Origin of the sequence: Heliophilum fasciatum (assembly GCF_004341395.1) — a bacterium.
Classification (GTDB): domain Bacteria; phylum Bacillota; class Desulfitobacteriia; order Heliobacteriales; family Heliobacteriaceae; genus Heliophilum; species Heliophilum fasciatum.
On the sequence record NZ_SLXT01000006.1, the window covers coordinates 1 to 57,671 of the forward strand.

The 57,671-nt window shown below is 50.0% G+C and carries 46 protein-coding genes, 7 tRNA genes, 1 rRNA gene and 1 other annotated feature; of the genes, 32 read left to right on the plus strand and 22 right to left on the minus strand.

What is annotated here, in order from left to right:
• The 14 genes from EDD73_RS04285 to EDD73_RS15435 form a co-directional block, all read left to right on the plus strand.
• Positions 1–201 (plus strand): 23S ribosomal RNA (locus EDD73_RS04285); the annotation flags it as partial.
• Positions 202–361: 160 nt separating this feature from the next.
• Positions 362–437: transfer RNA gene (locus EDD73_RS04290), tRNA-Met, on the plus strand.
• 165 nt (positions 438–602) lie between these two features.
• The gene (locus EDD73_RS04295) at positions 603–1,805 is read left to right on the plus strand and encodes an MFS transporter (RefSeq protein ID WP_131918669.1); all 1,203 of its coding nucleotides are present in this window, start codon (positions 603–605) and stop codon (positions 1,803–1,805) included.
• A 548-nt stretch (positions 1,806–2,353) separates the two neighbouring features.
• On the plus strand, positions 2,354–3,241 hold the full coding sequence (gene pdxS / locus EDD73_RS04300) for a pyridoxal 5'-phosphate synthase lyase subunit PdxS (protein WP_165876316.1): 888 nt from the start codon (positions 2,354–2,356) through the stop codon (positions 3,239–3,241).
• Positions 3,242–3,279: 38 nt separating this feature from the next.
• On the plus strand, positions 3,280–3,861 hold the full coding sequence (gene pdxT, locus EDD73_RS04305) for a pyridoxal 5'-phosphate synthase glutaminase subunit PdxT (protein WP_207668811.1): 582 nt from the start codon (positions 3,280–3,282) through the stop codon (positions 3,859–3,861).
• A gap of 2 nt (positions 3,862–3,863) precedes the next feature.
• A complete protein-coding gene (locus EDD73_RS04310) occupies positions 3,864–4,727 on the plus strand; it encodes an alpha/beta fold hydrolase (protein WP_131918556.1) in 864 nt (287 codons plus the stop codon).
• A 62-nt stretch (positions 4,728–4,789) separates the two neighbouring features.
• Positions 4,790–4,995, plus strand: a binding site (T-box leader).
• 168 nt (positions 4,996–5,163) lie between these two features.
• Positions 5,164–6,327: a pyridoxal-phosphate-dependent aminotransferase family protein gene (locus tag EDD73_RS04315; protein ID WP_131918557.1), complete on the plus strand. Its 1,164-nt coding sequence runs from the start codon at positions 5,164–5,166 to the stop codon at positions 6,325–6,327.
• Positions 6,328–6,330: 3 nt separating this feature from the next.
• Complete coding sequence (serA, locus tag EDD73_RS04320) at positions 6,331–7,911, plus strand: phosphoglycerate dehydrogenase (RefSeq protein WP_131918558.1); 1,581 nt, start codon at positions 6,331–6,333, stop codon at positions 7,909–7,911.
• 82 nt (positions 7,912–7,993) lie between these two features.
• Positions 7,994–9,265 (plus strand): serine--tRNA ligase, encoded by a 1,272-nt coding sequence (gene serS, locus EDD73_RS04325; protein WP_131918559.1) that lies wholly within the window; start codon positions 7,994–7,996, stop codon positions 9,263–9,265.
• A gap of 213 nt (positions 9,266–9,478) precedes the next feature.
• Positions 9,479–9,568 (plus strand) — tRNA-Ser (locus EDD73_RS04330).
• A gap of 258 nt (positions 9,569–9,826) precedes the next feature.
• Complete coding sequence (locus tag EDD73_RS04335) at positions 9,827–10,051, plus strand: hypothetical protein (RefSeq protein ID WP_131918560.1); 225 nt, start codon at positions 9,827–9,829, stop codon at positions 10,049–10,051.
• 310 nt (positions 10,052–10,361) lie between these two features.
• Positions 10,362–11,108, plus strand: coding sequence for an AAA family ATPase (locus EDD73_RS04340; protein ID WP_131918670.1), 747 nt, complete (start codon positions 10,362–10,364; stop codon positions 11,106–11,108).
• 162 nt (positions 11,109–11,270) lie between these two features.
• Positions 11,271–11,789, plus strand: coding sequence for a BrxA family protein (locus EDD73_RS15430; RefSeq protein WP_264672911.1), 519 nt, complete (start codon positions 11,271–11,273; stop codon positions 11,787–11,789).
• Between the two features lie 71 nt (positions 11,790–11,860).
• Entirely contained in the window at positions 11,861–12,145 is a 285-nt protein-coding gene (locus tag EDD73_RS15435) for an ATP-binding protein (protein WP_264672910.1), read from the plus strand.
• Between the two features lie 189 nt (positions 12,146–12,334).
• Here EDD73_RS15435 and EDD73_RS04350 read toward each other — a convergent pair whose 3' ends face one another.
• The 4 genes from EDD73_RS04350 to EDD73_RS04365 all read right to left on the minus strand — a co-directional run bounded on the left by EDD73_RS04350 (position 12,335) and on the right by EDD73_RS04365 (position 17,440).
• Positions 12,335–12,901, minus strand: coding sequence for a hypothetical protein (locus tag EDD73_RS04350; RefSeq protein ID WP_131918561.1), 567 nt, complete (start codon positions 12,899–12,901; stop codon positions 12,335–12,337).
• Positions 12,902–12,935: 34 nt separating this feature from the next.
• Entirely contained in the window at positions 12,936–14,282 is a 1,347-nt protein-coding gene (locus tag EDD73_RS04355) for an AAA family ATPase (RefSeq protein WP_131918562.1), read from the minus strand.
• Positions 14,283–14,569: 287 nt separating this feature from the next.
• Positions 14,570–15,970 carry a methyl-accepting chemotaxis protein gene (locus EDD73_RS04360; RefSeq protein WP_131918563.1) on the minus strand — a complete coding sequence of 467 codons (1,401 nt, stop codon included), beginning with the start codon at positions 15,968–15,970 and terminating at the stop codon, positions 14,570–14,572.
• Positions 15,971–16,186: 216 nt separating this feature from the next.
• Positions 16,187–17,440: an MFS transporter gene (locus EDD73_RS04365; protein WP_131918564.1), complete on the minus strand. Its 1,254-nt coding sequence runs from the start codon at positions 17,438–17,440 to the stop codon at positions 16,187–16,189.
• 405 nt (positions 17,441–17,845) lie between these two features.
• On the opposite strand from EDD73_RS04365, the gene rbr reads away from it, so the two are divergent.
• The 3 genes from rbr to EDD73_RS04380 all read left to right on the plus strand — a co-directional run bounded on the left by rbr (position 17,846) and on the right by EDD73_RS04380 (position 20,491).
• Complete coding sequence (rbr, locus tag EDD73_RS04370) at positions 17,846–18,385, plus strand: rubrerythrin (RefSeq protein WP_264672909.1); 540 nt, start codon at positions 17,846–17,848, stop codon at positions 18,383–18,385.
• Positions 18,386–18,568: 183 nt separating this feature from the next.
• The gene (locus tag EDD73_RS04375; RefSeq protein WP_165876317.1) at positions 18,569–19,018 is read left to right on the plus strand and encodes a NapC/NirT family cytochrome c; all 450 of its coding nucleotides are present in this window, start codon (positions 18,569–18,571) and stop codon (positions 19,016–19,018) included.
• 51 nt (positions 19,019–19,069) lie between these two features.
• Positions 19,070–20,491 (plus strand): ammonia-forming cytochrome c nitrite reductase subunit c552, encoded by a 1,422-nt coding sequence (locus EDD73_RS04380; protein ID WP_165876318.1) that lies wholly within the window; start codon positions 19,070–19,072, stop codon positions 20,489–20,491.
• Positions 20,492–20,605: 114 nt separating this feature from the next.
• On the opposite strand, the gene EDD73_RS04385 is transcribed toward EDD73_RS04380, so the two are convergent.
• Positions 20,606–22,675 (minus strand): PAS domain-containing hybrid sensor histidine kinase/response regulator, encoded by a 2,070-nt coding sequence (locus EDD73_RS04385; protein WP_131918568.1) that lies wholly within the window; start codon positions 22,673–22,675, stop codon positions 20,606–20,608.
• A gap of 390 nt (positions 22,676–23,065) precedes the next feature.
• Between EDD73_RS04385 and EDD73_RS04390 the strand changes: the two genes are divergently transcribed.
• Positions 23,066–23,551 (plus strand): methylated-DNA--[protein]-cysteine S-methyltransferase, encoded by a 486-nt coding sequence (locus EDD73_RS04390; RefSeq protein WP_131918569.1) that lies wholly within the window; start codon positions 23,066–23,068, stop codon positions 23,549–23,551.
• Positions 23,548–24,465, plus strand: coding sequence for a DNA-3-methyladenine glycosylase family protein (locus EDD73_RS04395; protein ID WP_131918570.1), 918 nt, complete (start codon positions 23,548–23,550; stop codon positions 24,463–24,465). The genes EDD73_RS04390 and EDD73_RS04395 overlap by 4 nt, the downstream gene beginning before the upstream one ends.
• A gap of 57 nt (positions 24,466–24,522) precedes the next feature.
• Here the strand turns inward: EDD73_RS04395 and EDD73_RS04400 are convergent, their stop codons facing one another.
• Both EDD73_RS04400 and EDD73_RS04405 read right to left on the minus strand, forming a co-directional pair.
• Entirely contained in the window at positions 24,523–25,038 is a 516-nt protein-coding gene (locus EDD73_RS04400) for a hypothetical protein (protein ID WP_131918571.1), read from the minus strand.
• A 109-nt stretch (positions 25,039–25,147) separates the two neighbouring features.
• The gene (locus tag EDD73_RS04405) at positions 25,148–25,708 is read right to left on the minus strand and encodes an alpha/beta hydrolase-fold protein (RefSeq protein ID WP_207668809.1); all 561 of its coding nucleotides are present in this window, start codon (positions 25,706–25,708) and stop codon (positions 25,148–25,150) included.
• On the opposite strand from EDD73_RS04405, the gene EDD73_RS15070 reads away from it, so the two are divergent.
• Entirely contained in the window at positions 25,707–25,973 is a 267-nt protein-coding gene (locus tag EDD73_RS15070; protein ID WP_207668810.1) for a hypothetical protein, read from the plus strand. The genes EDD73_RS04405 and EDD73_RS15070 overlap by 2 nt on opposite strands.
• Here the strand turns inward: EDD73_RS15070 and EDD73_RS04410 are convergent.
• Positions 25,970–27,133, minus strand: a complete 1,164-nt coding sequence (locus EDD73_RS04410) for an ATP-grasp domain-containing protein (RefSeq protein WP_131918572.1) — start codon at positions 27,131–27,133, stop codon at positions 25,970–25,972. The genes EDD73_RS15070 and EDD73_RS04410 overlap by 4 nt on opposite strands.
• A 272-nt stretch (positions 27,134–27,405) precedes the next feature.
• Between EDD73_RS04410 and EDD73_RS04415 the strand changes: the two genes are divergently transcribed.
• Positions 27,406–30,603, plus strand: coding sequence for a response regulator (locus EDD73_RS04415; RefSeq protein WP_131918573.1), 3,198 nt, complete (start codon positions 27,406–27,408; stop codon positions 30,601–30,603).
• 32 nt (positions 30,604–30,635) lie between these two features.
• Complete coding sequence (locus EDD73_RS04420) at positions 30,636–31,790, plus strand: aldo/keto reductase (RefSeq protein ID WP_131918574.1); 1,155 nt, start codon at positions 30,636–30,638, stop codon at positions 31,788–31,790.
• Between the two features lie 126 nt (positions 31,791–31,916).
• Here EDD73_RS04420 and EDD73_RS04425 read toward each other — a convergent pair whose 3' ends face one another.
• The 11 genes from EDD73_RS04425 to EDD73_RS04475 all read right to left on the minus strand — a co-directional run bounded on the left by EDD73_RS04425 (position 31,917) and on the right by EDD73_RS04475 (position 38,952).
• On the minus strand, positions 31,917–33,596 hold the full coding sequence (locus EDD73_RS04425; RefSeq protein WP_131918575.1) for an S-layer homology domain-containing protein: 1,680 nt from the start codon (positions 33,594–33,596) through the stop codon (positions 31,917–31,919).
• Positions 33,597–33,888: 292 nt separating this feature from the next.
• Positions 33,889–34,080 (minus strand): hypothetical protein, encoded by a 192-nt coding sequence (locus EDD73_RS04430; protein ID WP_131918576.1) that lies wholly within the window; start codon positions 34,078–34,080, stop codon positions 33,889–33,891.
• Between the two features lie 348 nt (positions 34,081–34,428).
• Positions 34,429–34,522: transfer RNA gene (locus EDD73_RS04435), tRNA-Ser, on the minus strand.
• A 16-nt stretch (positions 34,523–34,538) separates the two neighbouring features.
• Positions 34,539–34,994, minus strand: coding sequence for a tRNA adenosine(34) deaminase TadA (gene tadA / locus EDD73_RS04440; protein ID WP_131918577.1), 456 nt, complete (start codon positions 34,992–34,994; stop codon positions 34,539–34,541).
• Between the two features lie 30 nt (positions 34,995–35,024).
• Positions 35,025–35,100: transfer RNA gene (locus EDD73_RS04445), tRNA-Arg, on the minus strand.
• Positions 35,101–35,117: 17 nt separating this feature from the next.
• Positions 35,118–35,194 (minus strand) — tRNA-Arg (locus EDD73_RS04450).
• 158 nt (positions 35,195–35,352) lie between these two features.
• Positions 35,353–37,032 carry a methyl-accepting chemotaxis protein gene (locus EDD73_RS04455; protein ID WP_131918578.1) on the minus strand — a complete coding sequence of 560 codons (1,680 nt, stop codon included), beginning with the start codon at positions 37,030–37,032 and terminating at the stop codon, positions 35,353–35,355.
• 184 nt (positions 37,033–37,216) lie between these two features.
• Positions 37,217–37,293 (minus strand) — tRNA-Arg (locus EDD73_RS04460).
• 13 nt (positions 37,294–37,306) lie between these two features.
• A tRNA-Ser gene (locus tag EDD73_RS04465) sits at positions 37,307–37,401 on the minus strand.
• 148 nt (positions 37,402–37,549) lie between these two features.
• The gene (locus tag EDD73_RS04470) at positions 37,550–38,137 is read right to left on the minus strand and encodes a helix-turn-helix transcriptional regulator (protein WP_165876319.1); all 588 of its coding nucleotides are present in this window, start codon (positions 38,135–38,137) and stop codon (positions 37,550–37,552) included.
• Positions 38,138–38,556: 419 nt separating this feature from the next.
• A complete protein-coding gene (locus EDD73_RS04475; RefSeq protein WP_131918580.1) occupies positions 38,557–38,952 on the minus strand; it encodes a hypothetical protein in 396 nt (131 codons plus the stop codon).
• Positions 38,953–39,411: 459 nt separating this feature from the next.
• Between EDD73_RS04475 and EDD73_RS04480 the strand changes: the two genes are divergently transcribed.
• From EDD73_RS04480 to EDD73_RS04495, 4 genes are all read left to right on the plus strand, one after another.
• The gene (locus EDD73_RS04480; RefSeq protein WP_131918581.1) at positions 39,412–46,617 is read left to right on the plus strand and encodes an Ig-like domain-containing protein; all 7,206 of its coding nucleotides are present in this window, start codon (positions 39,412–39,414) and stop codon (positions 46,615–46,617) included.
• 266 nt (positions 46,618–46,883) lie between these two features.
• The gene (msrB, locus tag EDD73_RS04485) at positions 46,884–47,852 is read left to right on the plus strand and encodes a peptide-methionine (R)-S-oxide reductase MsrB (RefSeq protein WP_131918582.1); all 969 of its coding nucleotides are present in this window, start codon (positions 46,884–46,886) and stop codon (positions 47,850–47,852) included.
• Between the two features lie 252 nt (positions 47,853–48,104).
• Positions 48,105–48,581 (plus strand): glutathione peroxidase, encoded by a 477-nt coding sequence (locus EDD73_RS04490; protein WP_131918583.1) that lies wholly within the window; start codon positions 48,105–48,107, stop codon positions 48,579–48,581.
• Between the two features lie 333 nt (positions 48,582–48,914).
• The gene (locus tag EDD73_RS04495) at positions 48,915–50,600 is read left to right on the plus strand and encodes an ATP-binding protein (protein ID WP_131918584.1); all 1,686 of its coding nucleotides are present in this window, start codon (positions 48,915–48,917) and stop codon (positions 50,598–50,600) included.
• 39 nt (positions 50,601–50,639) lie between these two features.
• Here EDD73_RS04495 and EDD73_RS04500 read toward each other — a convergent pair whose 3' ends face one another.
• On the minus strand, positions 50,640–50,828 hold the full coding sequence (locus tag EDD73_RS04500; RefSeq protein ID WP_131918585.1) for a hypothetical protein: 189 nt from the start codon (positions 50,826–50,828) through the stop codon (positions 50,640–50,642).
• 171 nt (positions 50,829–50,999) lie between these two features.
• Between EDD73_RS04500 and EDD73_RS04505 the strand changes: the two genes are divergently transcribed.
• Complete coding sequence (locus EDD73_RS04505; protein WP_131918586.1) at positions 51,000–51,770, plus strand: histidinol phosphate phosphatase; 771 nt, start codon at positions 51,000–51,002, stop codon at positions 51,768–51,770.
• A 103-nt stretch (positions 51,771–51,873) separates the two neighbouring features.
• Here the strand turns inward: EDD73_RS04505 and EDD73_RS04510 are convergent, their stop codons facing one another.
• On the minus strand, positions 51,874–52,143 hold the full coding sequence (locus EDD73_RS04510) for a hypothetical protein (protein ID WP_131918587.1): 270 nt from the start codon (positions 52,141–52,143) through the stop codon (positions 51,874–51,876).
• 312 nt (positions 52,144–52,455) lie between these two features.
• On the opposite strand from EDD73_RS04510, the gene EDD73_RS04515 reads away from it, so the two are divergent.
• The gene (locus EDD73_RS04515) at positions 52,456–52,827 is read left to right on the plus strand and encodes a hypothetical protein (protein ID WP_131918588.1); all 372 of its coding nucleotides are present in this window, start codon (positions 52,456–52,458) and stop codon (positions 52,825–52,827) included.
• 114 nt (positions 52,828–52,941) lie between these two features.
• Here EDD73_RS04515 and EDD73_RS04520 read toward each other — a convergent pair whose 3' ends face one another.
• Positions 52,942–54,279 carry an ArnT family glycosyltransferase gene (locus tag EDD73_RS04520; RefSeq protein WP_131918589.1) on the minus strand — a complete coding sequence of 446 codons (1,338 nt, stop codon included), beginning with the start codon at positions 54,277–54,279 and terminating at the stop codon, positions 52,942–52,944.
• Between the two features lie 374 nt (positions 54,280–54,653).
• Here EDD73_RS04520 and EDD73_RS04525 point away from each other — a divergent pair, with 374 nt between their 5' ends.
• From EDD73_RS04525 to EDD73_RS04540, 4 genes are read left to right on the plus strand one after another with little or no spacing between them, the layout of a single operon-like run.
• Entirely contained in the window at positions 54,654–55,058 is a 405-nt protein-coding gene (locus tag EDD73_RS04525; RefSeq protein WP_131918590.1) for a hypothetical protein, read from the plus strand.
• Positions 55,042–55,779: a 5-oxoprolinase subunit PxpB gene (gene pxpB, locus EDD73_RS04530; RefSeq protein WP_165876320.1), complete on the plus strand. Its 738-nt coding sequence runs from the start codon at positions 55,042–55,044 to the stop codon at positions 55,777–55,779. The genes EDD73_RS04525 and pxpB overlap by 17 nt, the downstream gene beginning before the upstream one ends.
• Positions 55,776–56,789 carry a 5-oxoprolinase subunit C family protein gene (locus EDD73_RS04535; RefSeq protein WP_131918592.1) on the plus strand — a complete coding sequence of 338 codons (1,014 nt, stop codon included), beginning with the start codon at positions 55,776–55,778 and terminating at the stop codon, positions 56,787–56,789. Before pxpB ends, EDD73_RS04535 begins: the two co-directional genes overlap by 4 nt.
• Before the next feature lie 5 nt (positions 56,790–56,794).
• The gene (locus EDD73_RS04540) at positions 56,795–57,604 is read left to right on the plus strand and encodes a LamB/YcsF family protein (protein WP_131918593.1); all 810 of its coding nucleotides are present in this window, start codon (positions 56,795–56,797) and stop codon (positions 57,602–57,604) included.
• The last annotated feature ends 67 nt before the right edge of the window (positions 57,605–57,671 follow it).

Genomic DNA, 57,671 nt, shown 5'->3' on the forward strand with positions numbered 1-57,671 from the left:
CTGCCAAGGGCAGTGCTGGGTAGCTATGTCGGGAGCGGATAAGCACTGAAAGCATCTAAGTGCGAAACCGACCCAAAGATGAGACTTCCCACTACGTTAAGTAGGTAAGACTCCAGAAAGACGATCTGGTCGATCGGCCCGGCATGTACGCACCGCGAGGTGTTTAGTGGACGGGTACGAATCAGTCGAGGTCTTGACCTTACAGGACGTGAGGTCGTTCGTCGCCGCCTGGATGGCGAAGGCGACGAACTTCCTTACATCCGCAGGACATTCATCACTCACTAAAATGACTGTGCAGTTTTCAGGGAGCTAAAGTTAGAAGGTAGCTTCAGGCTTATTATCAAGGATAACGAGCCATTGTCGCGGGGTGGAGCAGTTGGTAGCTCGTCGGGCTCATAACCCGAAGGTCACAGGTTCGAGTCCTGTCCCCGCAACCAAATGAATAGCTAGAGAAGGTCAAAGACCTTCTCTTTTTTATTTTTCATAACAAGAATCTATTCGTTATAAAAAATAGCGCATGTTAAAAGATAATCCGTAAGTGTATGATATGAGATGTGTATTAAATGAAATGGTATCCAGAGTGAGGGGGTGCCTTGTTGACAATGGAGCGCTTGTGGACAAAAAATTTTATCCTGATTTGTATGGCCAATTTAATGCTCTTTATCAGTTTTTATTTTTTACTGCCGACACTGCCCATTTTCGTTACGGAAAAGCTTGGCGGTAATAACGATCATGTGGGTTATATCATTGGTATCCTTTCTTTGACGGCCGTGTTGGTTCGCCCAGTTGCCGGTCATCTGTTTGATTCCTTTTCGCGTAAAAAGATTCAAATCGTCGCGTTGATTGCGTTTGCTTTGATCGTCAGTGCCTATCTGGGTGTCACTACCCTGGCGATGCTGTTGTTGTTACGTGTTTTTCACGGGATAAGCTGGGGAATGGTTACGACCGGTTCCGGCACGATGGTTGCCGATATTGTTCCGGCTTCGCGACGCGGTGAAGGACTTGGCTACTATGGATTATCGAATACACTGGCGATGGCTTTGGGGCCAAGTTTAGGTCTTTATATTGTGCAGCAGGCGGGATTTCCGGTTTTATTTTTAGGGAGTTTATTTTTCGCCATCGCAACGCTGGTCGCGGTGGTGATGATTACGGATCGATCTGTAAAGGAAGAACAGCAACATCCCTCGCCGGCATCGCCTGGCAGTTCGGAAAAGCAGCAACCTTGGTATGCGCCAACCCGTTTTTTTGAACCGAAGGTGCTTGATTTAGCGGGGATCATGCTGTTTATCTCCACCGGTTATGGCGGTATTGTGTCCTTTATCACGATTTATGGGCCGCAGATCGGTGTGCACAATGGCGGCTTGTATTTCTTTGTCTACGCGGCGACATTGCTGCTTGTACGTCCGATCGCCGGTAAAATTTATGATCGTCAAGGACCGGCCAAGGTGATGTTTTTGGGTTTCAGTGGATTGATCATCGCCTTTTTACTGCTTTATCTTGCGCAAGGAGCTTTTTTGTTTTTTGCATCGGCTGTGTGGATGGGCATTGGTTTTGGAATTACACAGCCCAATCTCATGGCGATGGCCATTCAACGGGTTTCGCCGTTTCGACGGGGTAAGGTAAATGGCACCATATTGAGCGCATTGGATTTTGGTATTGGTATCGGCGCCATTTTGTTAGGCATGTTTTCTGCGCGCTATGGCCTTGATATGATGTATTTGCTTTGTGCATTGATCACTTTAGTTCCTTTTGGCTGGTTCTACTTGCGGGAAGGGCGATCCAAGCCTCGTGCGCAGCATGAATGATGATAAATAAAGCAAATCAGAGTATTTATGATTAATCCCAAAAAATAAAGAGATAAACGGTGATATTCGTTTGATAGAATCCCATATGCCTGATGACAACCGATATGATTCGGCCTACCATACATTCAGGAAATGATGTTTCTTAAATGTGTTGGCACTGACGCCATTTCAAAGCGAAAGCTTTGGGATGGCGTTTTTTTGTTTTATTACGATTCAGAAAAAAGCACAGAACCAACTGCGCGAGGAGGGGGTTTCCCATGGCGATGATCTGTCAAGAGCTTGATCCATCACCTTCGTTAGAACGAGTTGCTTTTTCGGCGGTCCTTTCGTTGTAAGCCAATAACGGGACAACAACAACGGTGGTTTTTTGTTCGTCCCCTATCCCTACTGGAAAAATCAATTATGCTTGTCCCTGCGCTGGGAATCGTGTAAAATAATTGGGTAGTCACTGAGCGACTGCGTTTCGCACAAAAAAATCAAAATGATCAGGGCGCCCCCGGCGCGGGAGGCCTCAAGGGAGCCCGGGAAGCACGGGGAGGATGGATGTAATGACTGCAGAAAAAGGAACTTGGGTAGTTAAAAAAGGGTTGGCCGAGATGCTCAAAGGCGGCGTGATTATGGATGTAACGACGCCGGAACAGGCCAAGATCGCTGAGGAAGCAGGCGCTTGTGCCGTTATGGCCCTGGAACGCGTTCCTGCTGATATTCGCGCAACCGGTGGTGTGGCGCGGATGGCTGATCCGACGGTGTTGCTGCGCATTTTGGATGCCGTAACGATTCCGGTCATGGCCAAAGCACGCATTGGCCACTTTGTGGAAGCGCAAGTGTTGGAATCGCTGGGCGCGGACTACATCGATGAATCGGAAGTATTGACGCCGGCTGATGACCTTTATCACATCAATAAAAACGATTTTAAGGTGCCCTTTGTGTGTGGCGCCCGTAACCTTGGCGAAGCACTGCGCCGTATCGGTGAAGGTGCGGCCATGATCCGGACCAAAGGTGAGCCGGGCACAGGTAACGTCGTCGAAGCGGTGCGTCATGCCCGTCAGGTCTTTGGCGATATCCGCCGTCTGGTTAACCTGCCGAAAGAAGAGCGCATGAGCTTTGCCAAAGAAATCGGCGCTCCTTATGATCTCGTTTGCCAGGTAGCCGAATTGGGTCGTTTACCGGTCGTTAACTTTGCTGCCGGCGGTATCGCTACGCCTTCCGATGCAGCGTTGATGATGCAACTGGGTATGGACGGTGTTTTTGTCGGTTCCGGTATCTTCAAATCGGGTGATCCTGTGCGCCGTGCCAAAGCGATTGTGGCCGCGACGACGCACTTTAACGATCCCAAGATCATCGCGGAAGTTTCCAAAGATCTCGGTGAACCGATGGTCGGTATTGACATTCCCACGATTCCTGCGGACCAACGCATGCAAGAGCGCGGCTGGTAAGCCTGGCATCGGACATTAAGAAAGGGACAGCAATGACGGTGACCATTGGAGTCTTGGCGATGCAAGGCGCTTTTGCCGAGCATGAAAAAGTGCTACGCCAACTTGGCGTGGAGACGATGCAAGTACGGACCCGGGAGCAATTAGCAGAAGTAGACGGTTTGATCATTCCGGGCGGTGAAAGCACGACGATCGGCAAACTGCTGATGGCCTTTGAGCTTGACGAACTGTTGATCGCCCGAGCACGGCAAGGGATGCCCGTCTGGGGTACCTGCGCCGGGATGATTTTGATGGCTAAGAGAATTGAAGGGTATCCCGAGCAGTTTCGCTTAGGTTTGATGGATATGACAGCCGTACGCAATGCCTTTGGACGGCAAGTCGATTCCTTTGAAGTGGAATTGCCGGTTATCGGTCTGGATGACCAACCGTTTACGGCTGTTTTTATCCGGGCACCGTATCTTAAAGATGCCGGAGCCGGTGTACAGATCTTGGCGGAGTACGAAGGCAAAGCGGTACTGGCCCGGCAGGGCAACTGTCTCGCTACGGCTTTTCACCCGGAATTGACCGCTGATCGGCGGTTGCATGAATACTTTTGTGGTATTGTGAACCGATCAAAGGAGTAGAGATGGCATCCGTTACGGTAAATGGTGTAAACCTCTACTATGAAGTCCATGGCCCAGCCGATGCACCGGTGCTGTTGTTTACGCACGGTGCTGGCTGGGATCACCAGCAGTGGGAGCCGCAGGTTGCGGCTTTTTCTGCTACATATCGAACGATCGTCTGGGATGTGCGTGGCCATGGACAGTCTTCCTGCCCGCTTGGCCCGATGAATCCCGATGATTTTAGCCGTGATCTGATCGCGCTGCTTGATCATCTGGGTGTAGCCAGAGCGGTGCTGATCGGTCTTTCGATGGGTGGGCACATTTCCTTGCGGGCGGCCGTGCAGTATCCAGAGCGCGTTGCCGGGTTGATCCTCATGGGCACGCCGGTAACGAGCGCGTACAACTGGATCAAACGCTTACGGCTTGCCTTTTGGAAGCGGTCACTGCGCCGGTTGCTCATGGAGATCGTCGATATGTCCCTGCAAGGCCTTTCGTTTATCGCCTATGGCCGATCGATTCGCAAATTTTCGATGGATAAGCTGGCCCAGATGCATGCCCGGGCGCTAAGCACCTTGGTGCCGGAAAATGCCGACTATTTCTATCGCGTCACGGCTCAGCATCCCAAAGAGCGTTGGGAACGGATCTGGCATGTGGTTTCGCGCATGGAATTGCTAGAGGGTCTTCCACATGTGGCTTGTCCGACGCTGGTACTGGAAGGCGAAGGCGATTGGATGATGCGTCGCCAGCATCACTTCATTTGCGAATACATACCGGGCAGCGAGCGCAAGATGGTGTGCCGTGCCGGTCATGCGACCAGTCTCGATAACCCGGAAGAAGTGAATCAATATTTGACGGAGTTTTTAACGACGAAGCCGTTGGATTTTTAGCCAGATAGCCCCTTGCCAAAAGGAAAAAGCTGTGCTACACTTCGTCTCGAAACCTTACATTTGCAAGTGCGATGAAGGGGAACAGTAGTGAAAAGGCGTCTCAGAAAGTTGGCGGTTGCTGCGAGCCAATGCGCTGATCATGAATTTCCGCCCCGGATGCAGGTGGTGATGAACCACCCGGTCATGTCCGATATGCATGCTGAGTGGGTTTTTGCTTTGGCGAAGACCAATAAGGGTGGCAACGCGGGATCTACCTCTCGTCCCTGATGTGAATGAATATCAGATCAGGACGAGGGGTTTTTCTATATCTAGAACCGTTGTATACGTTAAACTGTATACACAGAAGCGGTTTTTCCCCTCCGCACGACGGTAATAGATAGTACACGTTCCCCAAACACTGTTGTTTAGTAGGGGATATCAAAGGAGGAAAAGACCTATGTATGAAAAAGAGTACCTTATGCTTCCCGGGCCAACACCGGTGCCACCACGGGTACTGCGTGCCATGTCGGAGCCGCTCGTCAACCACCGGGGACCGAGCTTCAAAAAGTTGATTGAAGAAGTCACTGAAGGCATTCAATATGTTTATCAGACGAAAAATGATGTGCTGACGCTGCCCTCGTCCGGTACGGGCGGGTTGGAAGCGGCGATCGTCAACTTCCTGTCACCGGGAGATAAGGTTCTCGCTTTGTCCATTGGTGCTTTTGGTGAGCGCTTTGCCACGATCGCCCGCAACTACGGTTGCATCGTGGAACAGATCGATTATGAGTGGGGCACGGCGGCCAATCCCGACGATGTACGGACACGGCTGAGCGCCGATACCAAAGGTGAATACAAAGCCGTTTTGGTTACGCATAATGAAACATCGACCGGTGTGGCCAACGATCTGAAAGCGATCTCGGAAGCGCGGGGCAATCACCCGGCGCTGCTCTTGGTTGACTCGGTCTCTGGTCTCGGCGTGATGGATGCCAAGACCGATGACTGGCAGTTAGACGTCGTGGTGACGGCCGCCCAAAAAGGCTTTATGATTCCGCCCGGTGTGGCTTTTGTTTCCGTCAGCCCGCGGGCATGGAAAGCTTATGAGAGCTCCAAAGCACCGAAATTCTACTGGGATCTGGGTACTGCCAAAAAGTACTTAGAAAAAGGGCAAACCTCCTGGACACCGCCCATTCCCCAGTACACAGCGCTTAAAGAAGCCCTCAAGATCTTCCGGGACAAAGGCATGGATTATATTTTCACCAAGCAGCTATACCTGCGCGATATCACCCGCGCCGGTGTCAAAGCGATGGGCCTGAAATTAGTGGCTGCCGATGAAGTGGCTTCCGCGGCCGTGACGGCTGTCTGGGCGCCGGAAGGCATTGAAGGCAAGCTGATCAACAAAAAGATGCGCGAAGAGTACAACGTGGTCGTCGCCGGCGGCCAGAAGAAAATGGAAAACAAAGCATTCCGGATCGGTCACCTGGGCTATGTGCAACATGTGGATATGCTCGTAGTGATTGCGGCCCTCGAAATGTGCTTGCTGGACCTGGGCTATCCCGTCGAATTGGGTAAAGGGGTCAAAGCAGCGCAAGAAGTTATCATGTCGAGAAAGGGGATTCTCTAAACTATGCGCGTACTCGTCTGCGATAAAGTATCGGAAAAGGGGATCCAAATCCTGCAAAACGCCGGGATCACGGTGGATGTGAAGCTGAAACAGACGGAAGATGAAATTGTCAACATCGTAGGCGACTACCAAGCGGTCATCGTCCGTTCCGAAACGAAAATCACCAAGCGGATCATCGAAGCGGGCAATCAATTAAAAGTTATTGGCCGCGCCGGTGTCGGTGTGGATAATATCGACGTGGAAGCGGCGACGATGAAAGGGATCGTCGTTTGCAACGCCCCGGAAGGCAACACGATTGCCGCCGCTGAACTGACCATGAGCCACATGTTGGCGCTGGCCCGTAAGATCTACCCGGCCGCTAACGCCCTCAAAGGCGGCCAATGGGCACGCAGTAAATATACCGGTGTGGAATTAAAAGGCAAGATTCTGGGCATCCTAGGACTGGGCAAAATTGGATCAGAAGTCGCCAAATTTGCACAAGCCTTCGGTATGACCATCTATGGCTATGACCCCTATGTGACGGAAGAGCGGGCCAAAAACCTCGGCGTCGAAATCAAAAGCCTCGAAGAGATCTATGCCCATGCGGACTTTATCACCGTCCACATGCCCAAAACCAAAGAAACGTACCGCATGATCAGCACCGAGCAACTGGCGATGATGAAAGACGGCGTTCGCTTGATCAACTGTGCGCGCGGCGGCATCATCGACGAAGAAGCGCTGTACAATGCGATTGTGTCCGGTAAAGTAGCCGGTGCCGGGATTGACGTTTTTGAAAAAGAACCGACGACGGAAAGCCCGCTCTTTGGCTTGGAGCAAGTGCTGGTGACGCCGCACCTGGGCGCGTCCACCGAAGAAGCCCAAGTTAATGTGGCCATTGATGTGTCCGAAGAGATTGTTCGTGTGCTCCATGGCGAAGTCGTGCGGGCCGCTGTCAACATTCCTTCGGTGAAGCCGGAATTGATGGCGATCTTTGCGCCTTATCTGGACTTGATCGAACGTCTCGGCCGCTTTATCGGTCAAACCGTCAACGGCAGCATTGAAAAGGTGACGATCAGCTATGCCGGTGATCTGGCGAAGCATAACCTCAACCCGTTAACGACGAGCTTCCTCAAAGGGATGTTCAAACCTTCGCTGCAAGATTCGGTCAACTTCGTCAATGCACCGCACGTGGCCAAACAGCGCGGCATTAAAGTGTCCGAAATCAAAACGGGCGATACGGAAGATTATTCGAACTTGATCACGGCTACGGTGGAAACGAGCAAAGGTACGCGGTCCGTCGCCGGCACTGTCCTGCGCCGCAACCGCGGCCACATCTTGCGGGTTGATGACTACAACCTCAATGTGGAACTGGAAGGCCACATGATCGTTGCGCCACACTATGATCGGCCGCGCATCATCGGCGGCATCGGCACCGTGCTGGGTGAGCATGAAATCAACATCGCGCACATGCATGTGGGCCGCAACGTGGTCGGCGGCGAAGCGATTGCCATCTTGTCGGTTGACGCGGCTGTGCCGACGGAAGCGGTCAAAGAACTGGCCAAAGTTGATGGCGTTCTCGATGTAAAATATGTTGATTTGACCTAAGTGATGGGGGGCTGATGGCCGTCGATATGGCGATCCATCAAGCCCCTTGTTTTTTTTCACCTTGGTAGAGGAGGAAGCCGATTTGCTGGATATCAAATTTGTTCGTGCCAATCCGGCGCTGGTGCAAGAAGCGTTGGACAAGCGGGGCGCGAAGATCTCCCTTGATGATTTTTTAGCGATGGATCAAAAGCGGCGGGCAATACTCGTGGAGGTTGAAGGGCTGAAAGCCGAGCGTAACCGCGTGTCCCAAGAGATTGCCCGGCTGAAAAAAGCCAAGGAAGATGCCGAAAACCTCGTTGTGGAAATGCGGGCCGTCGGTGATCGGATCAAGGTGCTCGATGAAGAACTGGCGGCGATAGAAGGGGAAATGGAGAATGTTCTCTACTATATCCCTAACATCCCCCATGCATCAGTGCCGGTCGGTGTTTCCGAAGCGGACAACCCAGTCGTGCGCACCTGGGGTACGCCGAAGCCAATGGACTTTACACCGAAGCCGCACTGGGACCTGGGCGAATCGCTCGATATTCTTGATTTTCAACGAGGTGCCAAGATCACCGGTGCGCGCTTTACCATCTATAAAGGCTTAGGTGCGCGGCTGGAGCGGTCGATCATCAACTTGATGCTCAATACCCATACGGACCGCGGCTACCGGGAGATCTTGCCGCCCTTTATCGTCAATCGGCAATCGATGATGGGGACCGGTCAGTTGCCCAAATTTGCCGAGGATATGTTCGGCATCAGCGGCACCGAGTATTTCTTGATTCCCACAGCCGAAGTGCCGGTGACCAATATGTATGGCAGTGAGATCCTTGATGGCGATCAACTGCCGATCCACCACTGCGCCTACTCGGCTTGTTTCCGGGCCGAAGCCGGTGCGGCCGGCCGCGATACGCGGGGCCTGATTCGCCAGCACCAGTTTAACAAGGTGGAACTGGTCAAGTTCACGAAGCCGGAAGATTCCTATGCGGAGCTGGAGAAGCTGACGGCTGATGCGGAGCATATCCTGCAGCTGCTGGAACTGCCGTACCGGGTAATCACGCTTTGCACTGGCGATATGGGCTTTTCGTCGGCCAAGACTTATGATATTGAAGTGTGGCTGCCGAGCTTTGAGACGTACCGGGAGATTTCGTCGTGCTCGAACTTTGAAGATTTCCAAGCGCGCCGGGCGGGGATCCGCTACCGGTCCAATCCGAAGGCGAAGCCGGAGTTTGTCCACACGTTGAATGGTTCCGGGCTGGCCATTGGCCGTACAGTGGCGGCGGTGCTGGAGAATTATCAACAGGCGGACGGTTCGGTGATCGTGCCGGAAGCGTTGCGGCCGTATATGGGTGTCGATGTGATCCGGCCGGAGTAACGCATTGGTTCAAGGTTGTGCTTAGCGAAAGATACCAATAACCATGATTTACGGAAAAGCAGTGATGTATGGATCTCAGTACGTGAATCATGGATCCGATTAGGGAGCCTTCCTGCGGGAATGGCTCCTTTTTTGCTGGGGCGAGAATGAAGGGGTACCTTGAAATTAGAACGTTTTTGTGCTAGAATATAGTTCGGTTGCTGATAAGGTTACGGAGAGATGGCCGAGCGGTTGAAGGCGGCGGTCTTGAAAACCGTTGAACTCGTGAGGGTTCCGTGGGTTCGAATCCCACTCTCTCCGCCATCTATTTTATGGGGATACAAAGTCAAGGTTTTGGTTATAAAATTGCATAAAAATAATATACCGCTATCCTTTGATACAGCAAAGGGCAGTGGTTTTTTTATGGGGTTTTCCATCAATTTTGGTTAGCATGGAAAAAAGCTTGTTTTGGCATACTGTGAGTGTCGCTGAATATTACGGTTGCTGCGACCGGCATGCCTGGACCAGGTGAGCCAATGGCTAGGACAGTAAAACATGCATACAGAAGCGGGAGGATCACTGATGAGCGATAAAACAAGAAAGATTCCCTACGAAATGGTCTCGACCGATGAAAAGGATATCTGGAATAAACGGAGTGAAGAGCTGTCGGACAAGCTGGCTAACGATGTGGAACAGTATAACGTAAGTGTGGCAGATTACGGTCCTCCGGCCGGACAAGAAAAGTTCATTCAAGGAACGAATACCGGCAGCCCCAAACGGATGCATCCTAATAAGAAACCGCTATAATGATGACGGGAGAGTTGCTGGGAGCATGCCCTTTTGTTTTAAGGCATGGTGAAACCAAAAAAGCTGAGTAAAAGAGCTGCATAAAGGGCCACAAAAAAGAAACCGTTCGCCTTATTATTAAGAGCAACGGTTTCATTCTTTTTGACCTAATTTCTTACTTGGCAGTGACTGCTTAAGCTGGCCGAGCATGTCGAGTACTTCGGTAGACAGTTGCTTGATTTCCACCAACCTGACGAAAATGGCCATGGGGGACATCAAAGAAAAAATGGGAGGTATTGAGATGACCAGCAAGACATTAACACAGGATGTCATGAAAGCAGACGTGAGAAAAAAAGCCGATCAAGGGTGTTATCTTCGCAGTGTTCGGTTCCGGCGAGATGAAGTGCCTTCTTTTTCCGAATATCCCTTTTCGTTGCCGGCGGTTTGCAGGTTAACAGAGATAAGGCTTCACCCGAAAGTTACCTTTTTGGTCGGTGAAAACGGCACAGGAAAATCAACGCTCTTGGAGGCGATCGCCGTTGCTGCGGGTTTTAACCCGGAAGGCGGCACGAGGAATTTTAATTTTTCGACGAAGGATTCCCATTCGGAGCTGCATCGTTATTTGACGATCGTCCGTACGTATAAAAAGCCAGTTGACGGGTTCTTTTTACGGGCGGAGAGCTTTTATAACTTGGCAACGAAGATTGATGAGCTTGCGGTGGCTTCCTCCTATGGCAACCGATCGCTTCATGAGCAATCGCACGGCGAAGCTTTTTGGGCGACGATGATGAACCGGTGTAAGGGACGTGGCCTTTACCTCCTCGATGAACCGGAAGCGGCCCTTTCGCCCAGTCGTCAGATGGCGATGGTAGCACGTATTCATGAACTAGTTCAGCAGGATTCTCAATTGGTGATCGCTACCCACTCGCCGATCATCATGGCTTATCCCGATGCGATGATCTTGCAGTTTTCCGAAGAGGGCGTGGAAGTGGTGGAGTATGAGGAGACGGAACATTACCGGGTAACCCGAGAATTTATGATCAATCGAAAAAAAATGTTGGATATTTTGTTGGAGTAGATCGCTGGCGTTCTCGAAAGGTGTATGTATGCGCAATTTTCATCATCTGTAAGGGCGGGAAGCAAGGAGATTTGAGGGATTTATAGAATATCCTATTAATTTACATAAAAGCTAAGTGTTTCGATAATACGCGCTACCCCAAAAGGAAATGGGAACTGAATAATGAACACAAACCGAGAACTGACAAAGTATAGCCTCTCCTTCATTGGTGACGGACTCTTTCACCAAGAGTCCGTCACCGTCGCCCGACTGTACTTGGAAACAGCCAATTGGGCCGAGTTCTATCAGCACATCCCGAAGGATAACTGTTTACAGGTAAGGACAATGCGCTTTGGGATGATTGTGGATCACGAATGGGGAAAGCGACGCTCCAATAAGTTGAAAAAGCTGATCCGAACGGCAGCGTTTCGGTGTCCCAATGCCTGTATGGAGGATATTGAGTACCACGAGGACAGAAAACTGAACAAATCACAGTTATTGCAGTTCTCCACCTGCCGCTATATCCATGATGGTCATCATCTTATTATTGAGGGGCCATCGGGAAATGGAAAAACCTTCTTGGCTTGTGCCCTTGGTAATGCGGCCTGCCGGAACTTCATGACCGTTCGCTATGACGACTTCCGGAACTGCTCAACGACCTTGTTGTTGCAAGAGGTGAGGGCACATATAAAAAGATCATAAAAACCTACTAGAAGGTTGACCTGCTGATTCTCGATGAATGGCTATTAAAGCCATTAACGACCGATCAGGCCATGGATCTGTTTGAGATCATCGAAGCTCGAACGCGAAAGGGTGCGATGATTTTCAGTACTCAGTTTGATCCCAGAGGATGGTATGATCGCATCGGAACGCCAGAAGATGGTACTGTATCGGAGGCCATCATTGACCGAATTAAGCACAATGCGTATGAAATACTCATCGACGGAAAAGTATCCATGCGTGAGCGCCATGGCTTAAACTCGAATAAGTCGGGAGATAAAGTGACTCTTTCACTCCGAAATACTCACATTGAACTCGAAACCTTTTTTGTGAAATAAACTGGCCACGATAATGAATCGATATAAGGCGAACCAATAAGAAAACGCCTTTGGATTCTTATAGAGGATCCAAGGGCGTTTTGTGGAAATCCGTAACAACAACTTGCCTATTTTTCGGGACCGGAAGTTTAAAGAGATCGTTAATAAGTTTACGAGGCTTGTCCATTCTTGTTAGATTCATTCAAAAGATTATGTGCATTTTCTGTTATTATCATTGCATTTTACCCCCAAATCCTTGCATAGATTTTTAAGTTCAGGGCAAATATTATTCATTATTAATTTGATATCTAAAGAGTCTACAAACCCCCTTGTAGAACCTTTAATGTAGACTTTACCACCTTTTTTAAACAAAGTTTCAATGGTTTTTGTCCCACCGTTTTTAGAAACTTTAGTACCCTTTGACAAATTTAAATAATGGAGTATGCCTCCTTCGTCTAATAAAAACCAATCTTCGATTGATCGTTTTGCTTTAATATGGAAGATTTTTTTAGCGCCCCAAGCCTTTAAATCTTTTTCGACCTCTGACCAGTTCACTATTGGCTTGGTAGAATATTCAAAGACATCCGTGTCGTAACATAAAAATACAGTAAAACTCACACCTGGATTCTGACGAATTATTTCTTGAAAAATCCGTTTTATCGTAGTTTTATAGTTTCCGATACCTTTAAGATTTTTTAATATCAGAGTGTCAACCTTGAATCTCTGTTGAGGTATATAGGAACGGATTTGATCGCGCAATTTTGCATAGAATTCCATTTCCGAATAACCCTCTACGAATATCACGATCCCCCTACTCATGATTTTCAAACTCCAAATACTTCTCAAGTATTTTCATATCATCTTCGGTACCACTAATTAATTCAAATAGGTAATCGCCAGTTGACATTTCTAAGTTTGAAGCATCATCAAATAGAAATTTCTGGGCGGATTTGCGTATTTTGGCGAATTGTGCTACACCATAGGGTTTGGGTAATCCAACATAAATGTTTTGCGGCTCAAGATATTGAATAATATAAGGCGAATGACTTGTAATAATTATTTTGGTATCTCCTAGTAATTGTGAAAGGACCCTTAGATAATTTTGAAGTAAGCTTGGATGAATGGAATTTTCAGGTTCTTCAACTGCAATTAAAGATAGGTTATTCAAATCTGCTATTACTATATTCGTTAATAACAAAAAAACACGCTTTGCTCCGTCAGACATGGCTTCGAAGCTAATAGGTTGATTAAGGTTATTATCAATAACATAAAGTGCATATATTTTATTGTCTAATTTAAATGGGATATCATCTGGGATTTTGCTTTGAAATTTATTTTGGATATCTATTTCTTCTACGATGAGTTCTGTTATCTGAGGGAAAAGTTGTGTATATGCGTTTATGAGTAGATTGTATTTTTCGCTATATTGTTTTTTTAGATGGTAGATTACCCTTGGTAAATTATTCACCCCCTCCATTTCCAACACATCAATGTCTTTTCTGATGATTGGGTCAGGTGTATATGATTGACTAGCATCGAGATGACGCTCAATATAAACCTTTAAGCTATTAATTCCTTTTATGACATCATGATAATATAAGTTTTCAAAAGCCTTCAATTTGTTTATAATAAGATCGTTGTTGTCTATCGATATCTTAGTGTTGCATCTTCCTGTTTCGGAACTGCGATAAAATGCTTTATCTTCATCTCTATTAATTAAAATATTAAACTTCTGATTTTTTCCTTCGATTTTTATTTTTAGCCATTCACCTATGATGTTAGCGCCGGTTTCGTCGCTTCTTATCCACCTGAATTGATATCCGTATATTATATTGTATACTTTATTGTTCAAAGAGGTTGTCATTTCAAATTCTATACGAAAGTCTTTGGAAGCAGTGCCCTTGTTCAGAGGAATTCCTTTTGTCCAGGACATCATTTTTTTCTTTGTATTCTCATTACTTGATATAAAGTCAACCCCAAAGTCAATAGCTTGAAGTAAATTTGATTTACCATAGCTATTTAGAGAAACTAGTGCAACCATTTCGGTGCAAATAACTTTGGACCTTTGTATATTCCGAAATCCTTCGACGGATACGCTGCAAAGCCTCATGATTCCACTCCGTCCTTTCGCCTGTGGAAGAATTTTTAATATCATCATAGCACTACAACTCCTAAAGTGCAATTATTTATTTCATTTATATGATATTATTGGCGCGAAAAGACTTTTTTATTTAATGAAACGAAAAAAAATATTTCGTTTCTCCTGGGGGGTCTGCGTGGACGTTTCAATTTGGTAGGAAGGGTTGAGAGATTAGATACAATTTATCGAAGCACGGTACAAAAAAACCGTTGGCAGCTCTACGCAAGAAGGCCAACGGTTTCTTTTTTATGTTCTATATTTTTCAAGTAGTAGCTGCATCGATCGGAGCGAGAAGGCTATGATCCCTACACTGCCCCTTTAAGCTGATCAAGCATGGCCAGCACTTCTTTGGACAACCGTTCGATTTCCACCAGTTTTTGCTTGGCTTGCTCATGGTTGCCCTTGCGATAGAGGCCAATCGCTTCATAACAGGCCTGGTGAAAGCGGGCATGGGGGCCGTCAAGCTGACGAAATACATCGAGATGGCCAAATGTGTTTTGGCCGCTGCTGAAATACCAATTGCCCAGCCGGCAGCTATGGTGATCTTTTGCTTTTTCCTCGTCGGGACTCACGATACCCTTGAGCATATAGCCGATGCGGGCCTTCCAAAGCAAGTGATCTGTTTTGGCCAAATCGATCACTTCTTGTGGCGTAAAGGGCACCTTATAAGCGCTGATCTGAGCACGTACACCGTCTGCTTCCGCGATAACGTTGTACAGATTTTTATTGCAGGACTGCATATTTTTATTGATCAGTGCAGCGTCTTGGGAGATTTCGGTGAGGGTAGCGCTCAGTTCTTCAAAGGAAGCCGATTGTTGTTCGGCAATCGGGGCCAGGTGGCTTACGGATTGATCAATCACCGAAAAAACATCCAGCAGATGATGAACGCTGGTGGTCGCTTGCTCCGAAGCCTGAATACTGCTCGTGGAGGAGCGTTGCAGGGCCTGAATTCCCTCGCCAATCTGGTCGACTTCCTGGCGTATTGAGGTGACTTGTCCGGTAATCTCAGTGACAGACTCGCGGGTACGGTCGGCCAGGGCACGCACTTCTTCGGCGACCACACCAAAGCCGCGACCATGCGCACCGGCCCGGGCGGCCTCTATGGCGGCGTTTAAGGCCAGCAAATTGGTTTGATCGGCCACTTCGCGCACGACGGTAACCAGCCCGCTGATCTTGCCGGTGGCTTGTTCCAACTCGGCCATGCGTTCATGGAGTGTCAATAGCAACTGCTTGGTTTTTTGATTTTCGCTGGCCACAAGCTGGAGCCGGGTTTCTGTATCGGCCGTCGATTGATAGCCTTCCATCGATTGCGTGGCCGTCGTGCTGGCCGTTTCGGCAATGCCGGTGACGGAGGTGGCCAGTTCCTGTGTAGCTGCGGAAATCTCTTGAATACCGGCAGTTTGATGGGCAAAACGTCCGGACAACTGATCGAGGTGCTCACCTTCTTGCAGTGCCGAAGATACCAGGGTGGTCATGTCCACGGAAAGCTTGGCAATTAACTGCGTGGCAAAATCCAAGATCCGGTTGATTGCTCCGGCGAGCGGGGCAAGTGATGGATCGGCGGGAATCGTTACCCGTGCGGTCATATCGCCGGCGAGGAATTTTTCAATATCTTTTTGCATAGGGGATGTGGCCGGGCGCACCGTTTCCGTGACGACGACGGGAGCAGCGGGACGTGAATTTTCTCGATTCGAAAAAAAGCCCATAAGGATACCTCCGTTTGCTCAGCGAATCGTTCATTATACACATTCTAGATAGTGATATTGCAAATAATTTCACTTTCGCTTTTATAGTAGCACCTCATAGGGCGTTTGAGTAGTTAAGTTTTTCTTATCTAGGACAAGGGTAGGGCTAGCGCGGCACGGCATGCTGTCGCGATGATTTGGTTGACTGTTATTAAAACCATGATTACGCTGTGTGCTTCATGGCTTTTGTTTTCGTTTATAGCCCAGTCGCAGGAGCATCAGCAGCATGATGGCTACACCGCAAGCAGTAAAACCGATGCGGGCATTAAAATGTTCCGTAAACATCCCCGCATAAAGATTCCCCAACGGTGTTGCACCGACAAAAGCTAACGTATACACACTCATGACCCGGCCGCGATATTCATTGCTGGCATGAAGCTGTAGCGTGGAATTGGCGCTGGAGATAAAGGTAATAAAGAAGAATCCGGCGACAGCCAGACTGATTCCGGTCAATAAAAACAGGTTAGTAAACCCGGTAATAATCAAAAAGGCACCGACGACGAAGGGCCCCAGATAAAGCACGGATTTTTTCGGGCCTGATTGATTGAATGTGGCGATCGCCAATGCCCCTAACAACGATCCGAATCCCACAAAGGACATGAGGAGGCCAAAGCCCGTTTCATTTTGGGCCAGGATTTCTTTGGCGAAAACGGGGACCAGCACGTTGAAATTGGTGGCGAACATGCCGACAATGGCGACCACCACTAAGGTGTTGAAAATCGTTTCCTGGTGATAGATATAGACAAGTCCCTCTTTGATTTCTCCCCATAGATTCGTCTTTTTGGGGGAGTGTTTTTGGCTGGACTTTGTTTGGATCGAACTTGTTTGGATGGGCCTTGGCTTGATCAACAACAAGCTGCATAAAACGGCGGCAAAACTGATCGCGTTGAGAAAAAAGCAAAAGGCGATGCCAAAGTACCCCATGATCAATCCGGCGATGGCAGGGCCGATGATCCGGGCCGTGTTAAAGGCCATCGAGTTCAAGGCAATAGCGTTCATCAGATCTTCTTTGCCGACCAGTTCGATCACGAACGATTGTCGTGACGGCATGTCAAGGGTATTGACGACACCGAGGGCGAAGGACATCGTCAGGATGTGCCAATACTGAATTTGTTCTGTCCATACCAACAAGGCCAGGAGCAAGGTAATGATAAGTGAGGCCGATTGCGTATATAAAAGGATGCGCTTTTTAGGAAATTTATCGATCATGGCCCCGGCAAAGAGTGAAAAAAACAAAATCGGTGTGAATTGCAGGGTGCCGACCAAGCTGAGCAAAAAGGGCGACTTGGTTAAGCTATAGGCTAGCCATGGTTGGGCGATATTCTGCATCCAGGTGCCAATAAGCGAAACGCACATGCCCAGCCAGTAATATCGGAAATTTTTATGCTTCATCGAGGAAAACGGGTTGTTGAATTTATTTTTCACAGACATGGTGGCGTTCGTAGAAGATCACCTCCCATCGTTTTTGTCGAATAGAATCATCGGATAACATCATCGGATAGCTTCCTCTGATAACATCGTCGGAAGCATCGTTGGTTAGCATATGCAAAACGAAACCCGCTAACACAAATCGGCTCAGGAACTAAAGATGATCGCACTATCGTTAGTATTTGGCAGGCATGGCCATATTCCTTTCGTTGAAAATAAGCCAATCGGCTACAGCGGAAAATTTCGTGGATCATAGCCGCCGAATGATAATAATCAAGAGGACAATGGGATATTCTATGCTATAGGTAGAACTAAAAAGGCAGACCCAAGAAGGATTTTTCACTTTGGCATTTAATTTATATATAAAATAGTAAACATTCATCGTTGGATGATATGGAGGGACTGTCTGTGACCGAAAAATTAAAAGGTACCAAAACAGAAGCGAACTTGAAAGCTGCTTTTGCCGGTGAGTCCATGGCCCGGAACAAGTACACCTTCTATGCCAGTGTGGCCAAAAAAGAAGGATACGAACAAATCGCCGCGAAATTCCAGGACACGGCCGATAATGAACAAGCGCACGCTAAAATCTGGTTTAAGTTGCTGCAAGGGATTGGCGATACCAAAACCAACCTCCAGCACGCAGCCCAAGGCGAACATGAAGAGTGGACCTCCATGTATAAAGAGTTTGCCGAAACAGCCCGTGCCGAAGGATTTGCCGATATTGCCGCATTGTTTGAGCGCGTGGCTGACATCGAAAAAGAGCATGAAGAGCGCTATAATGATCTGCTGAAAAATCTTGAAAACGGTACCGTCTTCAAGAAAGAAACAGCCCAGACCTGGCAATGCCGGGTTTGCGGACACCACCATGAAGGAGCAGAGGCTCCGAAGGTTTGTCCGACTTGCGCCCATCCCCAAGCCTATTTTGAACTTACTTGCAAAAATTATTAAGAAGTAAAAGAACAAGCCATGGGATCCCGCGATGAGGGGTTCCATGGCTTGTTCTTTTTTGAATGGCGGTTGCTTGTTTGAATGGATACGAGACGAAGGACATGTGCTGAAAAGGATTTTCTCGAACGGTGTTGAATAAAAAACAACAAGGAACAAAGTGGGGAGAAGGGAGGGAAGGTAGGGGTGGATTTGACGAAGAAAATCAAAGTTGCTGTTCTGGCCACCGGCATAACACTGGCCCTGGCCGGCGCAGCAACGGCAACGATGCACGCTGTCACCAAAGATTCGGCCTTTTGTGGAACTTGTCATGTGATGGACAACTACATGGGGTCCTGGAGCCACTCATCGCATCGCGAAGTCGCCGGATGTAACGACTGTCATACGGACCAGCGCAATTATTTGGCGAAGACCTACTCTAAAGCTACCGCCGGTGCCCGCCATGCTTATGTCAATATTATCGGACCGCCGGATCACTTGAAGATGATCCCATCCAGCAAAGAGGTGACGCAGCGCAACTGTCTCCGTTGCCATGACGATCTTGTAGAAAAAACAAGACTGGCCGAATCAGATGGCAATTACTGTTTTGATTGCCACCGTTCAACCCCCCATGGAAGAGAACGGCCCAGTACATAATGGGGGTTGTCCATGCAACGTTTCTTACCGTACAGGAAAGGAGAGAAATCGATGCACCGTAAAAAATGGATACTCGCCGGATGTATGCTGCTCGTGATGGCTTTTATGATCATGGCCGTCGGCGGATGCGGCAAGCCGGCAGCCAAGTCGACCGTAGGGACCATCGACACCGGCTTGACGGCCGATGAAATGGACCTGCAAAAGTTTGCGAACCTCTTCCCCCATCATTACGACTCCTTTATGAAAAACGCCGAGATGAGCTCTTTTGGCACCAAGTATGGTGGCAATTTGGAGAAGGACAGCCACCTGGAAAAATACCCGTACTTAAGTACCCTCTTTGCCGGTTACCCCTTTTCCTTGGAATATAACGAAGATCGCGGCCACGTCTACGCGATGCGCGACATTGCAACCGTCAAACGGGTGACCAGCTTACCGAACGGCAAAAAGCAAGTGGGCTCCTGTTTGACTTGTAAAAGTGCCGAAGTGCCCGGTATGATTCAAAAAATGGGCCTTGACTATTATTCCACACCGGTGGAAGAGCACCTCAAAAATGTCAATCACGGCATGACCTGCGCCAACTGTCATGATCCGCAGACGATGAAACTGCGTGTGGTTCAACCGGCCTTTATTGCGGCTATGAAAGAACGTGGCGAAGACGTGACCAAAGCAACGCAAAAACAACTGCGTGATTATGTTTGTGCCCAGTGTCATGTGGAATATTACTTTAACCCCAGTCGTCAAGGCGAAGTGACCTTCCCTTGGGAGAAAGGCTTTACTCCCGATGCGATCGAGCAATACTACAATGAAGTTGCCGCTACCGAAAATAAATTCGCTCAGGACTGGAAGCATCCCCTGGCGGGAACGCCCATGTTAAAAGCTCAGCACCCGGAATTTGAAACTTATCAAGGATCCATTCACCAAGTTAATGGTGTTTCTTGTGCTGACTGCCACATGCCCTATATCAAAGAAGGCGGCCAAAAGATCTCCAGCCACCAGTGGACGTCACCGCTGAAACAGATGGAGCAATCCTGTGTGGTTTGCCACCGGGAAGACACAGAAACGCTACGCAATTATGTGATTAATAAACAGGATCTCACCTTTGAGTTGCTGAACAAAGCCGGTTCGGCGACGGAAGTGGCCGCCAAATCGATTGAAAAAGCGATGCAGGCCGGCGCGACCGATGCCGATCTGGAGGCAGCCCGCAAACTTCATCGCTCGGCCCAGTGGCGCTGGGATTTTGTCGCTGCTGAAAACTCGATGGGCTTCCATAACACGCCGCTGACCATGAACACACTCGCCAAATCGATCGATCTGGCGAATCAAGCCACAATGGCGGCGGCCAAAGCCGGTAACTTCCACGACATTCCGGCAGCAACGCCCTATAGTGAATTTATCAATGAACGGTTAGCTACCAAAGGATGGCCCAAAGACAAAGGGGAGAAGAGGCCCGCCGGTGATCTGAGCTGGAAATAAGGCCCCTAAAAACGATCGCCGCCTCCTGTCTGCGGCTATGCAGTCAGGAGCGCGGCGATCGTTTTTTTGTATGGCACAGCAACAGCGGTCATTGCGGTGATCGGCTTCGGTTTTTTAGGTAAAGGAACGCGGAAGGCCCTGCGTGAGGATCCCTTTGAAAATCCGGTTGACTTCATCCCACTCTCCTTGAAGTACCTCGTGGTCCGGTGCTTGATCGAGATGGTTAGCGCGAGCAATGGCTTCGTAATGTGCACAGATAGCGGCCAGTCGCAAGGCACCTAAGGCCGAGGAAGCCGATTTAAGGCTATGGGCCAGTTTGATGATCGCCGGAATATCGGTAAGTTTCAGGGCGGTGATCAGTTGCGTCAACAGTACGGAGGACTCTTTTAAAAACATTTGAAGCAATTGATTAACGAGATTCGGATCATCATCGCCTTCCATGACCTGATATTCCTTGATGGTAAGGAAGTCAACACTGGGGATATGAGCAAAGGCTCGACTGCCGGTTGGCGGGGCGGGTGCTGTTTTTTGATCTTGAATCCAACGGCTCAACGTTTTTTGGAGAATGGCTTTGCTCACGGGTTTGGAGAGATAGTCGTCCATGCCGGCATTGAGACATTTGTCCCGATCGCCATGCATCGCAAAAGCGGTCATGGCAATGATGGGGATATTTTTGCCTTTTTCCGTTTGCCGGATGCGGCGAGTGGCTTCATAGCCATCCATGAGCGGCATTTGACAATCCATCAGGATGAGAGAATAGTCCCCCTGGGCAACTTGCTCAAGCGCTTCGCGGCCATTGCCCGCCAGGGTTACGGAATAGCCCAATTTTTGTAACTGCGTGGAAGCGATGGTCACGTTGAGCGGGTTATCTTCGACAAGTAAGATGTTGTGGACGGTGGGCTGTTGATGGTCAGCGTCATCCAGGGCTTGTACGGAAGCAGGGGGCTGGTTGTCTTGCGCACGTTGCAAGGGAATGGCAAACCACATCAGCAGCCCTTGGCCCTTTGGGCTTTGGATATGAATCTCGCCGTTCATCGACTGGACGAGCCGCTGGCTGATGGACAAGGCTAACCCGGGGAGATTTAAACGGCGGTCGGTGGTATTATTTTCTTCGATAAAAGGTTGAAACAATTCCTTTTGTTTTTCTTCCGTGAGGGTGTTCCCGGTGCCTCGAATGGTGAAACAGATCTTTTGTATGGAAGGCCGTTGATCCACAACTGTCATCGATATGTCGACATACCCATGATCGGTAAATTTAATCGTATTGCCGATGAGATTTAAAAGAACTTGTTTTAAGTGGGATGGATCACCGTGGACCTGCGGTGCGATCGTCGGATCGATACGCAAATTCAAGGACAGGCCTTTTTCGGTGGCCATCGCCACCAGGATATTGGTGGTTTCACGAACCAACTGGTGAAGATCAAAATCGACTGGTTCCAACTCAAAGCGCTGGGTTTCCATTTTCGAAAAATTAACGATGTCGTTGATGAGCGTCAGCAATAATTGTGAAGACTGCATCAGTGACAAACATAACTCCCGTTGATCTTGCGTAAGCGATGTATCGGAAAGGAGTTCAATAATGCCGGTGATGCTGTTCAGCGGTTGTTGAATTTCATGATTCAAGGTAGTCAGGAAGTCGCTTTTGGCCTGATCGGCTTTTTCGGCGGCTTCTTTGGCCAGACGCAAGTCGTTTTCCATTCCTTTGCTATCGCTCATGTCGGTAACAAAGGCGTAGAAGTACCGTAAGCGGGAGGATGCATCCAGGTGAGCAGATCCGTGAAGGCGAACGGGGACATGATCGCCTGATTTAGTTTTCATCGTCAGATCATACACGCGCTGGGGTTGGACGGAAAAGAGTTTCAGTTGCTGGGCCACGATATCCACTGATTCTTTGGAAACTAGATCAAAAACCAGTTTACCGATCAGTTCATTACGCTCGTAACCCAAAAGGCGGCAAAGGGCCCCGTTGCAGTCGACAATCCGCACATTGCTGTCGATCATCAAGAAGCCTTCGAAGGATGATGCGATAGCTTCGTAGTAACGCTCGAACTTTTTCTGGGAAGCCGCTTGGGTTGCCCTTGATTGCTGGGCCCTTTCTGCGACTTTTTTTGCGTCCCGGACAAGGCGGTATGATGCAGGACGTCCGTGAAGGGGCCTCGTCGATAGGTCTTGCGATTTGGCCATGAGAAATGCTCCTTCGCTCTATTGGACTGTTATGCATGAATACACGATTATGAATATATTTATTATAACGTACAAAATGTAATTCTGGCAAAAAGATTACTTTTTGTGCTCTTGGCAAGAGAAAAAAAGACGCCCCCTAAGGGGCGCTTTATGTACAATAGCCTTACTTATTCTTCGTCATGAATATCAGCATGAACGTCTTTTTCAAATACACATACTTCCGTTTCCGCACGGTAGCACTTGGCACGGTGTGCACAAACATGGCAGGGTCCGGTTACGATTTCCATTATGGTTCACCTCCCAAGTAATATTTATAGAACATTACGGAAGTTTATTCAAGAGAAAAAGCAAGTCGGGAAAAAAATTTTTAGGGAGCAAGGGGTGAACTCGATGATCTATTATGATGACTTGTCCACCGATATGGGCACGATTTATGTGGCGCTGCAAGAAAGAGGTGTTTGCAAAGTGGCCCTTCGGGAAGATGATTGGCAAACCTACTTGCAGCGGCACAGTAGCATTCATGACCGGCAACGCTGCGCCGGTGTGCGACAGGAATTGCAGGAGTATTTCCGCGGTGAGCGCCGGCAGTTTACCGTGCCGCTCGTGATCGAAGGAACGTACTTTTATCGTCAAGTTTGGCAGGCGTTGTTGCAGATTCCCTATGGACAAGTACGAACCTATGAGGATATCGCCCGGGAGATTGGGCGCCCGCGCGCCTACCGGGCGGTGGGACAAGCCAATTATCATAATCCGTTGCCCATCTTGATTCCCTGTCACCGAGTGATCGGCAAAAACGGCAAGCTGACTGGCTACATGGGAAGCTACACCGGGATGAAGGCGCAGCTATTGCAACTGGAAGGGGCGATGCTATCGTGAAAATCATCAGCAATGTTACGGTGGATATCAGTACACCGCCAAGTTTTTCCTTTGCCGAGCAGCTGCGCTTTATGGCGTTGTTTCCACTGGAATGCCGCTATCAAATTGTTGAGGGAGCGCTTTACCAGGCGATCCGCGGGGATACGCGTCCGGTGGTACTGCAGGTAACAGCTCCGGCGGCCGGTACATTGCGGGTTTCTTGGGTTGGGCACGATGGCTCCGTTGCAGCGACCGATGCGCAAGCGGCGGCCGCCCATGTCAAAGCGTGGCTGGATTTGGACCGGGATCTTCGCCCCTTTTACGAGCTGGCCGCCCAGGACGTGGTGCTGAAACCGGCTATCGCAGCCTACCGGGGGTTGCATCTGGTCGGCATTCCCGATCTGTTTGAAGCACTGGCGTGGGCGATCATCGGCCAGCAGATCCATATGACCTTTGCCTACCGGCTCAAAGCGCGCTTGATCCAGGCTTTTGGGGAGTTCATTGATGATGGTGAGCGGCGCCACTGGTTGTTTCCGTTACCGGAAAAGATGGCATCGTTGTCCATTGATGATTTATTACCGCTGCAGTTTTCCCGGCAAAAAGCGGCCTACCTGATTGGTGTGGCCCAGGCGATCGTGGACGGGCAGATCAGTAAAGCCCGGTTAGCAACGGCAGAAACACCGGCGGCCATGAAGGCGCAGTTGCTCGCGCTGAAAGGAATCGGCCCCTGGACCGCCGACTATGTGCTGATGATCTGCTTGCGACAACCAACAGCCTATCCGATCGGCGATGTGGGCTTGCAAAATGCCGTGAAAAAGCAGTTGGGCCTGGCCGCAAAGCCTAGCCCCACAGAACTAATGCGTATCGCCGAGCTATGGCAAGGGTGGGAGGCCTATGCTACCTTTTATCTTTGGCGTACCGGGGTAGAGTCGTGATGCCGGCGTCCAAAGAAAATGCCGGCGCAGAGGAAGTGCACCGGCATTCATTGGCGATCAATTGTAGAGCTTACCGTTGCGTGGACCGGTCTTCGGTGAAGAGAAGGGACGTGGGGTGGCGTCGTCCGGCGAAGTGCCTGTTGGCGTTAATGTCGCCGAGAGCGGCGGCAGTTCTTGGAGGCGATCGACCCAAGCACGCAGTTCCGTCGCCAGCGGGGGCAGGTACTTAAACAGTTGGTGTAACAGTGCTTCATCATAGCGGTTGGTGGCCTGCGTATAGGCATCGGTGCAGATGCGCAAGTATTTGACCGATTCGACCGCATCCGGGTCTTGTTGCAGCAGTGTCAGTAACGGCCGTTCCTGCGCCGACGGAGCCTCTTCCCGATCGAGCATGCGCTCAAATATACTCATCAAGGCGATCAGCGCCAACGAAAAGCGAAAAATGGCAGCATCCCGTTCCACCGTGGACAGTGGCTTGTCTCGGGACAGCAGTTCCTGTAAGGCAACCAAGGCACGCTGCACGTCGTCAAGGGTGCTCGGACGGGTGAGATCGCTCGTGGGAAAAATGGTCATCGTTGATCACATCCTTCAAGACAAGCCCACAGACCGCTGCTTCACCCCTGCGTTAGAGCGCGGGCGGCGCTCATGGTACTTACACGGCCGGTTGGGTGCAGTCAAGGCATCAGGGATCTTGGAGGGAAAAGGGAGCGGCAGGCTTTAAATTGGGCAGATGGCTGAGGAAGTAGGGCATTTGAATGCGCCACCAGGGCCAGTCATGATCCACGTCATAGCCCCAGAAGTCTACCCAGGCCGGGATGTTTTTTGACTCCAGGATCGCTTGGAGCGCCCTTGTTTCGGGGATGATTTCTTCTTCCCAGCGGCCTTGCCCCGTAGCGATGATGATCTCGCTTTGGCGTAGCGGTTCGAGATAGGCCGGATCGGTAAGGTTCGGTAAATAAGACAGCGGTGAGTTCATGTAGACGTCTTCGTTCATAAAGTCGCCGACACTGAATTTGGCGCTGTAGGGACCGCTCAAGGCGATCACCGTGTCAAAGATGTCAGGATGGCGGAAAAAGAAGTTGGCCGCATGGTACGCACCGAGGCTGCACCCGGTGGCCATGAATTTCTGTCCGTGCCGTCCTTCGCAGGCGAGGCGTGCTCGGACAAGCGGAACAAACTCGTTGGCGATATAGCGATCATAGTCATTGTGGCGCCGGGCACGTGCTTCCGGGGGGGGCGTCATGGTTGAGCCAAGACTGGCTGTCCACGCTGTCCACGCAGAAAAGCTGGATTTGTCCGCTTTCAAGAAAGGGGCGGCAGACTTCAACCATACCAAAATCTTCGTACTCATAAAAACGGCCGCCGGAGGTTGGAAAAACGATTACGGGCTTGCCAGCGTGCCCATAGACTTTATACTCCATCACTTGATTGAGGTGATGGCTGAAAAAGTGGCGGTGGTACTCAATGTTCATGGTCAAACCTCGATTCTTGAAAGATTCCGGAGTTAAGACAACTCGTGGATATAGGCAACCGCTTCATGAATCCGGTGGATATCGGTTGCCCGGATGAGGTACCCAAAGTCGCCGAGAGCGGGACTGAAGATGGAATTAATCGGTTCATGATGAACGATCATATAGCCAAGGTGGTCCAGGATCGCTTCGTGACTGTGTGCGTAGGGTTTGGAGGATTTACGCCCGACATAAGCACAGTGATATTTGCGTTCATAGGTCGCCGTAAAACGATTGTGGACGAGGATCTGGGCCCACTGCTCGTAGATATCAAAATCATTGGCATAGTTAAACATATCGACGGTCAAGCCGCCGGGCGGGCGCATGTTGACTTCCAGGGCAATGATTTGGCCGTTTTGGCGGGAGCGAAAGAATTCAAAGTGGAAAAAGCGTGAACGCGGATTAAAGGCACGCAGGGTGCGCAGCCCCATTTCCATCAGATCACCGGGAACTTCCCGCATGGAGTAATAAAAGACATGGCGATCTTCATTGACCGTTTCCATGATGCCGTCGCCGTATTGATGGGCTGTAATAAATACAGGATTGCCGTCGCTGTCGGTCAGACCGTCAAAGGAGCAGATGTCGCCGTCGATAAATTCTTCGAGAATGTATTCAACGGGCGGCTTTTCGGCAAAAAAGGTGACCAACTCTTCGTCGCTGTTGATGCGGTACGTATGGGCGGCACCGACACCGATATCGGGTTTGACGACGACCGGATAGCCGATCTCATCGATCAGGCGGCGGGCGTCTTCAATGGTGGCGATGAGATCGCCCCGTGCCACCGGTACGCCGGCGTTGCGGTACGTTTGCTTCATTCTCGATTTGCGTTTGATTTGCTCGATATCGGCTTCGTTGATGCCGGGAATGTTAAAGTCGGTACGCAGTTGGGCTTCCAGTTGCAGCCAGTGCTCATTTAAGGAGTCGATGCGGTCGATCTTGCCGTAGCGATGGGTAAAGTAGCCGCAGGCACGAAGCAGTTGATCGTAGTCTTCCATCGACTCAACGCGATAGTACTCGTTCAACGCTTCACGCAGTTCCGGGCGCAGTCGGTCAAAGTGTTCGTCGGCAATGCCCAGAACGTTGACGCCAAGCTCGCGCAGGCGCACACAGAACCGATAAAAATTAGGCGGGAAGTGGGGGGAAAGGAAGATAATGTTCATATAAGCCTCCTTGCCAAAGTAAGTTGATTTTTTAAATGGTGTTTCTCAAAGGACAGGTAGAAATTCATGGTTGAAACACTGCGAATAAGAATCAATTCGCAATGAAACATAGTTATCCCTGCTACAACGTTGTGATTTTTATACATCTTTTAGGATTTTTGAGCGCAATGATATTCTTTTTTTCACTTGCTTGCCTTAGCGGCATCGCGTACACTGAGATGAGGATGGAGTCTTTTTGATGGCACGGATCAGAAAAAGTGAGGCGATAGAACTTGCGCAAGGATGCGGCGAACCGGATGAAAAAGCTCCCCTTGTTTCGTTGGATATGGCGCTCGTATTTTAAGACCGCTTTGATACCGATTCTTACGATCGAGTTAATTTTTATCGGTATTTATTTTTATTCAAACGAGTGGAGCAAGCAGGAAAATACGATCGTTGTTCGTGAGATGGCCGATGAGGAACTGCGGCGGATAGCCAATAAAGAAGCGGCGGTGATCGGTCAGCAGACGGAGCGCGTGGCCCGGTTAACGGAGATTTACCGGCAAGAGACGCGACGGGCCATGGATTTACCGGCCCTGTTGGATCGTACCGATGCTGCGCGTCTGGCCTATACCGATGATGGGGCCTACTACACAACGCATGGCGGTGAAAATCGCTCGGCCGTCTTTTATAGTGGGTTTTACCCGGTCGGTGCGGCGGAACGCGATAAGGTGGCGCGACTGTTACATTTGCAGCCGTTAATGGCTACGCTCAAGCACAGCGAGCCGCTGGTGGCGGCACTGTACGTCAATACCTTTGATTCACTCAATGTCATCTATCCCTACTTTGAGGTATTGGATCAGTATCCCAAAAAGACAGACATCACCACGTTTAATTTTTACTATGAAGCAGATGCTATACATAATCCTGAACAAAAGGTGCGTTGGACTGACGCTTATCTCGATCCGGCCGGTAACGGTTGGATGGCGTCATGCATTGCACCGGTGTACAACGGGGACAAGCTGGAAGCCGTTGTCGGTATTGATATGACGATCGACACGATCATCAAGGGGATCTTGAATCTGAATATTCCCTGGAATGGCTATGGCATGCTGGTCGGCAAAGACGGTGCGATTCTGGCGCTACCGGGATCGGGGGAAGACGATTGGGGATTGCAAGAATTAACGACCCATCAATATGCCAATGCCGTGGAGCAAAATACCTTCAAACCGGATTTTTTCAACCTTTATAAACGGTCCGATGTGGCGGAATTGGCGATGCAGGTTCGTGATGCCGACGAGGGACTGTTGCCGTTGTCGATGAACGGCCAAAAGAAATTGGTGTCGTGGTCGACCGTCACGGAAACCGGGTGGAAGCTGCTGGTCTTTGTCCCGGAAGCCAATATTTACGAAAAAGCGCAAACGTTACGGGATGCGTTGTGGCGTATCGGGGCGTTGATGGTGGGCGGGATGGTGCTTTTCTATGCCGTGTTTTTCGTGGTGCTTTATCGCCAGTCGAAGCGTGTTTCTCAGGACATCTCGCAGCCGTTGGTGGCGATTGATGAAATGCTCAAACGGATCGGTCAAGGCGAATATCGCCAACCGGTGCCCAATTTTCCGGTGACGGAATTGCAGGACACGGCCTCCTTGCTGGCCCAGATGGGTGAGCGCCTTGGTGGGGTCACGGAGGATCTGACGAAAGCGCAAGAGGAAGTGGCGATGCAGGCGGCGGAATTGCGGGCATTGGTCGTGTCCCTTGAGGATTTGATTATCGAAGTCGATGGGGACGGTCGGTTGCTTCGCCTTTGGTCCCAGGGAGACGACTATTTAATCCGTCCCCGTGATCAGTTGTTGGAACAGTATCTGCATGAGATTATCGGCGGTGAGAAGGGGCAGCAAGCGCGGCGGATGATCAAGCTCATCGCCGAGTGCAGTGAAGCGCAGACGATGGAGATCTTTTTGCCAACGCTGAGCGGTGAGCGCTGGTTTGAAATGCGAGCGTCGCTGATTCACAAGGATCAGGGCGCGGGGACGCGGATTTCTATTTTGATTCGCCACATTACGGAACGCAAGCAAATGCAGGACCGACTGGTGCAAGCGAAGGAAGAGGCCGAGCAGGCGAGCCGGGCTAAGTCGGAGTTTTTATCCAGTATGAGCCATGAATTGCGAACGCCGATGAATGCGATTCTTGGTTTTGCTCAAGTATTGGATACGGATGATCTTTCGGAATCCGAACGCGATCATCTTCAGGAGATCCAAAAGGCCGGTAAACACTTGCTGGCGCTGATCAATGATGTGCTTGATTTGTCGCGGATTGAATCGGGCCGGCTGGAACTGCAAACGGAAACGATCGATATCGATGACGTGATTGATGAATGCCTCACGTTGATGCAACCGATGGCGCAAAAAATGGATGTCGATTTGCAGAAGCCGGAAACATCAATGTCAGGTGTATGGATCAAAGGCGACTTGATCCGGGTCAAACAGGTACTACTGAATTTGATTTCCAATGCGATCAAATACAATCGAGTGCAAGGAACGGTGCGTGTCGGCTGCCGGAAGCTCGATGAAGCGACGGTAGCGATTGATGTGATGGATACGGGGCTGGGAATTGCCCAAGATCAATGGGAATTGATCTTTGAACCGTTTCATCGCAGCCATAGCAAGCAAAAGACCGTCGAGGGGATTGGTGTGGGTTTGACGGTGACGAAACAGCTGGTGGAGGTCATGGGCGGCCGGATTAAGCTGACCAGTGTGCCGGGCCAAGGCAGCCATTTCTGGATGGAACTGCCGCTGGTCGCGAAACCCGATACCGATTCGGCAGTGCAACAAGTGCGCCCGCAACGTCCTGAGAAGCGGGAAATGGTGCCGGAAATGGTGACGCCGGTAACGCAGGCACCAACGGCGTCGGCAGCATCACCGCCCGCAGCGCAAGCGCCGAAGGTGCGATCGGCAGCATCACCGCCGACGGGCCAAACATCGAAGGCGCGTTCGACAGCATCGCAACCGAAGGGGCAAGCAGCGAAGACGCGTCCGGGAGCTTGGTCACAGCATGGTCCGGTTGCGACGCCGACCCCGACCGCGGAGCAACAAGATGGGTCAGTGTCTGCACAACGGATTTTGCTTGTCGATGATAATAAAGCCAACCAAAAGCTAGCCTGTCTTTTACTTAAGAAGCAGGGTTATATTGTGGATGTGGCGGTCAATGGTGAGGAAGCCCTGGCGGCATCGGAACGGGAAACCTATGATGTGATTTTGATGGATTGTCAGATGCCCATCATGGATGGTTTTGAAGCGACCCGCTTAATTCGCCAACGAGAAGCCATGCAAGGCGGTGAAGCCGTAACGATCATCGCCATGACGGCCAATGCGATGCATGGCGATCGGGAAAAATGTTTGCAAGCCGGAATGAATGATTATATCAGTAAGCCCATTGACCCGCTCACGATCAAGCGGATGCTGGAACAGTGGTCGGTCCGTAGCGAAGGATAGAGAAGATTGCCGATGGAAGAGGGAATGCAGGATTGTTGTATCGTGCGATGGGGAAAACAGGGGTGCAGGTTTCGAACCTGGGATTTGGTTGCATGCGGTTGCCGGTCATCGATGGTCAACCGGATCAGATCGATGAAGCCAAGGCCACCGAGATGATCCATTATGCCATTGATCAGGGTGTAAATTATATTGATACGGCCTATCCGTACCATGGCAAGGGATTTGGCGAGCCAGGCATGAGCGAAGTGTTTGTTGGCAAGGTGCTGCAAGGCGGTTACCGGCAGAAAGTCCACCTCGCTACCAAATTGCCTTGCTGGATGGTCGGGTCGCGCAGCGATATGGATCGGTTATTGAATGAGCAGTTGCAGCGGTTGCAGACGGACCGGATTGATTTTTATCTGCTGCACAGTTTGCAACAGGATACTTGGGCGAAGGTAACGAAGCTTGATGTGTTTTCCTTCTTGGATCAGGCGATTGCCGACGGGCGGATTGGCTATGCCGGATTTTCGTTTCATGACGAGTACCCGCTGTTTCCGGAGATCATTGATGCGTACCCATGGTCTTTTTGCCAAATTCAATATAATTACATGGATGTGACCTATCAGGCGGGGCTGAAGGGATTGGAGTATGCAGCCCAAAAAGGGATGGGCGTCGTGATTATGGAACCGCTCCGGGGCGGACGGTTAGCGACGCGAATCCCGGCGGATATTCAGCAACTGTGGGATCGGGCGGAAGTAAAGCGGACCCCGGCAGGGTGGGCGCTGCAATATGTGTGGAATCATCCTGCGGTCAGCACCGTGCTCAGTGGCATGAATGAAATGGCACAGGTTGTGGAGAACATTCAAGCGGCCGAACAAGGCTATGCCAACGCAATGACGGCAAAAGAAAAAGACCTGATCGCGCAGGTCAAGAAAATCTATGAGTCAAGGACTAAAGTGGACTGTACCAATTGCCGCTACTGCATGCCCTGTCCGTTAGGTGTCGATATTCCGGGAAGTTTTATACAGCTTAATAATGCGTCTATGTATGATGACATCAAGGGGGCCCGCTGGACCTATCAAACCTTTTTGTCACCGGCGGAACGGGCTTCTGGTTGTACCGAATGTGGGCGTTATGAGGAGATCTGTCCGCAGCAACTGCCGATTCGTGAAAGGCTAAAAGAAGTAGTTCGTGAATTGGAAAGCTAGCAAGCAGAATACCATAATCGCAAACAGGGTCGGTAAACCGAAGTTTACTGACCCTGTTTGCTTTACAGGACTTTTTTGTTACATCAAACTTGTGGGTAGGACTGTGTTACGATGGGATGCCGGAAGTTAGCGGAGGCGAATAAGGGCTTGATTCACTTGATCGCTTGTGTAGAAGTGGGAGATCATACTGTTCGAAAAAGCCCCCAAACCAGGGTTATAGGCAAGCAAGATCGGCGTCTTGACATTACCCCATTGAATGTCAAGAGAAACCTGGGAGGTCGCCGTTGCCCCGGGAAGTTTGGCTAAAGGAATGGTCACCGACCAGTTGGTACCGCTATCGGCAGCGCGTAACCCGAGAAATTCGAGGGTCAACAGGCGCTGCATTTCAAAAGCGTTGGTCGCATTGGTGAGGGCGATAACGGCGTTGTTGATCTGGGTTTGATTGGCATTGGGATTATTGTAGACGGTATAGGCAACGTTAATTTCGCTTTGTAACAGTAGTCCGGAGCCGGGTTGGTAGTTACCGACCTGATAGCCCTCTACGGCGTTGTGAAGGCGTGTCTCGGCCACATCAATGGCACCGAGGAGTGCCCGTTTGTTGCCGAGCGGTTGGGCTACTTTGGACGTTTCGATGAATCGCAGCGTTGTATTTAAGTTATCAACGGCGTTATTCACCTGCGGTTGCGTTGTGGTCAAACTGGCCAGCACGTCGCGGGCGCTGTTGATGGCAGCTTGAAGCGCATCTTTGGTGCCGCTGATATATTGGCCCGGTTGGGAGCCTTCAATAATGCTGCTTTGTTTGTTCTGGGCCGTTGTCACCAGCGATTGAAGCACCGATTTATCAACCAGGTTGACGGGGGAGTCGGTAGTGCCAGTGGAGCCCGTAGAGCCAGTGGAGCCGGTAGAGCCGGTAGAGCCCGTAGAGCCCGTAGAGCCAGTAGAACTGCCCGGTAATGTGGTCGCTGTGGGATTGGTGTAGAAAGGCCCGATTTGCCATACTGTTTGTGGTGTTGTGCTTCCCGGTGTGCTTGTCCCTTGATTGGCGTTACTGCCGTTTTCATTGGTACCGTTGTTATTCCCGGTTTGGTTTTGCTCATTATTGCCGTCTTCTTCCGGGGCGTCCTTTTCCGGCACCGTCGGCTTGGGCAGTTCCGGTGTTACCGGTTTGGGCACTGGTTGCTGAACAGTGGGCTGCAGGGCATTCATGGCCCGGGCAATGGTGACAAGCGCTTCAGCGCGGGTAATAAACTGCTTGGGCTGAAAGCGTCCATCAGGATAGCCTTGCATGATCGATTGCTCTGAGACCGCAAAGACGCTGGGCTTGGCCCAGGCGCTGATGGCGTAATCATCAGTAAAGTGGGAAATTTGTTCGTTGCCGGGGCTAAAGGCAAGTAAACGAGCAATGATTGCCGCTGCTTCTTCACGGGTGATCGATTGGTTCGGGCGAAATGTGCGGTCGGGATAGCCGTTGATATACCCGGCATCTTTGCCGGAAGCAACTTGCACATAATACCAGTCAGAGGTACGGACATCGATAAAATTGGCCGTGGCATCGGGGTTGAGTTTATCAAAGGCTTGGTTGACCATCGTAACAAATTCAGCGCGCGTTACTCGTTTGTCCGGTTGGAAGGTTCCGTCCGGATAACCTTGAATGATCCCGCGATCATACATGGTTTCGATCCAAGCTTGGGCCCAGTGCCCGTCAATGTCACGAAACGATGCAGCGAGCGCGGGAAGACAGAAACTGGAGACGAGAAAAAGAGTAATGATGATGCGGCACAGGATGCGGAAATGTTGCGCAAACATAGAGCGAAGCCACCTTTCTCATGACTGAGCTGCATACCCCGGTTTTGATAAGCGGGGGTGACTAAAAACAAAAAACACGCAAATATTATAGTATATTTGCAGACAATTAGCACTTGAATCAGGCGATAAAAAAAGATGAACTTGCGATCCTTATGAAGATCACAAGTTCATCTTCGTTTAAAGGGCTGTAAATTGCTAGATTGACGTTACGTCAACACTCAATGATGAGATTGCCAAAAAGTAAACCGTTCAACCGGCAACATGAAAGGGTCGAAACGATGTATCCGGCGATCTAGTGAACGGAAATTCGTTTGGTACCGCTATCGGCGATGAGCATTTTCCGACCTAAATCGCCTAAAACAAATTGGCCGATCTTATCGCGGTAGAGACTGCAGCGAATCAAGCCGCGGTTTCCTTTGTTTTGTCGCAATACTTTTTCTAAATACTGCAGGGATGGGTTGGCGTCCACGTTTTTCTTCACCAAGATCATTACCTCTCATAAAAAAATATTTTTCATAAATTTGTTGCTGGATTTTCAGGTCATTTGTTTCAATGTAGGTTATATGGAAAGAAAAAAAGCTGCAGGGAACATGCCTGAGGGCAGTATCTCTCAGCTTCCAGTATATCTAGTCAGCTTTATTAATTCCTAGTTATTCAATCCATCTTTATCATTTTAGTGGATTTCCAAGTATTTGTCAATAGCCGTTTGAATTTAAATTATTTCCATTGATTTCAACCGGAGAGAGGTTGGTTACGGGTAACAAGTAAAAACCGGATTTGATTCAAATAAAAAGAGCTCTGGAATAATTCCAAAGCTCATCATTAACAAATATGGCGGAGAGACAGGGATTCGAACCCTGGAGACCGTTCATCACGGCCTACCCGATTTCGAGTCGGGCGCCTTCGACCAGCTCAGCCATCTCTCCATAACATGCGATGCCATTATAAATGCCGACGTTCGGCAAAAAAACCTTTGATCAAAGCGCGTGCTTCGTCCTCGCGAATACCGGATGTTACGGATACGCGGTGATTTGTCCATGGGCTTTCTAGGATATTAAAGCACGTACCACCGGCACCACCTTTGGGATCCATTACCCCAAAAACAACACGGGGAATACGAGCTAAGACAATCGCACCGGCACACATGGGACAAGGCTCGACAGTGACATACAACGTAGTTCCCGCTAAGCGCCAAGCACCGGTATGCTGCGCTGCATCGGCAATCGCGACCACTTCGGCGTGCAGGATGGGGCTTTGCTGCGCCTCGCGCAGGTTATGACCACGGCCGATGACACGTCCGTCTTTAACGATTACGCAACCGATGGGAATTTCACCTTTGGCCAACGCCGCTTGGGCTTCGGCCAGCGCCATGTCCATCCAATGACGGTCATCCAGCATCAAGCAAAACGCCTTTCACAGGATTTTACCTGGTGCCCCCGGAGAGAATCGAACTCCCGACGCAAGGCTTAGGACGCCCTCGCTCTATCCACTGAGCTACGGAGGCTCTCCTGAAAAAAATAATGGCGCGCCCGAAGGGATTCGAACCCCTGACCTCTTGATTCGTAGTCAATTACTCTATCCAGCTGAGCTACGGGCGCAAGTTATCGGGCACATCATGTGCCGCGAAGGTGATTATAGCAAATGGATGTGCCTCTGTCAATGGCTGTGACCTTGCCAATAAAAATGCAGGGGATGATCGGACCGAAAAAGGGCAGAAGGATGGTTAGAACACAAACGGTAAGACGCAAAACGCCAGTTAAAACGCAAAACGCCGGATCAAACTTAACAAGGCGCCGCTGCTGTTTTTCATCTGTTGGGCTGAAGATGCAGCGGCTTGGGTCGCCGCACTTTGATGTTGCAGCCCTTTTGCAATTCGTGATGCATCATCGGCGATTACCCGGGCATCTTCATGGGCCTCACGTATCGAAACGGCCAGCGTGGCTGCTTCTTGTTCCAGCATGTGGGCCATTTGTCGACTGTTCGTCAAGCGCTCCATGGTCGTCGTTGTTGCTTGGGCCAATTCATCGACGTAACGAGCGACGCCCTCAATTTTGGAACTACCGGTGGTGACGGCCACATGGTTTTCATGCATCGATCCTACGGCTTCGGCGATTTGTCCGTTAATCCCTTTAAGAATGGTCATGATCTCACGGGTTGCCCGCGAGGCTTCATCTGCTAAATTATGGACTTCGCCGGCTACAACCGCAAAGCCGCGACCATGCTCGCCGGCACGCGCCGCCTCGATGGCCGCATTAAAAGCGAGCAACTGCGTTTGCGTCGCGATTCCGGTGACCGTATTGGTGATTTGGATGATTTGTGCCGCCTGTTGTTCCAAATGCTCCATGATGGCCAGTGAACGATCGACCGAGCAACGAATCAACTGCATTTGTTCGCGCGCATCACTGGCCGCTGCTAATCCTTGCTGAACGTCGGCAGTAGCCGCTTGTCCCGCTTGCCAGGCTTCCTCGGCTAATTGGTACATTTGTTTCACCGTAGCGTTAATTTCATCGGTTCCATCCTTGGCTGCAACAAGGCGGGAACGTTGATGGGCTGTTTGTTCCGCTAGTTCTTCGACGGCCGAGCCGATTTGATCATGGGCAAAGGCGACTTCTTGGCTTGCCTCCGCTAAGCTGATGGAGGCAGACTCCACATCATGGGCGGCGCCATCGACGATGGAGAGAATTCCTTTCATTCCGATGGAGATTTTGTTCATTTCGAGGACGATCTGACCCAGTTCATTGCGTACCGGAGGTTCAACCAGGGTTTGCAATTGTCCGCGATTGATCGCGGTTGTTGCCTGTAAGGACACCTGTAATAGGGAGCGCAGTTGACTTTGTAAACGCTGCGCCATGGCGATACTCAAGGCCAGTGCGATAAGCCATCCGATGAGGCCCAGCATCATTCCATAATCACCAACAGACATACCTGTACTGCGTAGAAAAGCGTCCCCCAGTCCGACCAATAGGGCCATCAGTGCCCATGGCGCTACGGTTGCCAACATCAACGGTGTGGACATACTGGACATTGGGACTAACCAGCCGATGCGTAAGGTTCCGATGCGTTGGCCCTTTACAGTTACCGGTTCGCAGGCGTCAACGAGCACTTCGCCGGTATTGCGCCGGTAAACTTGAGTTAATGGAACTGCTGATTGCACCGCTGCTTTGCCAACGGGATCTAAAAAGACCATGCCCTCACGTAGACGATTGGTATGTAAAAGACTATGACCTTGTTGATCGACGAGAACCAGATACTCGTTATTGCCCAGATAGCTATCGAAGAGATGGCGAAGTTCCTCCTCGACTGCTTCCATTGACTGGCTGTCAAGTAAAGTTTCTAACCGGCGGGCCGCCTGCGACACTGCTTGACGCGCTTTATCCACTTCCGGTCTGCTTAGGATCGCACGCTCATCCTTGTTTGGCGTAATTGGTAAGGCCACGGGTATTCGCCCCCTTCGCTATAGGATTTTGTTATGGGGTTTAGTATAACAAAATTCGCAACCTTGATAAACAAATTTTATTGAATTGACAAAATATTCGACCAATTATCCAAACAATTAGGTGCAAACCGACGATGAAAAAAAATAAAACTCCTGTGTTCCCACAGGAGTTAGATAATTCATATGGCGCGCCCGAAGGGATTCGAACCCCTGACCTCTTGATTCGTAGTCAATTACTCTATCCAGCTGAGCTACGGGCGCATGATTGGTTCGGTGGCGGAGAGAGCGGGATTCGAACCCGCGACACGAGTTTAAGCCCGTGTAATCGCTTAGCAGGCGACCGCCTTCGACCTACTCGGCCATCTCTCCACATGACGACAAGCTTGTCTAAGCGGCTATCACCTTGCCGCGAATAACAGTATACTCCGAAAAAGGGGAAAAAGCAAGCAGCATTTTGCTTCCTGCTTTTGTACGGACTTTGGCATTTTGGATCATTTTAACCTGTTTCCGATTTGATTCATGCTTGTTGCTGTTCCGTGTAGCGCAGTTCCAGTTCTACGATTTGAATAATTTTTTCCCGTTGTGCCGGTGTCAAACGCCCCTCTAAACAATAATCCAAGGCATAGCGCGGATTTTTCAGTAATCGTAGTTTTTCCTCCAAGTGCTGCAGTTGACTCAGCAATTGGAGGAGGTTTTCCTCTAAACGGTGTAGTGGGTTATTGCTGGAGGATAGTTGTTCTCGGGAGAGGACTCCTTCCGGTTTGACTGTAGGCGAATTAGTAAAAGCAGCAAATGAATTTATCGACCTCTCTGGTGGATGCAAAGGCATCACGGTGGTTTGTCGATGGGGGATAGGCGATATCGGTTGTGTTTCTTTGGAACGGGGTTCTTGGGTATCAAAGAAACCGGCCCGTGTATAAAGCATTTCCAGTGAGAGATCAAACTCCAGCGCGATCTTTTGAAGCAAGCTAACCGTCAATTTGCGTTCGCTTTTGGCGATGCGTGAAATTAAACTCGTAGAGACGCCGAGGCGTTTGGCCATCTCCACCTGGGTCAATCCGGTGTCTTGTAATAGCCAATGAATAAGCTCGCTGTGATTATTCATAGTGATTGCGGATCCTTCCATAGTCAGTTTGTGGCGGCGATTTTCTTCTTGTGGTAGGGCTTCATGCCTTGATTTTAGTCTAATCTTCGGTTTACCCGATGTCAATCCAGTCTGACGGATACGTATCTTTTTTTGAGCGTGGTCTTTTTGACAAAAAGTAAAAACCACTATACGTTATGACGATTTGTCGATTTGCTGGAGCTTTAAAGATAATACAGAGATTTCGTAACGATACTAAATACACTATATTTAATATTAGAAGTAGATGTTCATTGATTAATAAATTTGGTCCTGTATCTGAGCAAAGAAGTGTTCAATAAGGACACTGGAATTGACATCCAATTGGTAATTGGCTAAAATAATCGTATTGATGGAGAGTATATCCTGTAAATATAGCAAAAAATAAAATACAAACACTATCAACGGCGTTGCTTCGATGAATTCCTTTTGCGTGGTAAGTCAAGTGCTTCAAGTATGCAATAAAAAGCGACAACTGTAAGGCCCCAATCGCGATAAATATAGGCATCGGAACAACGCGCTCTCCATTTATTGAGGTAGGAGCGTTGTTGTATTGTGTCCATTTTATCAAATTCGTCAAATGAGGCCATGGAATCATTTAAATAGTAAACACTGACGGGGCTGGGGCGTTTATATTTGCGACGTTCTTCTTTGGATAATAGATCCAGGGGTGTGCGCATGGACCGAACCCGGCCGGTCCTACTGGCACGGCACATCACGCCACGACCGGCTTTGCGCTTTTCTGAATGATCTTTTAATAAAAGCTGCTCAATCCAATGACTGGATTTGTGACTCATAGGGACGCCTCCAAATTGATAGATTAACAAGAGTAATCCTGCGAAAAACAAGGGTTGAAATACATAAAAAGAGAATAGGTAATAAACAAAGAACTTAAAGATTAGGTTCTAGACCGTAAGATAAATTCTATTTAAAAATTGATTGGGCTTGTATCCTTGATAAGGGAGAACGTATAATAATTATATGTTTAATTGCCAAAATTATACCTGCTTTTTAGATGCATAGGTTGTGGTTTGCCCAGTTTGTGCTCTTGCAATAAATAGTAATTAACCAGGTGTAGGAATCGATAGAATCACTAGGATGCGGGGGGAGGTATGTGGAACGATTGATTCAGTTAAAAACGCGCCTGGGTTAGGAATGTTTTCGATATTTACGAAATGAAGCTGAGCGTCTTGTCCACAATATATAATGATGTTCCTTGTCCTGGGTGCAGGTCAAAAATTTTCAGGAGGTGTTGAATGTTGGTATCCCGTTTCCTGCAAAAACGGATTCGGCAAAGGAATCGTTTCATCCAAGTCTTCGTAGCTAGTTTGTTTATATTTCTGACGGCAATTGCCGGAGCTACTAATTATGCGTACGCTGAAGGTAGTAAGGAGTTAAACCAGTATGGAGGGAATCGGCCATTTATCGAATGGACATCTCAAAAATTAGCTGGAACTGAAATTACGCGACAGACGACCTTCAATGTCTATGCGAAGGCGGGGGAAACCATATATTTGGGTTCCAGTGTTTCCGATTCCAGCGACTCAAAAGATATTGTGGTAACGAGTCCGACGAATACAACCCACGTCTTTGATGTTATCAATAACGGTACTGGATTTATCGGAACTCTTGCACAGGAGCAAAATGGCCCCTTGCCTAATCCCGGCGGGTACAATCCCCATAAGATTGAAGTAACAGAAACGGGATGGTGGAAGGTTGAGTTTCATGCAAAAGGTACAGGAAGCCCGCCTAAAACAGAACACAATGCATTCCCTGATTTAGCATCTCAAGGATCGGGAATCGCGGCTTGGGATATAACGGTTCGAGATAGCGCAGGAACTACAAAACCGGGGCGTACCTTTGCTTGGTATATCGCCATTAACATGGGCAAGGCAGGTTCTAAACTTAACTCGAAGGTTTATGTGCTAACGAAAGACGGCTATCAATATCTAACAGATTTAAACGGTATCGATCCCCAAGTGTTTATCTTTTATTCAAATAACCGTGGTTACATAGACAAGACCAATGGTGCGACCCTGTACCACTCGAGGATAATAAGCGAGGATAATTATAATCCCAGCGATAATCTCGATTTTTTATATCCGAGTGATAAGGATATAGCGCCGAATATTACCCATCGCGTATTTCTTAATAAACCGAGTAATGATTTGCCGCTCGATGTCCCGACAACAGCAACACCGCCGCCTACATCGTCGAATCTCACTTTTGTTAACGATCAGGCACTTGCAGAACCGGCCATTGTCGGTAAAGGCGGAGTGTTTCAATTCGAAACAAAAAGCGAGACAGAAAATAGTTCAGGGACATATCAATTAATTATCGATACTACTGATAGCGCAGGCACTGGTGGGCCTGACGGTAAGTTTGACGCAACAAGAGATGTAGTGTTGGAAAACTACTCCTTATTGGGGACAACCGTCGTCCCGTGGAACGGCAAAGATAAAAATCGAAAGAATGTTCCTTCCGGAACCTATCAAGCCCGCTTGGTCATACGGGGCGGAGAATACCATTTTCCCATGCTCGATGTGGAAAACGCAGAAAATGGCATTAAAATTTCATTAGAAAACGCTCCAAAGTCTTACCCAGAGGGGTATTCAGCAACAACGATCTATTATAATGACGAATTTTATTATACAGCTAACGGCACCCCCATTGACCTTTCCGGAGGCGGGACAGCCCCCGTACCATTGAATGCCGCCAATGGTGTAGATAGCAGCAATGGTGCGCACGCCTTTTCCGGCGGATTCGGTGATAATGTAGGCATTGATTCATGGACCAATTTCCCCGGCGAACCGCTGTTTCTAACGATTACGATTGTCAATAAAGTAACCGGTAATCTCTTTATTGACGCTAACGGAGACGGGAAACAAGATCCTTCTGAAGAGGGCTTACCTGGAATTGAGATCACCATTACGGACGCCGACGGTCCCAAGACGGTAACGACTGATGCAGAAGGTAATTATTCGGTCACAGTCGTTCCCGGCCCGGTGGAAGTTAAAGTCGGCGATGTCAGTTCCAACTATACCCGGACAACCGGTGATCTTACGCAGACACTGAACATCCCCAACAATGACAACGGCCAAGCTGCCGCAGTCGGCTTTCAACCTTCCAAAATGATCAGCACAGCACCGGCGGCAATAACGGTGCCTAATGGAACACCCATCGATACGGCAAAAACAAAACTGGGCACAACGGTAAAAGTCACCTTATCGAATGGCAGCACGATCGATGTACCCATCACCTGGAGTGCCGATTCCAAGCCAGCCTATAACGGCACAGTGGCGGGCGATTATGTCTTTGACGGTACCTTCGGAACCTTGCCGGATGGTGTCATCAATACCGATAATGTACCTGCACCGCCAGGAACGGTGACAGTCGACAGGCGCCCGGAAGCGACGTTCAATCCGCTGGATGACTCGACTGATGTCAGCGTAGATACGAATCTGGTTATGACCTTTGACAAAGCAGTCAATGCCGTGAGCGGCAAGACCATAGCAATCTACAAAGCATCCAATGACGAACTCTTAGAAAGCATTACGTTGGAAGATGCACGTGTCACCGTCAACGACAAGGTCGTGACGATTAACCCGGACAATACGATGGAAGACCTGACCGAATACTATGTAAAGATTGAAGCCGGGGCATTTATTGACGGAGCGAACAACCCTTATGGCGGCATCGCCGATAAAACAAGCTGGAATTTTACGACAGGTGACGAAAACGCTCCAACGGCAACCTTTACGCCGGCGGATAACTCAACCGGTGTCAGTGTAACGACCAAATTGGTCATGACGTTTAATGAAGCAGTGACAGCCAAACCCGATAAGACGATCAACATCTACAAAGCATCCAATGACGATTTGGTGGAAAGTATCCATGCTGATGACAGTCAGGTTGTCATCAGCGATAACGGAACAATCGTGACCATCACCCTAACAGATCCATTACGCAGTTTGACCGAATACTACGTGCAGGTTGACGCTGACGCTTTTGCGGACAGGGCTAACAACCCCTATAGCGGCATTAATGACAAAACGAGTTGGAGTTTTACCACGGCCGATGTAAACGCCCCGACGGCAACCTTCACACCGGCTGATGACGCAACTGATGTACCTGTGACGACCGATCTGGTCATCACCTTCAATGAAGCAGTAACAACCGTACCCAACAAGACCATTAAGATCTATCAAGCATCCAATAACAACCTAGTGGAAAGCATTTCTGTGAATGACAGTCAAGTTGCCATTGACGATACTAAAACGAAAGTAACCGTTACCCTGAGTGACCCGCTGAACAGCTTTACGGAATATTATGTGCAGATTGAAGCGGGCGCTTTTGAAGATGACTCGAACAATCCCTACAGCGGCATCGCTGATAACACCAGTTGGAGCTTTACCACCGGCGACGGGGCGGCTCCGACGGCGACGTTCAGTCCAGAAGATAACTCGACCGGCGTCAGTGTAACGACGGACTTGAACATCACCTTTAATGAAGCAGTAACGGCCGTACCTAACAAGACCATCAAGATCTATCAATCATCTAATGACAAATTAGTGGAAAGCATTCCTGTGAATGACGATCAAGTTGTCATTAGTGATGACAAAACGAAGGTAACCGTTAAACTGAGTGACCCGCTGAATAGCTCTACGGAATATTATGTGCAGATTGAAGCGGGTGCTTTTGAAGACGACTCAAACAATTCCTACATCGGCATTAATGACAAAACGAGTTGGAGTTTTACCACGGCCGATGTGGGTGCCCCAACCGCAACCTTCACGCCGGTCGATGAATCGACCAATGTGCCTGTGACGACCGACCTGGTCATGACGTTTAATGAAGCAGTAACGGCCGTACCCAATAAGACCATCAAGATCTATCAAGCATCCAATGACGACCTAGCGGAAAGCATTTTTGTAGACAGCAGCCAAGTCGTTATCAGTGATAACGAAACGAAGTTCACCGTCACTTTAAGTAACCCGCTTGATAGCTTAACGAGATACTATGTGCAAGTAGAAGCTGGTGCTTTTGTCGACGGGGCCAATAACCCTTACAGCGGTATTGATGACAAAACTACATGGAATTTTACTACAGCCGATAGCAAGGCTCCGACGCCAGAATTCAGCCCGCCCGATAACGCAACCAATGTCAGTGTAACGACCGATTTGGTTATCACTTTCAATGAAGCGGTGACAGCCGAACCCGGCAAGACGATCGCGATTTATAAGCAGGATGATGGCAGCTTATTTGAAAGTATCTCTGTAGATGACAACAAGCGGGTCAGCATCAGCCCTAACGGTACGCAAGTGACGATTAACCCGAATGGAAATCTGGAAGGGTTGACCAAATACTACGTGCAGATTGATGCAGGAGCCTTTGTTGACGATGCGGGCAATGCCTATGCTGGAATCGCTGATAATACCAGTTGGAATTTTACTACCGCTGACACATCAGCACTGACAGCAACATTCACTCCCGTTGATAATGCCACCGATGTTAGCATGGACACGAACTTGACGATGACCTTTAATCGACCGGTAACGGCAGTGAACGGGAACATCGAAATCTATGCTGCGTCTAGTGACTCCCTTTTTGAAAGTATTCCGATAGGTGACCCACGGGTCAGTATTGATGGCGGGGGCAAGCAGGTCACAGTTAATCCAAATGGAATACTAAAACCCTTAACTGAATATTATGTGCACATTGCAGCCGGTGCTTTTGTTGACGGATTAAACAATTCCTACGCAGGGATTACCGATAATGAAAGCTGGAGCTTTACAACAACCGGCGCGAAAATGACACTCAGTGCAAACCCTCCGGAAATTGTTGGTGATGGCGTATCAACATCTACGTTGAAGGCAATCGTAAAAACACAAGCTGGAGTCCCGTTAGAGAATATTAAAGTAACATTCGCGCTTACAGATCTTTCCCTCGCTACGTTAGGTAGCACGGAAGCCATTACCGATGCAAATGGCGAAGTCGAAATCACATTGACGGCTAAGGATCGCAGCGGTACTACTGATCCTGTTCTAGGTGAAATTGTTGTAACGGCTGCCGATCCGAGCAACAGCGCTTATGCCCAAGAAAGCGTCTTTGTAAAGTTCTATCCACCGTCGGTTCGGGGTAGTGTTCGCGATAATAATAAAGGAACAATCGTACCAAATGCGACAGTAATTGTCAGTACAGATGGATTCCAAAAAACCGTACAAACAGACGGAAATGGCAATTACTACGTGGTCGTACCTTGGAGCAACACTGATTATGATGTGACTGTTCGATACACGCAACACATAACCCAAGATGGCAATATAATCCCGGTGGACGTGGAAACTAATCAAATTGCACCGGTTGGTAAAATCACAGGGGCTAAAAATGAGATATTCACCGCGACGAAAAGACTAAGCTTCCAACTGTATCAAATGGATAAAGGATCCACCACCTCAGCTAGAAAGATTACCAATACCTCGGGATTCACGCTGAAAATTTTGAATGGGCAAGAAGAGAAAAAGACTGCTACACGTGATGAAAGAGGTAACTTCCTGGTGGATGTGGATGACCTCGCGCCAGGAACCTATGACGCTATCTTAACCTTTCAATCGGGCGATCAAACACTAGCTGGACAAAAAATGAAAATAACTGTCACAGAAGTAGATGGAGAATTAGCGGTCCAGACGATACTCATCGACCCCTTTGGAACTGTGAGGGATCGCAAAACAAAACAAGTTATCCCGGGCGTTCAGCTCAAATTGCATTGGGCGGCTACCCCGCTTAACGGTTTATCTGGTCGCATGCCTGGGGAACTTCCTCAATTCCCCGATCATCCATGGGCCACCAACGATAACCAAAACCCACAATCCACAGATAACGCAGGCTACTATGCGTGGATGGTCTTCCCTAACGGAGATTACTACATCACCGCTACTAAAGACGGTTACGAAAACTACGACAGCCGTAAAGAAGGACGCAATGTAGGTAATCTAACCGATGACAGTTACATTCAAAATGGAATCATTCATATTGGTAATACCATTATGAATTATGATTTCGAAATGACCCCGATAACCAATAGCGGCGGCGACGGCGGTGGCGGCGACCCCTGGGGAATGGATGAGATCCGCATTCCGGCAGCGGAAGTGGACAATGTAACCATACCCAAGCAGCCCGAGTGGGATATCGTTCCCGTGATCAATGCTCCGCAAGGGTACCCTGTTCAAGTCACCATCGACAAAACCACCGGTGATATTATTATCGTCAAAGCGCCGAACGGCGTACTGGAAATCGAGATCAACGCCAAAGGAAGCAATGGTGAAACCGTACCCGGTCCCATCATTCATGTGACCATCGAGAACAAAGATTATAGCTCCATCGAAATGTTCTATCCTCATGGTCGTGTCAAAGATGCCAATACCAAGGCGCTGCTCGCTGATGCTACTGTTAGCCTGTACTGGGCCAACACAAGCCGTAATCAAACGAACAATCGACCGATCGATCAAAAAGTAGAACTGCCTGTTCTGACCAACTTCCGCGTCGATCAAAGCAATCCCCAAACAACCAAAGTTGACGGCTTATACGGATGGTTCGTCTTTGCGAACTCCGACTACTACGTAGTAGCTGAAAAAGACGGCTATGTGGTCTATGACAGCCGCAACGAAAAAACCACCTGGAATTCTTTGGTCGGTGACAGCGTCTTTGAAAACGGCATCTTACGAACCGGCAAAACAATGGCACAGTTTGCTGACTTGCTGCTCATACGAAAAGGCAGTCTGCAACCGACGGGAGTTAACCAACCAACCACAACGGAGTCGGGCCAATCGGCAGAATTGGGACACTATTTGTATATCCGTGGTTATGAAGACGGAACATTCCGTGCCGATCGTTCCATCACCCGAGCCGAAGTCGCCGGCATGCTCGCCCGCTTGATTCAGGCGGATAATCCCAAGCTCCCTGTTGTTTCCTATCAAGATGTCGCGGCGGACCATTGGGCCGCCCAATACATCGAGTTGCTACGAGACAAGGGCATCATGGAAGGCTATGAAACCGGAAACTTTGGGCCAGAACGACCGATAACACGAGCCGAAATGGCCACAACGCTGGTACGGTACAAACAAATACCGGCAACTACCAATGAGACGGTGCAGTTTTCCGATACCCAGGGGCATTGGGCAGAAGGCTATATTGAAAGCGCTTATCGCTCCAACTATTTAATGGGTTACCCCGATGGCAGTTACCGTCCGGATCAACCGATTACACGCTCCGAAACAGTGGCGATCATCAACCGTGTCATGGAGCGGGGCCCCCTGTTTAATGTTCCTGCATACCGATGGGATGACGTGCCCGCGAATCACTGGGCGATTAATCACATCGAAGAAGCTTCGCAAAGTCATATTTCCGTGCGGAGTGATTCAGGAGAAGAATGGAAGCGCTACATTACGAGAGATACGTGGTAAACAATGCGCTTTCCGGGATGAATCAATGAAAAAAAGCGATCGGGAGATTTCTTCCGGTCGCTTTTTTCTACCGTTTATACCCTACCGTTAGTACAAAAAACCACCGTTCACATAAAACCATCATGAAACATAAATAAGAAACCCCAGCGCTATGTGCAAATTTTAGCTTGATGCAGAGAATACTGGCTTAGTACAACAAAAAAGCCGAAGCCCAAAAACCGAAGTCCAAAGAACCGAAGCCAAAAGAACCAAAGGAGGAGTTAAGCATGACGCCAACAACAGAACTAGCCACCTTTGCCGGCGGATGTTTCTGGTGCATGGTCGCCCCGTTTGAAAAAACATCAGGCATCATCAAGGTCGTCTCCGGCTACACTGGTGGACATACCGAAAACCCCACCTATCAAGAAGTTTGTTCTGATACAACCGGCCATTTCGAAGCCGTCCAAATCACGTTCAATCCCGCTATCTATTCTTATCAACAGCTGCTTGATCTTTTCTGGCAACAAATCGACCCCACCGATCCAGGCGGCCAGTTCCACGACCGCGGTGATTCCTATCGCACCGCCATCTTTTATCACACGGAAGAGCAGCGAAAACTCGCAGAAGCCTCGAAAAAGGCGCTGGAAGCCAGCGGGCGCTTTGACAAACCCATCGTAACCCTTATCGTGCCGGCAGGGCCTTTTTACCCCGCCGAAGAGTATCACCAACAGTTTTATCAAAAAAATAAGCTCCACTACAGCCGTTACCGGCAAGGCTCCGGTCGAGACGCTTTTTTGGAGCATCACTGGCGCCGGCGTCCATCGGTGCCCGATAAAAAACGGCTCAAAGAGACACTCACCAAGATGCAGTATGAAGTCACGCAAAACAACGGCACCGAGCCGCCTTTTGCCAATGCCTATTGGGATCATCTTGCCGAAGGGATCTACGTCGATATCGTTTCCGGAGAGCCCCTGTTTACCTCTCATGACAAATTCGATTCCGGCTGTGGCTGGCCCAGTTTTAGTCAGCCCTTAGAACCGGAGAATATCAAAACCAAACGGGATTTCAGTCATTTCATGATTCGTACCGAAGTGCGCAGCCGTGCCGGCGATTCCCATCTCGGTCATGTCTTTGATGATGGACCGGCGCCGACTGGCAAGCGCTATTGCATTAACTCGGCGGCATTGCGCTTCATTCCGAAAGAGGACTTGGAAAAAGAGGGGTACCGTGAGTATCTGCGCTTGTTTTCCAAGTAAAAAATCAGCAAGCGCAGTCGGCGATAGTAAAATTTGCGATTTTGCACTTACAAAAAAGAGGAAAAAGACTATTTTTATTGAATAATAGTCCTAGGACTTTTCATGTTGTTAGTAAACAAGAACATCGTGGTGAAAATCGTAGTAAAACAATCTTGATGAAACATCGTAGTGTAATAATTGTGACGAAACATCGTAGTGTATAATCATGACAAACATCATGGTGAAACAACTTAGTTGGCAAGGAGGAAACGAATGAGCGTCTATGATTTCACAGCAAAAACCATAGCCGGTAAGGAAAAGCCCCTAGCAGACTATCGTGGCAAGGTGTTAATCATTGTGAATACGGCCAGTCATTGCGGTTTTACATCACAGTACAAAGGGCTACAGAAACTCTATGAGCAATACAACGAAGCCGGTTTCGAGATTTTAGGATTTCCCTGTAATCAGTTCATGAATCAAGAACCGGGGACGAACGACGAAATCGAAAGCTTCTGCCAAATCAACTTTGGCGTCACTTTCCAACTGTTCGATAAAATCGACGTAAATGGTCCTGACGCCCATCCACTTTATAAGTATTTGGTCAAAGAAGCACCGGGCTTTTTGCAAACGGAAGCCATCAAGTGGAACTTCACCAAGTTTATGGTTGACCGTCAAGGGCGTGTGGTCAAACGTTTTGCTCCTACGGTGACCCCGGAAGAAATGGAAGCCGAGATCAAAGCATTGCTGTAAGCTGCTTTGTGATTTGCAAAATGGCGATCAAAAGATAAGAAAACTGTTTGCTTGTTCTCAAAATCTGCTGTTGATGCAGCAGTTTTTTTATATAATAAATCCATTTGTGAAGGAAAGAAGGTTCTTCGCTGGTGATTATCGAAGAAATATAGCGAAGATTTGAATATTTTTGAAAAACTAGCGAAGGTGAGGTGCCCTTATCAGTGAAACACTGCCAACGCAAATGGGGGAACTGCATCGATTAGCGCATGGATGTATAGATAGATCACAATTGAAGCATTGTGAGTAGTACTAACGAAGCTACACAAGATCGTGCGGGCGGGGGTATGGCAAATGGAATTGTCCATGAACCTCCATCCACCCTTCGAAAAGCAGTTCCTCACGGAGGCTGACAATCAAAGCTTTACGATGCAATCAGCAGCCCTATCTGAACTTGAACTGGCCGATACCATGATGGGAATGGCCAATGCTGGCGGAGGAACCATCGTAGTTGGGATCAAGGATGGTCAATACGAAGGATTCAAAGGTCAAGACGCTGCGCAGATGGAAGCTTGGCTGGAAAAAAGCATAAGCTGTTGCTTTCCACCGGTTCAGGCTCAAACGCACTGGGTAAGGATCGATCAAAGCATCGAAAGTATCGAAAGCACCGAAAGCACCGAAAGCATCGAAAGTGCCGAAAGCATCGATAGCCCCGAACAGGTGTTACAGATCCACGTGGCGGGAGCAACCGAAATTCACCGCAACCAAGCAGGGCTTGTTTTTTTGCGGGTGGGTGCACAAAACATTGCATTAACGGAAGAGCAACAATCGCGCCTTGCTAAAGACATCGTCGAACGGGCCAGGATGGCCCAAGGGTGTCCGGAATGCAGAGAAGAAGATCTCGATCCAAACATCGTGGCGCGTTTGCAACATGCGCTGGATGAGTTAGCCAAAGCGTCGCTTGCATCACATGATCAGCAGGCAAGCGATGAAACCGATGGCCCTAAGGACGGATTTGACGACTCCTTGGATGAGATTTATAGGTGGATGGCTACTGAAGGCACGAAGTCCTTCGGGAGTCAGCCGGAAAACGGAGAAATCCGTTCCAAGCCCGAACCCGAAGCCGAGTTGCCGGAAGTCCATCTCGTTGAGCAGTTATGCCGTTGTGGTGTTGCCCATGCAACACCGGAAGGCTGGGAACTTAACTATACCGGTGTACTTTTACTGGCGAAAAATCCGCAAAAGTATCACTCCGGTCCGGTTATCGTGTTTCGCCAGTATAGCAGCAAGCGGGAAGACGATGAAGCGCTGCCGGTATATGAACAGCAGATCCATGGTTCTTTACCGCATGTGCTGGATACGACGGTAGAACTTATTCGTGACCGATTGCGCGTATTTTGTGCAATTCATCCCATCAAAGGGCGCTTTATTACGGTGCCCGAATATCCGCATACGGCCTATGTGGCACTCGTCACTAATGCCTTGCAGCACGCAGCGTATCAACAGAGGGAGCCTATTTACGTAAGTATGTACAGCGATGCCATGACGATCATCAGCCCCGGCCTTTTTCCCGGGATTGTGGATGAAGCGAATCTTTATGAGACGCAAAGCTGGCGCAATCCGGCGTTGGCCCATACCTTAAAACTGGTTATGCGAGCGATCCTTCCTAAAGCATCGCTCAAACGCGTCCGGCTGGAAATGGAACAGGCGATCCTGCCTGCACCGACTTTTGAAGTTAAAGAAGGCCGAGTGGAAGTCCGCTTGCAAAATTACGCGGAGCAGCGTCGCAACCGGCATCAAGAACGCATGAAGCTGATGATTCGTTCGGAATGGAGCAGCATGACCTTCGATGAACGAAGAGCCCTGGAGATGATCTATAACCGCAAAAGCCTTACGCCGCAAGAACTGGCCGATCGCATGAAGCGCACCGTGAATCATGCGCGGCAGCTACTCAACACACTGCAGGCGCGGGGATTGGTCGACCGGATTGTGCTTCGACGGAATGACGTGAACCAAGTATATAAATTATTGGATATCTAAACGCCCCGGCAACTGGTGCCAGGGCGTTTTTGTTCAACCTTAACCTTTGACAACACCATGTTGATCCCGGGCCTTAACCCCTTCAATTTGGGTCACCGGCGTCGCGTGCGCATGTTCGGGATGTTGGTTCGGATCGGGATGATCGGGCGTTGGGATCAGCGGATCCTTGCTGGGATGGGAAATCACGTTATGGGCTCCTTTGACGGTCACGCCTTTTCCTTTGGTCATTGATACCCCTCCTTTCCAAGCTAACAGTAGTGTTACTCACCCGGTTCGTGATCATGCAGGCACGTATAAAAAACAACCGCAGCGGGTGATTGTTGGTTGGAAGCAAGATTGTGCAGTATAATGTTGCTAGGAAAGATTGATGAAAGACATGGAAGAGAGCGAGGTTAAGGCATGTTATTTGATACCCATATTCATACCCGTTATTCCACCGATTCCCGCATGACGATCGAAGAAGCGAGCGCGCAAGCACGGGCGCAACAAATAGGGCTGATATTGACGGAGCACTTGGATTTGAAATTTCCGGAAGCCGATGCATTTTTGCTCGATGTGGACAGTTACTTTACCGATTACCTTCCCTGGCGCAGTGATACGCTGCTGCTCGGGGTGGAGGTGGGACTGCGTGAGGATGTCGATGTGGAAAACCGCGAATGTGTCGAGCGCTATCCTTTTGATTATGTGATTGGCTCGATCCACGTAGTCGATAATATCGATCTTTACACGGAAGGGTACTATCGCGGTCGCTCGAAAGAAGAAGCCTATGGTGCTTATTTTAATGCGATGATCGCTTGTTTGCGTGCCAGTGACTACATTGACAGCTTGGGCCACATTGACTATATTGCACGCTATGCCCGGGTCGACAACCCGGAGATCGAATACGAGGCCTTTCGCGAGCAGATTGACGGGGTGTTACGCTTGCTGATTGAACGCAACATTATCTTGGAACTGAACACGCGGCGGCTGGAACGCAAAGCGGCCATCGATGCGCTGCGGCCCATCTTGCAGCGCTATCGTGAGCTGGGCGGGCGCTGTGTGACGATCGGTTCCGATGCCCATGTTCCGGCTGCTATCGGTTCGCAAATGGCCACCGCCGTAGCCTTGGCCGATGCCTGTCAACTTCGTCCGGTGTACTTTAAACAGCGGCGCATGGAGTACTGCACGTGAGCCTCCAATAAAAAAAGCTTCGTTTTCAGGAACGAAGCTTGAGGAGTACGGTATGAGTGGGGGATTAGTGAGGTGTTGGGGCGAACCGATCAGAAGTAATTGATTATTGCTGGGGTGCCGGAGCAGTTTGAGCGGGGGCTTGCGTGAGGGCTTGCGTGTTGGTGGCAGCGAGCGCTTTGTGCTCTTGTTCAAGCGTTTGAATCGTCTGGGTATTGGCTTGGATGGCGCGCGTATTGGCGCCAATCAATGAGGCGAGGTTCAGCATATTAATCAATGCAAAAATAAAAATAAAAGAAAAGATCAGTTCAGCCATAAGAATCTTTTTCCGGCTGACGACAACCATGTCGGCGTCGTGCAGATTTTCTTTTTCCATCCAAATCCTCCTGCTCTTTTGGGGATAGGCGACATCGGTCGCTTGGGTAAAGAAAAATCCAAGGGGCGCAAAACCGTGTTGTCGCGGGCGCCCCAACACCTCCTCAACCAATGACAGGCAGCTACGGGGTTGTGCAAAAAATCAAAAAAGTGTGAACAAAGACATACAGAATTTTTTTCGGCAGGATCCATCGAACTCCTGCTGGATAAAAATATTTTTCCGCAGTTTTCCCTGCAACGTGGGTATGGACGCAGGAAAGTTTCTCGTTATACTGAAGAAAGTGAATGGTTTGAATATCGAGGAGGAACGGACGTGGCGAATCGCAACCAAACGAAGCCGGAACCGGCAGAAATGCATGAATTGGACAAGCCGATTTGGAAGTACTCAGGGATCGCTTTTGGAGCCGTTGTTGCTTTTTTTGCCGGGTCACTGGTGGAAAGCGGTGGAGGTATCCCTTATGTACGCTATTATTTACCGGGATTGTTTTTGCTGATCGTCGGTTTATACATGTATCGTTATCGTAATAAGCCCGCCGATGGGTCTGCGGTAAAAGCGCCCAAGCGGGGTGGGACAAAAACCAAAGCGTCCGCAGAAAGCAAAGCCGCCGCGGAAAGCAAGTCGGCCACGAATAGCAAGCCAGCCGCCCGTAATCAGGGAAAGTCCAATTCCAAGCGCCGCCGCTAGATCAACTACAGGGCGCGGTGGTAACGTAGGCGCTGGGCAGCGTCGTGGGGCGCTGCCATCGTGATCGAAAAAAGGTGCCGCTTCATCATAAGAAGCAGCACCTTTTTTGTGTATTCAGCTATCACTGTCGGAAAGACGGTCGACAACGCGTGCATTGGTCAGCCAACCCGGTGCCAAGCGCTGCAACCTACGTGCCGCGTAGGTGAGGCCGTAGGCGGCTGTGACGGCAAGCGCGCCGGTCCAGATGATCAACAAGGGCATCATCGGAAAAGCATAGCGATCCATCGAATAATAGACGGCATGAATCAAGGTGAAATAGAGGGGAATTACGGCAACCACGGCGATCGCCGTCCGCCGCCCCTTGGCGATGACCAGCTGCAGGAGCAGACCGGCCAAGGATAAAAGCAAGAGGCCGTAATGAATGAAAAGCTGATCATTCCAGTTGAGATAAGGCAGCGGGATCGGCTTCCAATAATAGGGCGTGCTCCACAGCATGGATGGTTTGGTCACCAGGTAGTGATAGGCAAAGCTGGCCGGGTCATCCTGGATAAACTGAAGTATCCGTGCTTTGGCGTAGGCAGCCTCAAACTTATCGGTGGCATATTGATCAACAAAGCCGTTCGCATCCACCTCCGGGTAGACCCAGTTCGGATCAGGCTCAATGGTGGTACCTGGAGGCATCGTGCCCAGAAGTAAGGGATTGCCGCTGGAAACGGCCAGGGGAATAAAGGTCTCATAAGCCAGATAATTGCGGATCCACCAAGGGGAAAGTACCAAGCAAAAAAGGGCGACCATGGCCGCCAAGCGGCGCCAAGGAAACTGCCAGGAAAGTAGCTCACGCCAGAATAGAATCGGCAAGATGGCCACAGGCAGCAGCGCCAAGGTGGGGCGCACGTAGGTGCCTAAGGCCCAGATCAGCCCCAACAGTAGCCAGTCACCCATGCTTTTTAAGTGCAGGCTGCGCCAGATGAAGGCCAGAAAAAAAACTTGAAATAAGGGCTCTGTCAGAATTAAGCCGGTCGCCACCAGGTTCGGTGGGTAGACGGCCATGACCAGGGCGGCCAGTAACCCCGTCTTTTGCCCAAAGAGATCGCGGCCGATCAAGTAGGTGAGCAGTACGCTGAGCGTGGTGAGCACGGCCTGCACGAGGCGCACTGTTTGCACATCACCGCCGGCAGCAAAGACGGCCGCCAAGAGCGCCGGAAAGCCCGGTGTAATAAAGACGGTAGGCTGCATGGGGTTGCGGTAGGTGAACATGCCCGTATTGAGCCAATGGTAGGCCGTATTGATGTAGTTTTGATCATCGCTGTGGAGATACAGTGTTTCTCCGTACGTGAGCACATAAAGTACCCGAAGGCCCAAGGCCACAAGGACAATCAGGGAAAGCAATACCGGGGCCGAGGCGATATTGCGCTCAGCCGTATGTAGCCAGTAGGAAAGATGCTGACGCACCGTCAAAAAACCTCCTCATTTTTGTGCTGGGCGCCGGAGACAAAACATCTGCGGCCAATGATTATGATAAGAGTACCATAAATAAAAGGAAACTGTTAGTATTTTCAATGGCTTTTGGCTGTGCATGACGGGAATAAAAGCGCTGATATCGGGGCGCAGATTAGACGGGGGAACCAAAACACCGATCCGAGGGCGCAGATTAGATATGGGGAACCCAAACGCTGATCCAAGCTTCAGATTAGACAGAGAAACCCAAGGGCCGATCTCACGGTGCCAAGGAGCATGGAAAGGAAGGGGAGCACGGAAAAAGGATCTTATCACACGGTGTCGAAGGAAAAAATGGGCTGACGACGATGCGTAGAGGAGGAAAGGCGTTGCAAGTAACCATTGAGGATGGCAGTCTCGTTTATATTTATTTGCGGCGGGGCAATGCCGGTGACTATATGATTCCCGAATTGCGCTGTGAATTGCTTTTTGATGCGGAGGAGCAGTGGTTGGGCCTTAGGGTGTACGGGGAAACCTTGGATGACGGCTTGCCGGTGGAGTTGCCCCGGATCAGTGCCTTGACGGAGATCCCACCGGGGGTGTCCTTGACACGCCAAGACAACCAAGTGGAGTTGCTTTTTGATCAGCACCGGCCCATAGCCCGGAAGGTTGTTGTCGACGGCAGCATTGATGCCTACCATGAACGCTTAAATGGGATTGAGTTGATCTTGCCGCTGGGGTATTTGCAGGGAAAAACCGCACGGGTGGAGCCTTTTTGTGAATCCATCGATTGAGGCCATCGTTCCCTGTGGCGACAGTGCCTTGCTGCTGGTACTTGGAGCGAAAGCAGACAAAGCGACTACCGACAAAGCGACCACCGACAAGGTGGCGCGAATCACGCAGGTGCTACGTACCCATCCTTTTCCGGGATGGATCGAGTGTGTGCCTGCCTATGTGTCGATTATGATCCATTATGATCCATTGCAAGTGTATGCGCAGTGCCCGCCGGGGGTGACGCCTTTGACGCAGATCCGTCGCTGGATCGATGATGCGCTGGCCCGCGGCGAAGCAGCGCAGGCGCCCGTAAACCGGCAGGTGCAGATTCCTGTTTGCTATGACCAGGACTTTGCGCCGGATCTATCGGGGCTTGCGCAGGCGCACGGCATCAGCGAAGCCGAAGTGGTGGCGCGGCATACCGGGCGAGATTACTGGGTGGCCATGATCGGATTTTTGCCGGGTTTCGCTTATCTTGGGGGCCTTGATCCGGTGTTGGCTACGCCGCGCCATCGACAACCGCGCTTGCAGGTGCCGGCCGGCTCCGTCGGTATTGCCGGTGAGCAAACGGGAATTTATTCGCTGGCTTCGCCCGGGGGATGGCAGATCATCGGCAGAACACCGGTGGCGATGTTTTCCCCCGGTGAAAAAATACCTGGCCGTTTGCAACCCGGTGATCAGGTGCGTTTTTATGCGATTGACCGCAAGACGTTCTTGACTTGGGGGGAGGGGCACCGATGATCGAAGTGATGCACCCGGGGATGATGACGACCGTACAAGATCAGGGACGGTCGGGCTATCGCTGCTGGGGGATCCCCCTGGGTGGCGCCATGGATCCGGTCGCCTTGCAGTTAGCCAATTGGCTGGTGGGCAATGACGGTGCTTTGGCTGGACTGGAAATGACCTTGCGCGGTCCGCGGTTACGCTTCACGGTAGATACGCTGATCGCCTTGACCGGGGCCGATCTGGAAGCGATGTTGGACGGCTTGCCGCTGTCCAATGGCCGGGCGATCGGCGTGAAGGCGGGACAAGTGCTTTCTTTTGGCCGTTGTCGCCGAGGGTGCCGAGGCTATCTGGCGGTTGCCGGCGGCATCACGGTGCCACTTGTTTGGGACAGTCGCAGCACCGATGTGCGTGCCCATCTGGGCGGATTCGCCGGACGGGCTTTGCAGGCCGGCGATCAGGTGCCGATTGACGCCATCGCCGATTCTATCAGGGAGCGCTGGAAACGAGCTTGTCCTCGTTGTGACGGCAGCGGTGGCCTAACGTGGTATGTGACGGAAAGCGCGCCTGCAACGAAAACCACGGGAACTATTGTGACCGTGCGGGCGCTCCGTGGTCGCTGGTTTTCTCGCTTGACGCCGGCGGCCCAAGGGCGATGCTGGGAACAAGCTTGGCAGATCACGGCGGCGGCCGATCGCATGGGTTACCGTTTGCAGGGCGAAGCCTTGGCCTGGCGTGAGCCCGTGGAGATGATTTCGGAAGGGGTAGCTGTTGGCGCGATGCAAGTGCCGCCCGATGGGCAGCCGATCGTTCTGCTGGCCGACAGCCAAACGACCGGTGGCTATCCGGTGGTGGCGAATGTGGCGACCATTGATCGTTCCAAGCTGGCCCAATGCAAGCCCGGTGACGTAGTCCAACTGCAGGAAGTGACCTTGGAAGAAGCCCAAGCCGCCTATCGACAGCAGGCCCAAAAACTGGCCTTGCTGAAACAAGCGATAGGTTGGCGATGGGCCAATGAGCGGAGGTGACCACAATGGCCGAACGCGTGATGACCCTCGATTTGAACTGTGACATGGGCGAAGGATTCGGCATCTACCGGCTGGGTGATGATTCGGCCTTGCTGGAGCAGATCACCTCGGCGAATATTGCTTGCGGCTGGCATGGCGGCGACCCGCGGATCATGCGGCGAACAGTAGCCCAGGCCCTGGCCCGGGGAGTCGCCGTCGGTGCCCATCCGGGGCTGCCTGACCGGGAAGGGTTCGGTCGCCGGGACATGAACCTGTCTGCGCAGGAAGTCTACGATCTGGTGCTTTACCAGATGGGCGCACTGGAAGCTTTTTTACGGCCCCAAGGCGGCAAACTGCACCATGTCAAGCCTCATGGCGCGTTATACAATCAAGCGGCCCAGCGAGCCGATTGGGCCGGAGCGATCGCCCAGGCTGTGGCTGATTTTGACCAGAACGTGGTGCTTGTCGGGCTCGCCGGCAGCCTGCTCTGTGCAGCGGGCCGGCGTGTGGGTTTAACGGTGGCCGAGGAGGTCTTTGCCGATCGAACCTATCAAGCCGATGGCTCCTTAACGCCCCGTCATCAAGCCGATGCGCTGTTGACCGACGTGCATCAGGCGCTTGAGCAAGTGCTCACGATGGTGCGAACGGGCACAGTAGTGGCACGTACGGGCGAGCATGTGCCCATCAAAGCCGATACCATTTGCATACACGGTGATCATCCCGGGGCGGCTCAATTTGCCGAACGTTTGCGGCAGGGGTTAAGGGCCGAAGGAATAACGATTAGGGCGCTCAACCAACCAGCGCGCATCGGTGACGATGCCGAAAGAAAGTGCTGAATTTGTCGAAATTATCGGTGGAAGCAGGATGTAGATAAAAGCAATGCTGTGCTACAATGGTGAGCAA

What these genes read in the sequence shown, in the direction of transcription:
- EDD73_RS04380 (WP_165876318.1), top strand. Translation starts at nt 19,070, where the DNA reads ATGCACCGTAAAAAATGGATACTCGCCGGATGTATGCTGCTCGTGATG.
- EDD73_RS04385 (WP_131918568.1), bottom strand. Translation starts at nt 22,675, where the DNA reads ATGGCCAAATCGCAAGACCTATCGACGAGGCCCCTTCACGGACGTCCT.
- EDD73_RS04315 (WP_131918557.1), top strand. Translation starts at nt 5,164, where the DNA reads ATGTATGAAAAAGAGTACCTTATGCTTCCCGGGCCAACACCGGTGCCA.
- EDD73_RS15435 (WP_264672910.1), top strand. Translation starts at nt 11,861, where the DNA reads ATGGATCTGTTTGAGATCATCGAAGCTCGAACGCGAAAGGGTGCGATG.
- EDD73_RS04350 (WP_131918561.1), bottom strand. Translation starts at nt 12,901, where the DNA reads ATGGAATTCTATGCAAAATTGCGCGATCAAATCCGTTCCTATATACCT.
- EDD73_RS04310 (WP_131918556.1), top strand. Translation starts at nt 3,864, where the DNA reads ATGGCATCCGTTACGGTAAATGGTGTAAACCTCTACTATGAAGTCCAT.
- EDD73_RS04335 (WP_131918560.1), top strand. Translation starts at nt 9,827, where the DNA reads ATGAGCGATAAAACAAGAAAGATTCCCTACGAAATGGTCTCGACCGAT.
- pdxS (WP_165876316.1), top strand. Translation starts at nt 2,354, where the DNA reads ATGACTGCAGAAAAAGGAACTTGGGTAGTTAAAAAAGGGTTGGCCGAG.
- EDD73_RS04470 (WP_165876319.1), bottom strand. Translation starts at nt 38,137, where the DNA reads ATGAATAATCACAGCGAGCTTATTCATTGGCTATTACAAGACACCGGA.
- EDD73_RS04500 (WP_131918585.1), bottom strand. Translation starts at nt 50,828, where the DNA reads ATGACCAAAGGAAAAGGCGTGACCGTCAAAGGAGCCCATAACGTGATT.
- EDD73_RS04365 (WP_131918564.1), bottom strand. Translation starts at nt 17,440, where the DNA reads ATGTCTGTGAAAAATAAATTCAACAACCCGTTTTCCTCGATGAAGCAT.
- tadA (WP_131918577.1), bottom strand. Translation starts at nt 34,994, where the DNA reads ATGCTGGATGACCGTCATTGGATGGACATGGCGCTGGCCGAAGCCCAA.
- EDD73_RS04390 (WP_131918569.1), top strand. Translation starts at nt 23,066, where the DNA reads ATGATCTATTATGATGACTTGTCCACCGATATGGGCACGATTTATGTG.
- EDD73_RS04540 (WP_131918593.1), top strand. Translation starts at nt 56,795, where the DNA reads ATGGCCGAACGCGTGATGACCCTCGATTTGAACTGTGACATGGGCGAA.
- EDD73_RS04360 (WP_131918563.1), bottom strand. Translation starts at nt 15,970, where the DNA reads ATGGGCTTTTTTTCGAATCGAGAAAATTCACGTCCCGCTGCTCCCGTC.
- EDD73_RS04340 (WP_131918670.1), top strand. Translation starts at nt 10,362, where the DNA reads ATGAAAGCAGACGTGAGAAAAAAAGCCGATCAAGGGTGTTATCTTCGC.
- EDD73_RS04295 (WP_131918669.1), top strand. Translation starts at nt 603, where the DNA reads ATGGAGCGCTTGTGGACAAAAAATTTTATCCTGATTTGTATGGCCAAT.
- EDD73_RS04480 (WP_131918581.1), top strand. Translation starts at nt 39,412, where the DNA reads ATGTTGGTATCCCGTTTCCTGCAAAAACGGATTCGGCAAAGGAATCGT.
- EDD73_RS15430 (WP_264672911.1), top strand. Translation starts at nt 11,271, where the DNA reads ATGAACACAAACCGAGAACTGACAAAGTATAGCCTCTCCTTCATTGGT.
- EDD73_RS04410 (WP_131918572.1), bottom strand. Translation starts at nt 27,133, where the DNA reads ATGAACATTATCTTCCTTTCCCCCCACTTCCCGCCTAATTTTTATCGG.
- msrB (WP_131918582.1), top strand. Translation starts at nt 46,884, where the DNA reads ATGACGCCAACAACAGAACTAGCCACCTTTGCCGGCGGATGTTTCTGG.
- EDD73_RS04505 (WP_131918586.1), top strand. Translation starts at nt 51,000, where the DNA reads ATGTTATTTGATACCCATATTCATACCCGTTATTCCACCGATTCCCGC.
- serA (WP_131918558.1), top strand. Translation starts at nt 6,331, where the DNA reads ATGCGCGTACTCGTCTGCGATAAAGTATCGGAAAAGGGGATCCAAATC.
- EDD73_RS04400 (WP_131918571.1), bottom strand. Translation starts at nt 25,038, where the DNA reads ATGACCATTTTTCCCACGAGCGATCTCACCCGTCCGAGCACCCTTGAC.
- EDD73_RS04425 (WP_131918575.1), bottom strand. Translation starts at nt 33,596, where the DNA reads ATGTTTGCGCAACATTTCCGCATCCTGTGCCGCATCATCATTACTCTT.
- EDD73_RS04490 (WP_131918583.1), top strand. Translation starts at nt 48,105, where the DNA reads ATGAGCGTCTATGATTTCACAGCAAAAACCATAGCCGGTAAGGAAAAG.
- EDD73_RS04495 (WP_131918584.1), top strand. Translation starts at nt 48,915, where the DNA reads ATGGAATTGTCCATGAACCTCCATCCACCCTTCGAAAAGCAGTTCCTC.
- EDD73_RS04355 (WP_131918562.1), bottom strand. Translation starts at nt 14,282, where the DNA reads ATGATGATATTAAAAATTCTTCCACAGGCGAAAGGACGGAGTGGAATC.
- EDD73_RS04510 (WP_131918587.1), bottom strand. Translation starts at nt 52,143, where the DNA reads ATGGAAAAAGAAAATCTGCACGACGCCGACATGGTTGTCGTCAGCCGG.
- EDD73_RS04535 (WP_131918592.1), top strand. Translation starts at nt 55,776, where the DNA reads ATGATCGAAGTGATGCACCCGGGGATGATGACGACCGTACAAGATCAG.
- EDD73_RS04405 (WP_207668809.1), bottom strand. Translation starts at nt 25,708, where the DNA reads ATGACGCCCCCCCCGGAAGCACGTGCCCGGCGCCACAATGACTATGAT.
- EDD73_RS15070 (WP_207668810.1), top strand. Translation starts at nt 25,707, where the DNA reads ATGGTTGAGCCAAGACTGGCTGTCCACGCTGTCCACGCAGAAAAGCTG.
- EDD73_RS04475 (WP_131918580.1), bottom strand. Translation starts at nt 38,952, where the DNA reads ATGAGTCACAAATCCAGTCATTGGATTGAGCAGCTTTTATTAAAAGAT.